This window comes from Streptomyces sp. CBMA152 (genome assembly GCF_014596475.1).
In the GTDB taxonomy this organism is placed as follows: Bacteria; Actinomycetota; Actinomycetes; order Streptomycetales; family Streptomycetaceae; genus Streptomyces.
In genome coordinates, this window is the sequence record NZ_MECJ01000013.1 from 1 (window position 1) to 57,671 (window position 57,671).

The 57,671-nt window shown below is 70.8% G+C and carries 44 protein-coding genes, 1 tRNA gene and 1 other RNA gene; 37 read left to right on the forward strand and 9 right to left on the reverse strand.

Features of this window, described 5'->3' with window-relative positions; genetic code table 11:
* Positions 1 to 1,207: FHA domain-containing protein (locus BG418_RS12465; RefSeq protein WP_188273874.1), on the reverse strand; the 1,207-nt coding region annotated here is incomplete at its 3' end.
* A 394-nt stretch (positions 1,208 to 1,601) separates the two neighbouring features.
* Here BG418_RS12465 and BG418_RS12470 point away from each other — a divergent pair.
* From BG418_RS12470 to BG418_RS12485, 4 genes are all read left to right on the forward strand, one after another.
* On the forward strand, positions 1,602 to 3,308 hold the full coding sequence (locus BG418_RS12470) for a serine/threonine-protein kinase (protein WP_188273875.1): 1,707 nt from the start codon (positions 1,602 to 1,604) through the stop codon (positions 3,306 to 3,308).
* A gap of 186 nt (positions 3,309 to 3,494) precedes the next feature.
* Positions 3,495 to 4,724 carry a serine/threonine-protein kinase gene (locus tag BG418_RS12475; protein WP_188273876.1) on the forward strand — a complete coding sequence of 410 codons (1,230 nt, stop codon included), beginning with the start codon at positions 3,495 to 3,497 and terminating at the stop codon, positions 4,722 to 4,724.
* A gap of 70 nt (positions 4,725 to 4,794) precedes the next feature.
* Positions 4,795 to 5,898, forward strand: a complete 1,104-nt coding sequence (gene prfB / locus BG418_RS12480) for a peptide chain release factor 2 (protein WP_188273877.1) — start codon at positions 4,795 to 4,797, stop codon at positions 5,896 to 5,898.
* Positions 5,899 to 6,194: 296 nt separating this feature from the next.
* Entirely contained in the window at positions 6,195 to 7,232 is a 1,038-nt protein-coding gene (locus BG418_RS12485) for a hypothetical protein (protein WP_188273878.1), read from the forward strand.
* A 97-nt stretch (positions 7,233 to 7,329) separates the two neighbouring features.
* Here BG418_RS12485 and BG418_RS12490 read toward each other — a convergent pair whose 3' ends face one another.
* Positions 7,330 to 7,521: a hypothetical protein gene (locus BG418_RS12490; RefSeq protein ID WP_188273879.1), complete on the reverse strand. Its 192-nt coding sequence runs from the start codon at positions 7,519 to 7,521 to the stop codon at positions 7,330 to 7,332.
* A 280-nt stretch (positions 7,522 to 7,801) separates the two neighbouring features.
* On the opposite strand from BG418_RS12490, the gene ftsE reads away from it, so the two are divergent.
* The 5 genes from ftsE (at position 7,802) to ssrA (ending at position 11,674) form a co-directional block, all read left to right on the forward strand.
* Entirely contained in the window at positions 7,802 to 8,491 is a 690-nt protein-coding gene (gene ftsE / locus BG418_RS12495) for a cell division ATP-binding protein FtsE (protein ID WP_188273880.1), read from the forward strand.
* 48 nt (positions 8,492 to 8,539) lie between these two features.
* A complete protein-coding gene (gene ftsX / locus BG418_RS12500) occupies positions 8,540 to 9,457 on the forward strand; it encodes a permease-like cell division protein FtsX (protein WP_188273881.1) in 918 nt (305 codons plus the stop codon).
* Between the two features lie 68 nt (positions 9,458 to 9,525).
* Positions 9,526 to 10,707, forward strand: coding sequence for a S41 family peptidase (locus BG418_RS12505; RefSeq protein WP_188273882.1), 1,182 nt, complete (start codon positions 9,526 to 9,528; stop codon positions 10,705 to 10,707).
* An 18-nt stretch (positions 10,708 to 10,725) separates the two neighbouring features.
* Entirely contained in the window at positions 10,726 to 11,223 is a 498-nt protein-coding gene (gene smpB, locus BG418_RS12510; RefSeq protein WP_188273883.1) for an SsrA-binding protein SmpB, read from the forward strand.
* Positions 11,224 to 11,304: 81 nt separating this feature from the next.
* Positions 11,305 to 11,674: a transfer-messenger RNA gene (ssrA, locus tag BG418_RS12515) on the forward strand.
* Positions 11,675 to 11,740: 66 nt separating this feature from the next.
* Here the strand turns inward: ssrA and BG418_RS12520 are convergent.
* Positions 11,741 to 13,021: an MFS transporter gene (locus BG418_RS12520; RefSeq protein ID WP_223184742.1), complete on the reverse strand. Its 1,281-nt coding sequence runs from the start codon at positions 13,019 to 13,021 to the stop codon at positions 11,741 to 11,743.
* A gap of 99 nt (positions 13,022 to 13,120) precedes the next feature.
* On the opposite strand from BG418_RS12520, the gene BG418_RS12525 reads away from it, so the two are divergent.
* The 13 genes from BG418_RS12525 to BG418_RS12585 all read left to right on the forward strand — a co-directional run bounded on the left by BG418_RS12525 (position 13,121) and on the right by BG418_RS12585 (position 30,460).
* On the forward strand, positions 13,121 to 14,080 hold the full coding sequence (locus BG418_RS12525; RefSeq protein ID WP_188273884.1) for a LysR family transcriptional regulator: 960 nt from the start codon (positions 13,121 to 13,123) through the stop codon (positions 14,078 to 14,080).
* Positions 14,081 to 14,362: 282 nt separating this feature from the next.
* Positions 14,363 to 15,409 carry a hypothetical protein gene (locus tag BG418_RS12530; protein WP_188273885.1) on the forward strand — a complete coding sequence of 349 codons (1,047 nt, stop codon included), beginning with the start codon at positions 14,363 to 14,365 and terminating at the stop codon, positions 15,407 to 15,409.
* A gap of 35 nt (positions 15,410 to 15,444) precedes the next feature.
* Entirely contained in the window at positions 15,445 to 17,574 is a 2,130-nt protein-coding gene (locus BG418_RS12535; protein ID WP_188273923.1) for a bifunctional polysaccharide deacetylase/glycosyltransferase family 2 protein, read from the forward strand.
* Positions 17,575 to 17,615: 41 nt separating this feature from the next.
* Positions 17,616 to 18,773, forward strand: coding sequence for an acyltransferase (locus BG418_RS12540; protein WP_188273924.1), 1,158 nt, complete (start codon positions 17,616 to 17,618; stop codon positions 18,771 to 18,773).
* Positions 18,774 to 19,130: 357 nt separating this feature from the next.
* Positions 19,131 to 20,375, forward strand: a complete 1,245-nt coding sequence (locus BG418_RS12545) for a helix-turn-helix transcriptional regulator (RefSeq protein WP_188273886.1) — start codon at positions 19,131 to 19,133, stop codon at positions 20,373 to 20,375.
* Positions 20,376 to 20,649: 274 nt separating this feature from the next.
* Positions 20,650 to 21,981: a NarK/NasA family nitrate transporter gene (locus tag BG418_RS12550; protein ID WP_188273887.1), complete on the forward strand. Its 1,332-nt coding sequence runs from the start codon at positions 20,650 to 20,652 to the stop codon at positions 21,979 to 21,981.
* A gap of 126 nt (positions 21,982 to 22,107) precedes the next feature.
* Entirely contained in the window at positions 22,108 to 23,253 is a 1,146-nt protein-coding gene (locus tag BG418_RS12555; RefSeq protein ID WP_188273888.1) for a uroporphyrinogen-III synthase, read from the forward strand.
* A gap of 111 nt (positions 23,254 to 23,364) precedes the next feature.
* Positions 23,365 to 23,934, forward strand: a complete 570-nt coding sequence (locus BG418_RS12560) for an ABATE domain-containing protein (RefSeq protein WP_188273889.1) — start codon at positions 23,365 to 23,367, stop codon at positions 23,932 to 23,934.
* Positions 23,935 to 24,137: 203 nt separating this feature from the next.
* Positions 24,138 to 24,701: a sigma-70 family RNA polymerase sigma factor gene (locus tag BG418_RS12565; RefSeq protein WP_101388525.1), complete on the forward strand. Its 564-nt coding sequence runs from the start codon at positions 24,138 to 24,140 to the stop codon at positions 24,699 to 24,701.
* Positions 24,698 to 25,456 (forward strand): anti-sigma factor, encoded by a 759-nt coding sequence (locus BG418_RS12570; protein ID WP_188273890.1) that lies wholly within the window; start codon positions 24,698 to 24,700, stop codon positions 25,454 to 25,456. The genes BG418_RS12565 and BG418_RS12570 overlap by 4 nt, the downstream gene beginning before the upstream one ends.
* Positions 25,457 to 25,574: 118 nt before the next feature.
* Positions 25,575 to 27,992 carry a UvrD-helicase domain-containing protein gene (locus tag BG418_RS12575; RefSeq protein ID WP_188273891.1) on the forward strand — a complete coding sequence of 806 codons (2,418 nt, stop codon included), beginning with the start codon at positions 25,575 to 25,577 and terminating at the stop codon, positions 27,990 to 27,992.
* Positions 27,993 to 28,422: 430 nt separating this feature from the next.
* Positions 28,423 to 29,838 (forward strand): NAD-dependent malic enzyme, encoded by a 1,416-nt coding sequence (locus BG418_RS12580; RefSeq protein WP_188273892.1) that lies wholly within the window; start codon positions 28,423 to 28,425, stop codon positions 29,836 to 29,838.
* A gap of 340 nt (positions 29,839 to 30,178) precedes the next feature.
* Positions 30,179 to 30,460: an HU family DNA-binding protein gene (locus tag BG418_RS12585; protein WP_156726700.1), complete on the forward strand. Its 282-nt coding sequence runs from the start codon at positions 30,179 to 30,181 to the stop codon at positions 30,458 to 30,460.
* A gap of 205 nt (positions 30,461 to 30,665) precedes the next feature.
* Here the strand turns inward: BG418_RS12585 and murA are convergent, their stop codons facing one another.
* Positions 30,666 to 32,006, reverse strand: a complete 1,341-nt coding sequence (murA, locus tag BG418_RS12590; protein WP_188273893.1) for a UDP-N-acetylglucosamine 1-carboxyvinyltransferase — start codon at positions 32,004 to 32,006, stop codon at positions 30,666 to 30,668.
* Positions 32,007 to 32,235: 229 nt separating this feature from the next.
* Here murA and BG418_RS12595 point away from each other — a divergent pair, with 229 nt between their 5' ends.
* From BG418_RS12595 to BG418_RS12620, 6 genes are all read left to right on the forward strand, one after another.
* Complete coding sequence (locus tag BG418_RS12595; RefSeq protein WP_188273894.1) at positions 32,236 to 32,796, forward strand: YqgE/AlgH family protein; 561 nt, start codon at positions 32,236 to 32,238, stop codon at positions 32,794 to 32,796.
* Between the two features lie 30 nt (positions 32,797 to 32,826).
* Positions 32,827 to 33,111, forward strand: coding sequence for a DUF3039 domain-containing protein (locus tag BG418_RS12600; protein ID WP_188273895.1), 285 nt, complete (start codon positions 32,827 to 32,829; stop codon positions 33,109 to 33,111).
* A 159-nt stretch (positions 33,112 to 33,270) separates the two neighbouring features.
* Entirely contained in the window at positions 33,271 to 34,929 is a 1,659-nt protein-coding gene (locus BG418_RS12605) for a beta-N-acetylhexosaminidase (protein ID WP_188273925.1), read from the forward strand.
* Between the two features lie 270 nt (positions 34,930 to 35,199).
* A complete protein-coding gene (locus BG418_RS12610; RefSeq protein WP_188273896.1) occupies positions 35,200 to 36,099 on the forward strand; it encodes a xanthine dehydrogenase family protein subunit M in 900 nt (299 codons plus the stop codon).
* Positions 36,096 to 37,790 (forward strand): (2Fe-2S)-binding protein, encoded by a 1,695-nt coding sequence (locus tag BG418_RS12615; protein ID WP_188273897.1) that lies wholly within the window; start codon positions 36,096 to 36,098, stop codon positions 37,788 to 37,790. The genes BG418_RS12610 and BG418_RS12615 overlap by 4 nt, the downstream gene beginning before the upstream one ends.
* Positions 37,787 to 40,117: a xanthine dehydrogenase family protein molybdopterin-binding subunit gene (locus BG418_RS12620; RefSeq protein ID WP_188273898.1), complete on the forward strand. Its 2,331-nt coding sequence runs from the start codon at positions 37,787 to 37,789 to the stop codon at positions 40,115 to 40,117. The genes BG418_RS12615 and BG418_RS12620 overlap by 4 nt, the downstream gene beginning before the upstream one ends.
* A 549-nt stretch (positions 40,118 to 40,666) precedes the next feature.
* On the opposite strand, the gene BG418_RS39820 is transcribed toward BG418_RS12620, so the two are convergent.
* Positions 40,667 to 40,984 (reverse strand): hypothetical protein, encoded by a 318-nt coding sequence (locus BG418_RS39820; RefSeq protein ID WP_223184744.1) that lies wholly within the window; start codon positions 40,982 to 40,984, stop codon positions 40,667 to 40,669.
* A gap of 157 nt (positions 40,985 to 41,141) precedes the next feature.
* Here BG418_RS39820 and BG418_RS12630 point away from each other — a divergent pair, with 157 nt between their 5' ends.
* Positions 41,142 to 42,353: a helix-turn-helix transcriptional regulator gene (locus tag BG418_RS12630; protein WP_188273899.1), complete on the forward strand. Its 1,212-nt coding sequence runs from the start codon at positions 41,142 to 41,144 to the stop codon at positions 42,351 to 42,353.
* A 315-nt stretch (positions 42,354 to 42,668) separates the two neighbouring features.
* Here BG418_RS12630 and BG418_RS12635 read toward each other — a convergent pair whose 3' ends face one another.
* From BG418_RS12635 to BG418_RS12645, 3 genes are read right to left on the reverse strand one after another with little or no spacing between them, the layout of a single operon-like run.
* Positions 42,669 to 43,190, reverse strand: a complete 522-nt coding sequence (locus tag BG418_RS12635) for a hypothetical protein (RefSeq protein WP_188273900.1) — start codon at positions 43,188 to 43,190, stop codon at positions 42,669 to 42,671.
* On the reverse strand, positions 43,190 to 45,445 hold the full coding sequence (locus tag BG418_RS12640; RefSeq protein WP_188273901.1) for a hypothetical protein: 2,256 nt from the start codon (positions 45,443 to 45,445) through the stop codon (positions 43,190 to 43,192). Before BG418_RS12640 ends, BG418_RS12635 begins: the two co-directional genes overlap by 1 nt.
* Before the next feature lie 15 nt (positions 45,446 to 45,460).
* Positions 45,461 to 45,883: a hypothetical protein gene (locus BG418_RS12645; protein WP_188273902.1), complete on the reverse strand. Its 423-nt coding sequence runs from the start codon at positions 45,881 to 45,883 to the stop codon at positions 45,461 to 45,463.
* Between the two features lie 326 nt (positions 45,884 to 46,209).
* Between BG418_RS12645 and BG418_RS12650 the strand changes: the two genes are divergently transcribed.
* The 6 genes from BG418_RS12650 to BG418_RS12675 all read left to right on the forward strand — a co-directional run bounded on the left by BG418_RS12650 (position 46,210) and on the right by BG418_RS12675 (position 53,185).
* Positions 46,210 to 46,761 (forward strand): hypothetical protein, encoded by a 552-nt coding sequence (locus BG418_RS12650; protein WP_188273903.1) that lies wholly within the window; start codon positions 46,210 to 46,212, stop codon positions 46,759 to 46,761.
* Positions 46,762 to 46,833: 72 nt separating this feature from the next.
* Entirely contained in the window at positions 46,834 to 48,414 is a 1,581-nt protein-coding gene (locus BG418_RS12655; RefSeq protein ID WP_188273904.1) for a hypothetical protein, read from the forward strand.
* A gap of 43 nt (positions 48,415 to 48,457) precedes the next feature.
* Positions 48,458 to 49,657, forward strand: coding sequence for a type VII secretion-associated serine protease mycosin (gene mycP / locus BG418_RS12660; protein WP_223184745.1), 1,200 nt, complete (start codon positions 48,458 to 48,460; stop codon positions 49,655 to 49,657).
* A 160-nt stretch (positions 49,658 to 49,817) separates the two neighbouring features.
* Positions 49,818 to 50,243: a hypothetical protein gene (locus tag BG418_RS12665; protein WP_188273906.1), complete on the forward strand. Its 426-nt coding sequence runs from the start codon at positions 49,818 to 49,820 to the stop codon at positions 50,241 to 50,243.
* Between the two features lie 30 nt (positions 50,244 to 50,273).
* Positions 50,274 to 52,595, forward strand: a complete 2,322-nt coding sequence (locus BG418_RS12670; protein ID WP_188273907.1) for a DUF6571 family protein — start codon at positions 50,274 to 50,276, stop codon at positions 52,593 to 52,595.
* A complete protein-coding gene (locus tag BG418_RS12675) occupies positions 52,595 to 53,185 on the forward strand; it encodes a hypothetical protein (RefSeq protein WP_188273908.1) in 591 nt (196 codons plus the stop codon). The genes BG418_RS12670 and BG418_RS12675 overlap by 1 nt, the downstream gene beginning before the upstream one ends.
* Positions 53,186 to 53,193: 8 nt before the next feature.
* On the opposite strand, the gene BG418_RS12680 is transcribed toward BG418_RS12675, so the two are convergent.
* Positions 53,194 to 53,268 (reverse strand) — tRNA-Cys (locus BG418_RS12680).
* 189 nt (positions 53,269 to 53,457) lie between these two features.
* Between BG418_RS12680 and BG418_RS12685 the strand changes: the two genes are divergently transcribed.
* On the forward strand, positions 53,458 to 54,948 hold the full coding sequence (locus BG418_RS12685; protein WP_188273909.1) for an MFS transporter: 1,491 nt from the start codon (positions 53,458 to 53,460) through the stop codon (positions 54,946 to 54,948).
* 503 nt (positions 54,949 to 55,451) lie between these two features.
* On the forward strand, positions 55,452 to 57,236 hold the full coding sequence (locus BG418_RS12690; protein ID WP_188273910.1) for a DEAD/DEAH box helicase: 1,785 nt from the start codon (positions 55,452 to 55,454) through the stop codon (positions 57,234 to 57,236).
* The last annotated feature ends 435 nt before the right edge of the window (positions 57,237 to 57,671 follow it).

A 57,671-nucleotide genomic window follows, 5' to 3' on the forward strand; every position in this document is an offset into this window, starting at 1 on the left:
GCCGGGGCGCGCCGTCCTCCACGCGCGCGTGCTGCACCTCGTCCGGCAGGCGCGTCCCGCGCGCGGGCGTCCCGCCCCGACGGCCGCCCGCCTCGCCGCCTTGCGGGTCGGCCGTGTCTCTGTACGGCTCGGCGACTCGCGGGTCGTACCCGTCGTCGTGGCCCGGCTGCTGCGGAACCTCCGCCTCCTCGCCGTACCACCCGCGCCCATCGCCCACGTGGCCCTGCCCGTACGCCGTGGAGCCGCTCGGGGCGTGCGGACGGCCACCTTCCGCCGCATACGGATCACCGCCGCCGGGTCCGTACGTGTCGCCGCTTCCCTGGCCATAGGTACCGGGCGCCGTGCCCGTGCCGTGCGTGGTCGGGCCGTAGCCCGAAGGGGGACCGGAACCCGGCTCCGTGGACACCCGCTGACCCGGGACGCGCCCGGCCTCGATGCCGTACGGAACCGAAGGCGTTCCAGGGCCCGGGCCCGCCCCGACAGGCGCCCCCTCTCCGTACACCTCGCCCCCGGCCACCGCCTCCGGCGTCCCGGGCACGGCCACCCGGACATGCCCCTCCCCGTCCGGCACCGTCGCCAGCGCGTCCGGGGACGGGGTGCCGGGGCTCAGGCGCAGGGCCGACTCGCCCAGGCGCAACAGCGCGCCCGCGGGCAGCCGGACCGGGTGCGGGCCGACCGGGGCGCCGTCCACGCGCGTGCCGTTCGTCGAGCCCAGGTCGGCCACCGCCACCCGGCCGTCCTCGCCGACCGTCACCGCGCAGTGCAGCCGGGACACGTCCGGGTCGTCGAGCGGCACGTCCGCGTCCGCCGAGCGGCCGATGCGGATCTGGCCGCCGTGCAGCAGATGGACCCCGCCCGCGTCGGGACCGGCGATCACGCAGAGCCGGGCCTGGGCGGCCTCGCCGTGCTCCGACGCGTACGCCGCGTACGAGGCGGAGGCCGCCGGGGACGAGGAGGGGGAGGAGAGCGCGAGCACGGCGCCGTCGACCAGCGGGGGCTCGCCGAGCACACGGCGCTGTGGATCCAGCCGCTCGCGCCCCGCGTACAGCACCACCGCGCTGGAGACCTCGGAGCCCGAGGCGGCCGTGGCGAGGCCGGAGGCGACGGCCGCGAGCGTGGTCCCCGCGGGCGCGGTCACGAGCACGTCGCAGGCGCGCGCCGCAGCGTGGCCGCTGCGCGGCGCGAGGACGGTCAGCCGGATCTGCATCGCCTCGGCGGTCCCTTCTGCGCGGGGGTGCCGGGCCAGGAGGGAAACGCCCTTGTGATTCCCCCCACCAGGCACACATGTCGTGCTGAGGGCATCCTCGCACCTGCCACTGACAACACGCCCGTCACCCACCTTCAAGTGATCTTGAATGGTCGGCTCTCGACGCAAATGTGGCCGCAAAGTGGCTGGTTGCGGACCCCGCCGGAATCGACCGCGCCGCTTCGGTACGACCGTTCGGCAACCTTCCGTGCGACGGTGACGTCTTTCCTTCGAACAGCCAGAACGTGTGAGCCCGCGTCGGCACAGCCGACGGCACTACAGTGGGCCGCCCGGGGCACCCGTCCGGTGCACCCCGGATCAGCCAGAACAGCCAGACCAGCAGGGAGCGCATGACGTGCGGCCGGTAGGCAGCAAGTACTTGCTCGAGGAGCCGCTCGGACGCGGCGCCACGGGCACGGTCTGGCGCGCCCGCCAGAGAGAGGCCGCGGGCGCCGAGGCGGCCGTGGCCGGCCAGCCCGGCGAGACCGTCGCGATCAAGGTCCTCAAGGAGGAGCTCGCCAACGACGCCGACGTCGTGATGCGGTTCCTGCGCGAGCGCTCGGTGCTGCTGCGCCTGACGCACCCCAACATCGTGCGCACCCGCGACCTCGTCGTCGAGGGCGACCTCCTGGCCCTGGTCATGGACCTGATCGACGGCCCCGATCTGCACCGCTACCTGCGCGAGAGCGGCCCGCTCACCCCGGTCGCCGCCTCCCTGCTCACCGCGCAGATCGCCGACGCGCTCGCCGCCAGCCACGCCGACGGCGTCGTCCACCGCGACCTGAAGCCCGCCAACGTCCTCCTGGACGAGCGCGACGGCGCGATGCACCCGATGCTCACCGACTTCGGCATCGCGCGCCTTGCGGACTCCCCGGGCCTGACCCGTACGCACGAGTTCGTCGGCACGCCCGCGTATGTGGCGCCGGAGTCCGCCGAGGGCCGCCCGCAGACCTCCGCCGTCGACATCTACGGCGCCGGCATCCTGCTGTACGAGCTGATCACCGGGCGTCCGCCGTTCGCGGGCGGGACCGCCCTTGAGGTGCTGCACCGGCACCTGAGCGAGGAGCCGCGCCGCCCCACGACCGTGCCCGGCCCGCTGTGGACGGTCATCGAGCGCTGTCTGCGCAAGAACCCGGACGAGCGGCCCAGCGCCGAGAACCTGGCGCGCGGACTGCGCGTCGTCGCGGCCGGTATCGGGGTCCACTCGACCCCGGCGCAGGTCGAGGCGGCCGACGGCGTGGGCGCCCTGCTCGCGCCCGACCCGGCGCCCGCCGCCGTCCCCGAGACCCCGGGCGCGGCCGACCCCACCCAGGTCCTGCCGAGCACCACGCGCGCGTACGACCCGGCCGCGCCGACCTCGATGCTGCCGAACACGGGCGCGGCGGACCCGACGTCGGTCCTGCCCCACCGGGGCGCCGCCGACCCGACCGCGGTCATGCCCCCCGTGCCGGGGCAGCCCGCTGCGCAGGGTCAGTACAACCCGCAGCAGCCCGAGCAGCCGCACCCCTGGCAGTCCCAGCTCCAGGCGGCCCGCGACCGCAACGAGCAGACGCAGCTCCAGTACCTGGACCCCGCCGAGGACCCGCTGCGCCGCCGCCCGCACCGCCAGCAGCCGCCGCAGCAGCCCCAGCAGCAGCGTCCGCCGCAGGGCCACCAGCCCAGGCCGCAGCAGTACGCCCCGCAGCAGCCCCAGCCGTACCGCCAGCAGCCCCAGCAGCAGCCGTACGCCCAGCCGCCGCAGCACCAGCAGTACGCGCCGCAGCCCCAGCACCAGCAGTACGCGCCCCCGCAGCAGCCTCATCCGCCCCAGCAGCCGCAGGCTCCCGCGCCCCGCGAGCCGCGCCGCCGCGGCGCGAACCCGATGCGCATCCCGGGCCTCGGCTGCCTCAAGGGCTGCCTGTTCACCTTCATCCTGCTGTTCGTCGCGGGCTGGCTGATCTGGGAGCTGACCCCGCTCCAGGACTGGGTGGCCCAGGGCAAGAGCTACTGGCAGGCGATCGGCGACGCGATCTCCAAGGTCTCGGGCTGGATCGGCGAACTGGGCGGCAAGTCCGGCGGCTGATGAGCGGCGTACGAGGGCCGCACGTAAAACCCCTCGTACGCACCTCGTACGCACCTCGTACGCGGTCCAGGACGCCCACTTCATCGATATGTCGACTTCCAGGGGGTGATTTCCCGCTCGGAAGTGAAGGTTGGCGTCCCGGCCGCGTAGCCTCGGCGTGCACAGCCAGCCGCTGAGGGAGCAGTCTTGGCACGGAATATCGGCAGCCGGTACACCGCCCACCAGATCCTGGGGCGGGGCAGCGCCGGCACGGTGTGGCTAGGCGAGGGGCCGGACGGGCCCGTCGCCATCAAGCTGCTGCGCGAAGACCTGGCCGCCGACCAGGAGCTCGTCGGCCGCTTCGTGCAGGAGCGCACCGCGCTGCTCGGGCTCGACCACCCCAACGTCGTGGGCGTACGCGACCTCGTCGTCGACGGCAACGACCTCGCCCTGGTCATGGACCTGGTGCGCGGTACGGACGTACGCACCCGGCTCGACCGCGAGCGGCGCCTGGCCCCCGAGGCGGCGGTGGCGATCGTCGCGGACGTCGCAGACGGCCTGGCCGCCGCGCACGCGGCCGGAGTCGTCCACCGGGACGTGAAGCCCGAGAACATCCTCCTGGACATGCAGGGCCCGCTCGGCCCCGGCGGCGCGCACCCGGCCCTGCTCACCGACTTCGGCGTGGCCAAGCTGATCGACACGCCGCGCCGCACCAAGGCGACCCGCATCATCGGCACGCCGGACTACCTCGCCCCCGAGATCGTCGAGGGCCTGCCGCCCAGGGCGGCGGTCGACATCTACGCCCTGGCGACGGTCCTGTACGAGCTCCTCGCGGGCTTCACGCCGTTCGGCGGCGGCCACCCCGGCGCGGTCCTGCGCCGCCATGTCACCGAGACGGTGGTGCCGCTGCCCGGCATCCCGGACGAGCTGTGGCAGCTGATCGTCCAGTGCCTCGCCAAGGCCCCCGCCTCCCGCCTTCGCGCTTCGGAACTCTCCGTGCGCCTGCGCGAACTGCTCCCCCTGGTCGCGGGCATGCCCCCGCTGGACGTGGACGAGCCGGGGTCCGAGGAACCGGAGGAGCCCCCGTACGAGGAGCCCGCGCCCCCGTCCGGCTCGCCCCGCCGGGGCGCCGTGCCGCTGGTGCCGGGCGCGCCCCTGGACTCCAACCGGGACACCCACACGAGCATGCGCGTCCCCGGCCCCGACGAGCTCGCGGGCGGCCCCCTGGGCACGGCCCGCGCCCCCCGCCCGTCCGGCACGCCCCGCCCCGGCTCGGCCCGCCACCGCGCGGACCAGCTCCGCAGACGCCGTATCGTCCTGGGCGCCTCGGCGGCCGCCCTGGCGGCGGCCCTGGGCATCGGCGCCTGGCTGGCCGTCTCCGGCGGCGACGACAAGCCCCCGCAGGACTCCAAGCACTCCGCGCCGACGACGCCGTAGTCCCCGGGCCCCGCGCGCGTGCCGGGGCACAGGGGGAAACGTCCTTGCGCGCAGCCGTTACGCTGGACCCGTGGCAGTCGTCGATGTATCCGAAGAGCTGAAGTCCCTCTCCTCGACCATGGGGTCGATCGAGGCCGTCCTGGACCTCGACAAGCTGAGGGCAGACATTGCCGTGCTTGAGGAGCAGGCCGCCGCGCCGTCCCTGTGGGACGACCCGGAGGCCGCCCAGAAGATCACGAGCAAGCTTTCGCACCTCCAGGCCGAGGTCCGCAAGACGGAGAGCCTGCGCGGCCGCATCGACGACCTCGCGGTGCTGTTCGAGCTCGCCCAGGAGATGGACGACGCGGACACCCTCGCCGAGGCCGAGACCGAGCTCGTCTCCGTGCGCAAGGCGCTGGACGAGATGGAGGTCCGCACCCTGCTGTCCGGCGAGTACGCCGAGCGCGAGGCCCTCGTCAACATCCGCGCCGAGGCCGGCGGCGTCGACGCCTCCGACTTCGCCGAGCGCCTGCAGCGCATGTACCTGCGCTGGGCCGAGCGCCACGGCTACCCGACCGAGGTGTACGAGACCTCGTACGCGGAAGAGGCCGGCATCAAGTCGACCACCTTCGTGGTGAAGGCGCCGTACGCGTACGGCACGCTCTCCGTCGAGCAGGGCACCCACCGCCTGGTGCGCATCTCGCCCTTCGACAACCAGGGCCGCCGCCAGACCTCGTTCGCGGGCGTCGAGGTGCTGCCGGTCGTCGAGTCCAGCGACCACGTCGAGATCGACGAGGGCGAACTGCGCGTGGACGTCTACCGCGCCTCCGGCCCCGGCGGCCAGGGCGTCAACACCACCGACTCGGCCGTGCGCATCACGCACCTGCCGACCGGCATCGTCGTCTCCTGCCAGAACGAGCGCTCGCAGATCCAGAACAAGGCCAGCGCCATGAACGTCCTCCAGGCCAAGCTCCTTGAGCGCCGCCGCCAGGAGGAGCAGGCGAAGATGGACGCGCTCAAGGACGGCGGCAGCTCCTGGGGCAACCAGATGCGTTCGTACGTCCTGCACCCGTACCAGATGGTCAAGGACCTGCGCACCGAGTTCGAGGTCGGCAACCCGCAGTCCGTCCTGGACGGCGAGATCGACGGATTCCTCGAAGCGGGAATTCGCTGGCGCAAGCAGCAGGAGAAGTAACCGGCGGGAAGTGACCGCCGCGTTTTTGAGGCTTTGTCGACAAGGGAACTGCCGCTCACTGAGCGGCAGTTCCCTTGTTTCGTCACAGTTGCAACCCCATGTACCGGACAACTGACGCCATTTGCGACATCGATCCCTAAACGACCTTGACGTGATTCTTAGGTGTGCGGAAAGGTGGCGCGCGGCATGCGTATATCCGGGGCGCGTGTGACGGGGGCGACGCAAGCGGCCTCCCTCGGTCCCGCGGCCCCCGGGCGCTGCCCCATGACGATTCAGCTACTGGGGGTAGCAGACATATGACGAAGAAGACGCGGCTGCGTGTCGCGCGGATAGCCGCAGGCGCGGTGATCGCCGCCGGTGCGTCCCTGACCGCTGCGGGGGCGGCCTCGGCCGTCGGTGTCGACGTGAACATCGGTGGCCTCAACGCCAAGGCCGAGGTCAACAAGAGCGGCGTCGGCGTCGGCGTCCAGGGTGAGACGGACGGCGGCACCGGCACGGTCGGCGGCATCGGCGGTGTCGACACCGGCGGTTCGTCGAGCACCGGTGGTACGTCCACGACCGGTGGCAGCACCACGGACGGCGGCTCGACCGGTGGCTCGTCCACCACGGGCGGCTCGTCCACGACCGGTGGTTCGTCCTCCACGGGCGGCAGCACCACGACCGACGGCGGCTCGTCCAGCACGGGTGGCTCGTCGTCGACCGGCGGCTCGTCGAGCACCGGTGGTACGTCCACGACCGGTGGCAGCACCACGGACGGCGGCTCGACCGGTGGCTCGTCCACCACGGGCGGCTCGTCCACGACCGGCGGTTCGTCCACCACGGGTGGCTCCACCGGTGGTTCGACCACGGGTGGCTCGACCACCGGTGGCACCTCGTCCACGGGCGGCACGTCGAGCACCGGCGGCACCTCGTCGACCGGCGGCTCGTCCACCACGGGTGGCTCGTCCACCGGCGGCACGTCCTCCACGGGTGGCTCGTCGACCGGCGGCTCCTCCACCACGGGCGGCTCGTCCGCGACCGGTGGCTCCTCCACGGGTGGCTCGTCCACCTCCGGCGGCTCCTCCGCGACCGGCGGCACCGGCGGCAGCAGCACCGGTGGCTCCACCTCCGGCGGCACCTGCACCGTCTCGCTCGACGGCGCCAGCTGCCCGGACAACACCACCCCCGACAGCGGTGGCTCCAAGCCGGTCGAGCAGGGCAAGGCCAAGGACGAGCTCGCCGAGACCGGTGCGGGCGAGACCACGTTCCTGCTGGTCGGCGCCGCGACGATGATCGCCGGTGGCATCGGCTTCCGGATCATGCCGCGCCTGGTCGGCGGCCGTACCGTCGCCTAAGCGGTACACGCGGTAACCAGTACGCACAGTGGGGCCCGGGGCGCATTCCAGCACCCCGGGCCCCACCTGCGTCCATGCGTAAAACGCGTAAAGCTCGCTACACACCCTGGTGGGCCAGCAGGGCCACCGCGGCCACCAGCACCACGAGCAGCGTCACCAGGGCCACCGGGCTCAGTCCGCCCCACGGGCCTTCCTGCTGGAGCCGCTCCCGGTTGGCCCGGCACACGGGGCAGCGGCCCTCGCTGACGGGCGCCGCGCAGTTCGCGCACACCAATCGGTCATAGGTCATGCGCTTTCCTCCTCCCGCGCGGCGGAGCCGCTGTATGCACGTACTGCTCCGCACAACGCTCAGGGAAACGCAACCGTTCCCTCTACCACTGTGCCAGCTCCCGCGCGTTTCGGCGCGCCCCACCTGATTCTGCACCCGCAGGGGAGCCCGAGGACGGCCAGAAGCGATCCGTCAACGGGACATAAGGCGCATCCCCGGAACATCCTCGGACGGTGCCTGCACGGCCCAGGCCGGTTCGCGTAGTGTCACGCACACCTATTCCCGGCGACCGTGGTGCACCGTGATCCGATTCGACAACGTCTCCAAGACTTATCCCAAGCAGAGCCACCCCGCTCTGCGGGACGTCTCCCTCGACATCGAGAAGGGTGAGTTCGTCTTCCTCGTCGGTTCGTCCGGCTCCGGGAAGTCGACCTTCCTCCGACTCATCCTGCGCGAGGAGCGCGCCAGCCAAGGGCAGGTGCACGTGCTCGGCAAGGACCTGGCCCGGCTCACCAACTGGAAGGTGCCGCACATGCGCCGCCAGCTGGGGACCGTCTTCCAGGACTTCCGGCTGCTCCCCAACAAGACGGTCGCCGAGAACGTGGCCTTCGCCCAGGAGGTCATCGGCAAGCCCCGCGGCGAGATCCGCAAGGCCGTGCCGCAGGTGCTCGACCTCGTCGGGCTCGGCGGCAAGGAGGACCGGCGCCCCGGTGAGCTCTCCGGCGGTGAGCAGCAGCGCGTCGCCATCGCGCGCGCCTTCGTCAACCGGCCGATGCTGCTGATCGCGGACGAGCCGACCGGCAACCTGGACCCGCAGACCTCGGTCGGCATCATGAAGCTCCTTGACCGGATCAACCGGACCGGGACCACCGTGATCATGGCGACCCACGACCAGAACATCGTCGACCAGATGCGCAAGCGTGTTATCGAGCTCGAAAAGGGCCGTCTCGTACGTGACCAGGCGCGCGGCGTCTACGGCTACCAGCACTGATGCGCTGAGCATCGAGCCCGAAAGCACGGAAAGGCTTAACCAGTCGCCATGCGCGCGCAGTTCGTACTCTCGGAGATCGGCGTAGGTCTCCGCCGCAATCTGACCATGACGTTCGCCGTCATCGTCTCCGTGGCCCTGTCCCTGGCCCTGTTCGGCGGTTCGCTGCTGATGCGGGACCAGGTCAACAACATGAAGGGCTACTGGTACGACAAGGTCAACGTCTCGATCTTCCTCTGCAACAAGGCGGACGCCGAACAGGTCGCCAAGTGCGCCAAGGGTGCCGTCACCGCCCAGCAGAAGAAGGACATCGAGGGCGACCTGAAGAAGCTGGACATCGTCCAGACCGTCACGTACGAGTCGGCCGACGAGGCGTTCAAGCACTACAAGGAGCAGTTCGGCGACTCCCCGATGGCCGGCTCGATCACGCCGGACCAGATGCAGGAGTCGTTCCGGGTCAAGCTGAAGGACCCCGAGAAGTTCAAGGTGGTCGCCACCGCCTTCGCCGGACGGGACGGCGTGCAGTCGGTGCAGGACCAGAAGGGCATCCTGGAGAACCTGTTCGGGCTGCTCAACGGCATGAACGTGGCCGCGGTGCTGGTCATGGCCGTGATGCTGGTCGTGGCGCTGATGCTGATCGTCAACACGGTCCGGGTGTCCGCGTTCAGCAGACGGCGCGAGACCGGCATCATGCGCCTGGTCGGTGCTTCGAGCTTCTACATCCAGGCGCCGTTCATCATGGAGGCCGCCTTCGCCGGAGTGCTCGGCGGCATCGCCGCCTCCGGGATGCTGCTCGTGGGCCGTTATTTCATGATCGACCACGGCCTCGACCTGTCGCACAAGCTGAATCTGATCAACTTCATCGGCTGGGACGCGGTCCTGGCCAAGCTGCCGCTGGTCCTCGCGGCGAGCGTGCTGATGCCCGCCCTCGCGGCCTTCTTCGCGCTCCGCAAGTACCTCAAGGTGTGACACGCGCCCCGGGCGCCGTAGGAGCAACAGCCCCTGCGGCGCCCTCGCGTTGTCCTAGACTCGACGCCATGTCAGGTCCGGACCGCTGTCCCAGGCCCCGCGGAGTCCGCCGCGGGGCGACTCTGACATTGGTCTTCGTCTCGGTCCTCGCGACCGCAGCCGTGACCGGCTCGCTGCCCCGGGCCGACGAGCGCGGCACCCCGCTGCACGCCCGCCCCGCCTCGGCCGAGGCCCCCGCATCCGACCGCGGCGAGGACGTGGCCCGGGCCGCCGCCGAGGCGGTGGCCGACGGCAAGTCTCCTTCCGCCGCGGCCGCCGAGGTCGTCAGCCGCAGCGGCGACCGATGGGGCGCGGTGTACGACCCGAGCGCCTACGAGCAGTTCGAGGACGCCCTCGACGGCCGGTACACCGGCGTCGGCCTGTGGGCGCGGCGCACCGGCGACGGCCGCGTCGAGGTGACCCGCGTCCAGCCCGGCGGACCGGCCGCCCGCGCCGGGATCGAGGCGGGGGACCGGCTCCGTACGATCGACGGCCGCGCGGTCGACCAGCGGCCGGTCACCGAGGTCGTCTCGCTACTGCGGGGCGACGGGGCGGCCGCCGGGAGCCGGGTCGTGCTCGGTCTGGAGCGGGCCGGGCGCACCTGGGCCGAGTCGCTGCGCCGGGCCCTGCTCACCACCGAGGCCGTGACGGTCAGCGAACTGCCCGGCGGAGACGTGATGATCAAGGTGGCGGCGTTCACCAAGGGCTCGGGGGAGCGGGTGCGCACGGCGGTCCGCGAGGCCCCCGAAGGCGCCGGCGTCCTCCTCGACCTGCGGGGCAACACCGGCGGCCTGGTCAACGAGGCCGCCCGTGCCGCCTCCGCCTTCCTCGACGGCGGCCTGGTCGCCACGTACGACGTGCACGGCAGGCAGCGCGCGCTCTACGCGGACCCGGCCAACGGCGCCGACACCTCGAAGCCACTGGTCGTCCTGGTCGACGGCGGCACCATGAGCGCGGCCGAGCTGCTGACCGGGGCCCTCCAGGACCGGGGCCGCGCGGTCACCGTCGGCTCGCGCACCTTCGGCAAGGGCTCGGTCCAGATGCCGACCGACCTGCCGGACGGCTCGGTGGCCGAGCTGACCGTCGGCCACTACCGCACCCCGGCGGGCCACAGCGTGGACGGGAAGGGGATCACCCCGGACGTACCGGTCACCGAGCGGGCCCAGGAGCGGGCCGAGACAGTATTGAGTGGCCTCGGGGGGCGGTCGTAGTGCGAAAATGGCCGCACTATGGCTAAGGCAAAAGACAAGGACAAGGGCAGCGGGCGCAAGCTGGTCGCGCAGAACAAGAAGGCGCGGCACGACTACCTCATCATCGACACCTACGAGTGCGGTCTGGTGCTCACCGGCACCGAGGTGAAGTCGCTGCGCCAGGGGCGGGCCTCGCTGGTCGACGGGTTCGTGCAGATCGACGGGCACGAGGCGTGGCTGCACAACGTGCACATCCCGGAGTACGCACAGGGCACCTGGACCAACCACAGCGCCCGCCGCAAGCGGAAGCTGCTGCTGCACCGGGCCGAGATCGACAAGCTGGAGTCGAAGTCGTCGGAGACGGGTCACACGATCGTGCCCCTCGTCGTCTACTTCAAGGAAGGCCGGGCGAAGGTCGAGATCGCGCTGGCGAAGGGCAAGAAGGAGTACGACAAGCGCCAGACGCTGCGGGAGAAGCAGGACACCCGCGAGACGAACCGCGCCATCGCGGCGGCCAAGCGGCGCCAGCGGGCGTAAATGTCCTGGCGGGCCGCGGTCCGCGTCGCGTACGATGGGTCCTGCACCTCACAGCGGGTGCGCGCATTGAAAAATCAACATGGGGATGATCGGTTTCGACAGCGGATGTCGAAGCAGGGGAAGCGTGTCGAGGAAGCGGCAATGATCTCGTAAACCATATGTCGCAACCAATAATCGCCAACACCAAGCGCGATTCCTTCGCCCTCGCTGCCTAAGTAGCGACTTGCGAAGTGTCAGCCCGGGGGTGATCCCGACCCGGATCCTGGCATCATCAAGGGATCTAAACTTCTGAGCCCGGTCACGGGGCCCAGGAGGAAATCAAACAGTGGCTGAGCCCGTCGGAGACTTGTTCGCGTGATCTCCGGGGCTGAGAAAATCGCAGCGAACTGCACACGGAGAAGCCCTGATTCCGCACCGTTGGACGCGGGTTCGATTCCCGCCATCTCCACAATTCCCATGTGAGGCGAAGGCCCGGCTGCATCAAGCAGCCGGGCCTTTGTCGTACGTACGCGCCTTCTCACCGGCGCCGTGCCGGGCCCACCGCGCACACCGCCGTCGCCAGCGCCGCCGCGCAGGCCGGGGCGGCGTAGGCCGTCGTCGTGCTCGTCTGGTCGGCGAGCCAGCCGCCCGTGGCGGAGCCCAGTGCTATGCCGCCCAGGATCGCTGTGACCGCGAGGGTCATTCCTTCGTTCAAGCGGCCCTCGGGGGTGAGTCGCTGGGCCAGGGTCATCCCGGTGACCATCGTCGGGGCGGTCGCCGCGCCCGCGAGGAGCAGGGCGCCGGCCAGGACGACGAGCGAACCCGTACGGGCCGCGAGCAGCGGGAGGCACATCAGGGCCGTCATCGCACCCGTGCAGACCAGCAGCCGCCGGGACACCGCACGCGCCGGGTGGACCGACCCGTACACCAGGCCCGCCACACACGAGCCCGCCGCCTGGAGCGCGAGGACTGCGCCGCCCGCCGAACCGTGGCCGAGCCGGTCCGCGTACGCCAGCGTGACCACCTCCATCGCGCCGAACACCGCGCCCGTGGCGAGGAAGACGGCGAGCAGGGCGGGCAGCCCGGGGGAGCGCAGGGGCGAGGGCGCGCGGTCGGTGCGCGCCGCGACCGGCGGTTCGGTGGAGCGCTGGGCCGCGAAGATCAGCATGCCGGTCATCAGCAGGACCACTCCGGTGAGCGTGCCCGCCTCTGGGAACAGCGCGGTGCACAGGAACGCGGCCGCCACCGGGCCGAGCATGAAGCACAGCTCGTCCACGGCCTGTTCGAAGGAGTTGGCGGTGTGCTGGGCGGCCGGGTCGCCCCGGTGGACATGGGCCCAGCGCGCCCGCGACATCCCGCCGGTGTTGGGGGTGGTGGCGGTGGCGGCGTACGCGGCGAACAGCGTCCAGTTCGGGGCGTTCAGGCGTACGCAGAGGAGCAGGGCCAGCGAGCCGAGCGCGGCGATCGCGGTGGCGGGCACGGCGACCCGGGCCTGGCCGAGCCGGTCGACCAGGCGGGCCGTCCAGGGCGCGACGACCGCGGTGGCGGCGAGACCGGTGGCGGTGACGGCGCCGGCCAGGGCGTACGAGCCGCGCGATCCGGCGATCATGATCACGGCGCTGACGCTGAACATGCCCATCGGGAGCCGGGCGACGAGGTTGCCGAGCGTGAAGGCACGGGCGCCGGGGACGGCGAAGAGGCGACGGTAGGGGGCGGCCCAACGGGCGCGTATGCGGGGACGGCGCGGGCTCTTCTGCTCGTACGGGACCGGCTCGGCGAGGACGAGCGTGGAGCCCGACATGGTCATCAGTTGCGGCATGCAAAAGAGCCTCGCCGCAGGGGTGTTGCGGCGTCCAACACCTGATCCGGGCCCATTCACGCACTTCTGTTGTGAACGGCTCTGCGGTTGACTTGGCGGGTGCCCCAGGACATCGACCCCCGACTGCTGCGCGCGTTCACCGCGACCGCCGAGGAACTCCACTTCACCCGCGCCGCCGCCCGCCTCTTCGTCGCCCAGCAGGCGCTCAGCCGGGACATCCGGCGGCTCGAACGGGAGCTGGGCGCCGAGCTGTTCGTGCGGACCACGCGCGCGGTGGAGCTCACCGCCGACGGTACGCGGCTGCTGCCGCACGCCCGCCGGGTGCTCGCCGCGCACGACGAACTCCGCGCCGCCTGGGCCGTCGACGCCCGCCCGCTGATCGTCGACATCGGCGCGCCGGTCGGCACCGGCCACCGGGTGCTGACCCGGGCCCGGGAGGTGGCGCCCGGCCCCGAGTTCGTCGTCCGCTATCTCACCGGGCTCACGGGGGCCGCGGCCGACATCCTGGCGGGCCGGGTCGACGTCTCGTTCGGCCGGGTCGCGGGTCTGGAGCCGTCGGTGCTCGCGGGCCTGGCCCATCAGCCGGTGCGTTACGAGCGGATGGCGGTGCTGCTCCCCGACGACCACAGGCTCGCGCACCTGGCGGAGATCCCGGTCGACACGCTCAAGGGCGAGACGCTGTACGCGGGCGTGGGCAATCCGGCCACCGCCGAGTGGACCGACCTCGCGGCGCGGCTCTTCGCCGGGCGAGGGGTGGAACTGGCGCCTCCGTTCCCGGAGATCTCCGGCGAGGAGGAGTTCACCCGGGTGGTGCGCGGGCGCGGCTGGTCGGTGCTGGCCAGCATGGACTTCCTGGCGATACCCGGGATGACGCTCCGCCCGCTGACCGCTCCCGTACCGCTGTCACCGGTGTCGCTGGTGTGGCGCAAGGGGCTGCGGCACCCGGGTCTGGAGGTGCTCCGAGAGGTCGCCCATGGCATAGCAACGGCAAATGCTTGGCTTGAAATCCCCCAGAAAAGTTGGCTTCCTGACGTCGATCTGTCGCTCATGTCCCAGTGATGCCCATCTGGTGCCTTCCACAGGATGAACAACACTTGGCGTACGAACACGGGTGTCACTGGGGTGCGCTACATTCATCCCCCGGGTGCGGTGTGGTAGTGGGGGCGTGCGGAGCGGATGTGGTCCGGTCCTGCTGCAATGCCCGCCGAGTCGTGCGCGCAACCCGCGAATCATCCAGGTGGGAAGTGCGTACGCAAAGTGGACAATTGGCGAAAAGAAGCCCCTCAGGGGCAGCCCGGGAATCGCATCGAGAAGCCCCGTGGCCCGCTCGATGACCTGACGATGGAACTGAGCGTCCCCAAGGGGCAGTTCGGCGGTCCGGCGACGAAGCCGGTCCCGAAGGCCGACCAGGGCGCGCCGACGAAGCCCGTACCGACGGTCGACCGAGAAGCGACGACCAGGCTGGTTCCGTTGGCCAAGAAGGTGCCGACGGTCGACCAGGGCACGGCGACGAAGCCGGTCCCGACGGTCGACCAGGGCGCGCCGACGAAGCCGGTGCCGACGGTCGACCAGGGCGCGCCGACGAAGCCCGTACCGACGGTCGACCGGGAAGCGACGACCAAACTGGCTCCGTTGGCGAAGAAGGTGCCGGTCGCCGACCAGGCACCTGCGACGCAGCCGGTGCCGGTGGCGAAGCAGGCACTCCCGACGCAGCCGATACCGAGGGCGAGTCAGGGTCCGGCGACGGAGCCGATACCCGTCTTCACGCAGCCGACGCCACACCAGGTTCCGACGTCGCACCAGGTCCCGCCGGTGCAACACGTTCCATTTGCGAATCAGGCGCCGGTCACGCACCAGGCCCCCGTCCCCAACCTCGGCCCCATCCAGCCCGCCGAGGCCGACGGACCCGTGTTCGTCGACCAGAGCGGCCGCCGGGGCAAGAAGCTGCGCGGGCTCGGCTGGCTCTTCGGCCTGGCCTGCGCCTGCTACGCGGTGATGATCGTCGCCAGCCTCCTCGGCGGCAGTTCCCGCGCGCCCTGGCTCGGCATACCCGGCCCGGCCGCCAAGGACAAGAAGCCCGAGACGATCAGGGTCACGCCCGCGCCCACCGAATCCGCCGCCCACCTGCCCCTCGGAGCCAAGCCGCACGCCTCCGAGAAGGGCAAGCCGCACCCCAAGGCCGGCGCCTCCAACGGCGCCAAGGCCACCCCCAAGCCGGGCAAGTCCGGCCGCCCCGGCAAGTCCACGGCCACCCCGCACCCCGGCGCCTCGCAGACCGCGAAGCCGCCGACGGGTGGCCACTCGGCAGGTCCGGGTCTCCCCACCGGCCCCACCGGCAGCCCCTCCGGTCTGTCGTGGCCGACTCCGCACACTGGAGCCAGCACGTGAACGCCCGCCGTACCCCCGGACGTCGAAGACTTCCGATGCGCTATCTGCTGCCCCTGCTCTTCCTCGTCGCGCTGTTCGCGATGCTGATGCTGCGCGGGTACGTACACAACGAGATCCTCGCCGACCACCGAATACGCCCCGACGCGGCCACCGACCAGGTGCCCGACCGCATCCTGGACGGCGGCCCGGTCATCGACGCGCGCGGCCCCGGCAAGCCGACGAGCCTCGACATCCCCAAGCACAAGCTCGTGCTCACCTTCGACGACGGCCCGGACCCCACCTGGACCCCGAAGGTGCTCGACGCGCTGAAGAAGTACCACGCGCACGGCGTCTTCTTCGTGACCGGCGCCAACGCGGCCCGCTATCCCGACCTGATCAGGCGGATGGTCGACGAGGGCCACGAGGTCGGCCTGCACACCTTCAACCACCCCGACCTCTCCTACCAGTCGCACGCCCGTATCGACTGGGAGCTGGCGCAGAACCAGCTGGCGCTCGAAGGCGCGGCGGGCATCCGCACCTCGCTCTTCCGCCCGCCGTACTCGTCGTTCGCGGACGCGATCGACGACAAGAACTGGCCGGTCATCAAGTACGTCGGCAGCATGGGCTACATCACCGCCCTGGACTCCACCGACAGCGAGGACTGGCAGCGCCCCGGCATCGACACGATCATCAAGAACGCGACGCCGAAGCACGGCAAGGGCGCCATCGTCCTGATGCACGACTCCGGCGGCAACCGTTCGCAGACCGTGGCCGCGCTCGACACCTTCCTGCCCAAGCTCCAGGGCAAGGGCTACACGTTCGTCAACCTCACCGAGGCGCTGAACGCGCCGAGCGCGCACACCCCGGTGACCGGGATGGAGCTGTGGAAGGGCAAGGCGTTCGTCTTCGCCGTCCAGGCGGCCGAGCACACCACCGACGTCCTGGTGGGCGGGCTCGCCGTGATCGGCGTGCTGGTCTTCGCCCGGTTCGGCCTGATGCTGATCCTGTCGTTCCTGCACGCCCGCAAGGTCCGTAAGCGCGGCTTCCGCTGGGGTCCGGAGGTCACCGAGCCGGTCTCGGTGATCGTCCCCGCGTACAACGAGCGCGAGTGCATCGCCAACACTGTCCGCTCGCTGATGGCCAGCGACCACCCCATCGAGGTCCTGGTCGTCGACGACGGCTCCACCGACGGCACCGCCGACATCGTCGAGGCGATGGGGCTGCCGAACGTCCGGGTGATCCGCCAGGCCAACGGCGGCAAGCCGTCGGCGCTCAACAACGGCCTGCGGCACGCCCGTTACGACATCGTCGTGATGATGGACGGCGACACCGTCTTCGAGCCGACGACCGTACGCGAGCTGGTGCAGCCGTTCGGCGACCACCGGGTCGGCGCGGTCGCGGGCAACGCCAAGGTCGGCAACCGCGACTCGCTCATCGGCGCCTGGCAGCACATCGAGTACGTGATGGGCTTCAACCTGGACCGCCGGATGTACGACGTGCTCGGCTGCATGCCGACCATCCCCGGCGCGGTCGGCGCTTTCCGCCGCACCGCCCTTGAGCGGGTCGGCGGCATCAGCGAGGACACCCTCGCCGAGGACACCGACGTCACCATGGCCATGCACCGCGACGGCTGGCGGGTCGTGTACGCGGAGAACGCGCGCGCCTGGACCGAGGCCCCCGAGACCGTCCAGCAGCTCTGGTCCCAGCGCTACCGCTGGTCGTACGGAACGATGCAGGCGATCTGGAAGCACCGCCGCGCGGTCTTCGAGCGCGGCCCGTCCGGCCGCTTCGGCCGCGTGGGTCTGCCGCTGGTGTCCCTGTTCATGGTCCTGGCCCCGCTGCTCGCGCCCCTGATCGACGTCTTCCTCCTGTACGGCCTGGTCTTCGGCCCGACCCAGAAGACGATCCTCGCGTGGCTCGGCGTGCTGCTGATCCAACTGGTCTGCGCGGCCTACGCGTTCCGCCTGGACCGCGAGCGCCTGACCCACCTGGTCTCGCTCCCGCTCCAGCAGATCCTCTACCGCCAGCTGATGTACGTGGTGCTCCTCCAGTCCTGGATCACCGCCCTCACCGGCGGCCGCCTGCGCTGGCAGAAGCTGCGGCGCACCGGTGTGGTCGAGGCGCCCGGGTCCACGACCAAGCAGCGCCGCACCGCCGAGACCCAGGACCGGAGGCCCGTCGCGTGACCGCGCACATTCCCCAGCCATACGTCGAGGTTCCCGAGGCCATGGCGGCGCCGGCCGAGGCGAAGCCCAAGGCGGCGTCCGGCCGGGACCGCTATCTGGACCTGCTGCGCTCGCTCGCCCTGGTCCGGGTCGTCGTCTACCACTTGTTCGGCCTCGCCTGGCTGTCCATCGTCTTTCCGTCCATGGGCGTGATGTTCGCGCTCGCCGGGTCGCTGATGGCGCGCTCGCTGAGCCGCCCGGCCTGGAGCGTCATCCGAGGCCGCCTGCGCCGCCTCCTTCCGCCCATGTGGGCGTTCGGCGCGATCGTCCTGACCGGGATGTTCGCGGCGGGCTGGAAGCCGGACAAGGCGCAGGGCCTGTGGTGGTGGGCCAAGCTCTTCAACTACGTGGTGCCGTTCGGCACTCCGCCGTTCCCGTGGACGGTCGGCAGCAAGAACGGCCTGCTTGAGCAGACCTGGGCCGTCCAGGCGGCCGAGCCGCTCTGGTACCTGCGGGCCTATCTGTGGTTCGTGCTGGCCTCGCCGCTGCTGCTCAAGCTGTTCCGCAAGGTGCCGTGGGCGGTACTGGCCGCCCCGCTCGCGCTGACGGCGGTCCTCGGTACGGGCCTGGTCACCATCCCCGGCGACACCGGCTCGGTGATCACCGACTTCGTGACGTACGCGGCCTGCTGGGTGCTCGGCTTCGCGCACCACGACGGCCTCATCCAGCGGATGCCGCGCTATCTGTTGGTGTCCTGCTCGGCGATGGTGATGGCGTTCGGCCTGTGGTGGGCCTCCGGGCATCCGACCAAGGACGGCTGGGACCTCAACGACATCCCGCTCGCCCAGGCCTTCTGGTCCTTCGGCTTCTGCGCGATCCTGCTGGCGTACTCCCCGTCCTGGCAGGCCCTGCCCGGCAGGCTGGCCCGGTACGACCGCCTGGTGACCCTCTCCAACAACCGGGCCGTCACGATCTACCTGTGGCACAACGCCCTGATCGCCCTCGCGGTCCCGATCCTCGACCAGCTGTGGAACATCCCGTACCTCGGAACCCACTTCGACAGCTTCTTCACCCAGACCTACGACGAGTGGATGTTCGTCCTGGTCTGGCCGCTGATCGGCGTGATGATCCTGTCGACGGGCTGGATCGAGGACGTGGCGGCCAAGCGCAGCCCGAGACTGTGGCCGGACGGCCGCGCCAAGGGACGGAAGAAGCGCTGAGCGCTTGAACGACGACGAGGGGCCCGGACGTTCGCGTCCGAGCCCCTCCTCATTCCGGTGCACACCGGGCGCATCGACACGGCGGCCAGGCGGAGGTGAGCAGCGGCATGAGGGAGTCGGTGAGGGGGATCGTCCGCTGCGGGCCCCACGTCCGGCCGCCGTCCCGGGACACCCGTAGGGTCAGCGCGGCAGGCTTGGTGTCGTCCGTACGGTTCGGCATCTCGTCGACTCCCCATGGTTGATGGCCGCGCCCCGGACCGGTCGCCCGGTCGTGGCGCTGTGCGTCACCAAGACCCTTGTGGTGAGCGTGGGTTGAACCCATCCCATGGCCCTATGGAACCGTCCTATATTTGAGGTATGGGGGAAACGCGCGGGACCCCGTGGTCCCACCCACAGCTGGTCGCGGCGGTCGCCGACGAGGACTGGGGTGCGGTCTTCCGTACGTACCGGAAGCTCACCGGGCTGAGTCAGACGAGGCTCGGGGAACGCGTCGGGCTTGCCCAGCCCGATGTTTCGGACATCGAGCGCGGGCGTCGCCGGGTGACCTCTGTCGAGGTGGTGCAGCGCATCGCGGTCGGGCTCGGCGTTCCCGCCGGCCTGCTGGAAGGGGAACAACCGGACGCCGGTGCGGTTCCCAGCCTGCGGCTTTCCGGAGCGGTGCCGGACGACGATCTCCTGCACCGGGTGACCAGCGTGGTCGACGCCTCGCTCCGCGTGGACGCCGCCACCCTCGACTGGCTCGACCGGTTGCTGGCCGAGCATCGCAGGGCCGAAGACCTCATCGGGGCAAGGCCGTTGGTCGGCGTGATGCGTCAGCAGCTCCGTACGGTCGTGGACCTGTACGCGGGTGCGCGCGGGCCCCTGGCCGACCGTGTCGTACGGCTGGCCGCCGAGCATGCGCAGTTCCTCGCGTGGATGGCGCAGGATCAGGCGCAGACGGCTGCGGCCCTGGCCTGGTACGACCGCTCGCACGAGTGGGCGTTGGAGGCCGGGGACGCCAATATGGCCGCCACGACGCTCAGCATGAAGGCGCACATGGCGTGGTCCGGCGGTCGTGGGACCCGGTGCGTGCGGCTCGCGGAGGCCGCCCGATGGTCGGCCCCCGGAACCTCTCCAGGAGTGCAGGGCATGGCCGCGCAGATGGCTGCCCGGGGCCATGCGCTCGACGGAGCGCGGGATGACACGCGCCGCCTGCTGGACGAGGCGGAGAGCCTCATCGCCCGGGCGTCCGAGCGCCCCGAGGACGAGCCGGTCTGGATGTACTTCTACGACGAGACGTGGTTCGCGCTGCAACGCGGCATGGCCGCGCTCCACCTGCGTGACTGGCGAGCCGCCGCGGACCGCCTCGCGGTCGGACTCGACGCGCTGCCGGACGAGTACCGGCGCGACAAGGCGTGGTACCGCGCCTGCCTCGCGCACGCCTTCGCCGGAGCGGGCGAGGCCCCGGAGGCCGTGACCGTCGCTCTGGCGAGCCTCCCCGACGCCGCTGCCGTCGGCCGCCCGCACGCATGGGACGAGCTTCACACCGTCGCCGCCGTACTCATGCGTCGAGGGGCCAAGGAAGGACGCGAGCTGGTCGCCGCTCTTCGCGAGCGCGACTGAGGCGAGGGACGTACGTCAGTCGCGGGCGACGGGGCCGCTCCCGCTCCAGCCCCCTCTGTTCGACTGCGGACGCCACCGGCCGCCGCGCCCCCTCCCCCCGCCCTACAGTCGGTCGCACCCTCACCGCACCCCCCGTCCTCGCGTGAACACAAGGTTGCCCGGCGGTCACACGGCGGCACGGGGGTGAAATCCCGTGTCCCTACCGTCGGGTGTCCGGAAACGAACCCTGCGCAGCGCATGGCATCGCGACGACACGATCGATCATGGAGGCGTCATGAGTGGCCGTTGGATCCAGGAGTGGGATCCCGAGGACGAGGTCTTCTGGCGGGAGACCGGGGAGAGGATCGCCCGGCGCAACCTGCTGTTCTCCGTCTTCTCGGAGCACATCGGGTTCTCCCTCTGGTCCATGTGGTCGGTCATGGTCCTGTTCATGGGGCCCGCCTACCACGTCGACCCGGCCGGGAAGTTCTTCCTGATATCCACCGCCACCGCCGTCGGCGCGGTCGTACGGATTCCGTACACCTTCGCCGTCGCCAGGTTCGGCGGCCGGAACTGGACCATTTTCAGCGCGCTTTCCCTGCTGGTGCCCACCGCCGCCGCGTACGCCGTGATGAAGCCCGGGACCTCGTACGCGACCTTCATGGCCGTCGCCGCCCTCGCCGGAATCGGGGGCGGGAACTTCGCCTCCTCGATGACCAATATCAACTCCTTCTTCCCCTTGAGGAAGAAAGGCTGGGCCCTCGGGCTCAATGCCGGGGGTGGGAACATCGGGGTGCCCGTGGTGCAGCTCGTCGGGCTGCTCGTGATCGGGACCGCCGGGGCCACGCATCCGCGCATCGTGCTCGCCGTGTACGTGCCGCTCATCGTGGCCGCCGCCGTCGGCGCGGCCTGGAAGATGGACAACCTCGCGCCCGTCAGGAACGACACCGGGGCCGCGCTCGAAGCCGTACGCGACCGGCACACCTGGATCATGTCGCTGCTCTACATCGGCACCTTCGGATCGTTCATCGGGTACAGCTTCGCCTTCGGGCTCGTGCTCCAGACGCAGTTCGGGCGCACCCCGCTCCAGGCCGCCTCGCTCACCTTCATCGGGCCGCTGCTCGGCTCGGTCATCCGGCCCATCGGGGGTCTGCTCGCCGACCGGGTCGGCGGGGCGCGGATCACGCTGTGGAACTTCGCCGCGATGGCGGTCGCGACCGGCGTCGTGATCTACGCGTCCGTCGAGAAGTCGCTCGGCGTCTTCCTCGTCGGCTTCATCTCGCTGTTCGTGCTCAGCGGGCTCGGCAACGGGTCCACGTACAAGATGATCCCGGCGATCTTCCAGGCCCGTGCGGTGTCCAAGGGCATGGTGGGCGAGGACGCCGTCGCGTACGGGCGGCGGCTGTCGGGGGCGGCGATGGGGCTCATCGGGGCGGTCGGCGCGCTCGGCGGCCTCGGCATCAACCTCGCCTTCCGGCAGTCCTTCCTGTCCAACGGCACCGGAACCGCCGCATTCGTGTCGTTCCTCGCCTTCTACGCGGTCTGCTTCATGGTCACCTGGGCCGTATACCTTCGCTTCCCGGTGGCGAAAGCCACCGCGTCGGAGCGGGTGTACGCCGGGGTGTAATAGAGCACACGGACAGCGCCGCACCAGCCCTTGCCGTAACGCCAGGGAAATGCGCGTGAACCGGCCCTGTCATGGGGGGTTGACAGGCTCGGGCGACCCGCCGCACCACCCCACTGGAGAGCCGCCATGGTCGACACACCTCACGGGCCCCGGCCCCTCGCAGGCTTCACGGTCGGGGTCACCGCCGCCCGCCGTGCCGATGAGCTCGGGGCGCTGCTCCAGCGGCGTGGCGCAGCCGTCGTGCACGGGCCCGCCCTGCGCATCGTGCCGCTCGCCAACGACAGCGAACTCCTTTCGGCCACCAAGGAGTTGATCGACGAGCCGCCGCACATCGTGGTGGCCACCACCGCGATCGGCTTCCGGGGCTGGGTGGAGGCGGCCGACGGCTGGGGCCTGGGCGAGCCGCTGCTGGCCCGGCTGCGCGGCACCGAACTGCTCGCCCGGGGCCCCAAGGCCAAGGGCGCGATACGGGCCGCCGGACTCACCGAGGAGTGGTCGCCCTCGTCCGACTCCATGGCCGAGGTCCTGGACCGCCTCCTCGACCACGGAGTCGAGGGCCGCCGGATCGCGGTCCAGCTGCACGGCGAGCCGCTGCCCGGCTTCGTGGAGGCGCTGCGGGCGGCGGGCGCCCAGGTCGTCGGCGTACCGGTGTACCGGTGGCTGCCGCCCGAGGACATCGGCCCGCTCGACCGCCTCCTCGACCTCACCGTGGCGCGCGGGCTCGACGCGCTCACCTTCACCAGCGCGCCCGCCGCCGCCTCCCTGTTCACCCGGGCCGAGGCGCGCGGGATGCTCCCGGAGCTGCTGAGCGCGCTGGACCGCGAGGTGCTGGCCGCCTGCGTCGGGCCGGTCACCGCGCTGCCGTTGCAGGCCCACGGGATCAAGACGGTGGCACCCGAACGGTTCCGCCTCGGGCCGCTCGTCCAGCTGCTCTGCTGTGAACTTCCCGCCCGATCGAGGGCGTTGCCCATCGCCGGGCGCCGGGTGGAGATCCGGGGGCACGCGGTCCTGGTCGACGGCGAGCTGCGGCCGGTCCCGCCCGCCGGGATGTCCCTGCTGCGCACCCTCGCCCAGCGGCCCGGCTGGGTCGTCTCCCGCGCCGACCTGCTGGGCGCCCTGCCCGGCTCGGGCACCGACGAGCACGCCGTGGAGACCGCGATGACCCGGCTGCGTACGGCCCTTGGCGCGCCCAAGCTCATCCAGACCGTGGTCAAGCGCGGCTACCGGCTGGCGCTCGACCCGGAGTCGGACGCGAAGTACGCGGATGCGTAGGGAAAGAGCCGAGTAGAGGCGTTGTGGCGCGGCAGGAGGGGTTCCGGCGTCGGCCCCGGGCGGGCACTCTGGGGGAGAGCACTCACCGGTAACCCCCATAGGCGGTGACGCATGTTGCGGTTCGACTCCGGGCGGATCTGTCTGGATCTGGTGGCGACCGGGGCGTACGACAGCGATCAGCTCGACAGCGCCGGGCGGCTCGGACAGTGGCTGCTCGGCACCGGTCTGGTGCCGGCCGGGACCCCGCTCGACCGGGCCGACGGTGTGTGGCTGGTGCGCTTCGCCGAACTGCGCGACCAGATCGGGCAGTTGGTGTACGCCGAGCTCACCGGCCGGGGCGCCGGCGCCGCCGCGGCCCTGGAGCGGGTCAACGCCCTCGCGGGCGCCGCACCCCCGGGCGTACGTGCGATCCGGGGCGCCGACGGACGCCTTGTGCGCACCTTCAGCGGGGACCCCGACTGCACGGCGCTGCTCGCCGTGGTCGCCCGGGACGCCGTCGAACTGCTCACCGACCCCGAGGACCGGTCCCGGCTGCGCCAGTGCGAGGGCGACAACTGCTTCCGGCTCTATCTGGACACCTCGCGCGGGCGTCGTCGGCGCTGGTGCTCCAGCGAGGTCTGCGGCAACCGGGAACGAGTCGCCCGCCACCGCCGCCGCGCGGCTGTTGCCGCCACCTCGTGAATTCATGGGCCAAAACTCTCAAGCCGACGCTGTCACCTCGTAAAACGCTTAAAGCGACCTATGTACCGCCTTTAAACCTCTCCCGTCCCACCCGTGCGAAAAAACTTTCCCGGGCGTTGAATGGGATCAGCCGGAGCTCCGTATGGAGGGACAGGAGCCCGTCCGCAGTCGCGGCCGGGCAGGGTCTCGACCGGGAGGTTCTGGTGCGCAAGGATGCCGCCGTGGCCGATGACCGTCCGCAGGGCGCCCGGCACCGCTCCGTTCCGGACGAGGAGCTGATGCGGGCGCTCTACCGTGAGCACGCGGGTCCGCTGCTCGCGTATGTGCTCCGTCTCGTCGCCGGCGATCGCCAGCGTGCCGAGGACGTCGTGCAGGAGACGCTCATCCGTGCCTGGAAGAACGCCGGTCAGCTCAACAGAGCGACCGGTTCGGTCCGCCCCTGGCTGGTGACGGTCGCACGGCGCATCGTCATCGACGGCCACCGCAGCCGGCAGGCCCGGCCGCAGGAGGTCGATCCGTCGCCGCTGGAGGTCATGCCCGCGGAGGACGAGATCGACAAGGCGCTGTGGCTGATGACGCTCTCGGACGCACTCGACGACCTGACGCCCGCCCATCGGGAGGCGCTGGTCGAGACGTACTTCAAAGGACGTACCGTCAATGAAGCGGCCGAGGTGCTGGGCGTACCGAGCGGGACCGTCAGGTCCCGGGTGTTCTACGCCCTGCGGTCCATGAAACTCGCGTTGGAGGAACGGGGGGTGACGGCATGACCACGCCGGAGTACCAGTCCGAACACGAGGCGGTCGCGGCGTACGCGCTCGGCATCCTCGACGACGCCGAGGCCACGGCCTTCGAGGCCCACCTGGCGGGCTGCGACCTGTGCGCGGCCGAGCTCGACCAGCTCGGCGGCATGGAGCCGCTGCTCGCCACCCTCAAGGAGTTCCCGGGCCCCGCCGAGCGCCCGCTGCGCCCGGCCCCGCCCAGCATGAGCGAGCGCCTGATCAGCGAGGTCGCGATCGTGCGCGCGAAGCGCCGGCGCCGCACCCAGTACCTGGTGGCGGCCGCGGCCGTGCTGGCCATCGGCGGCCCGGCGGTCGCGGTGGTGGCCACGTCCGGCAACGACAGCGGCACCTCCATCAGCGCCGAGCCGCACCCGACGAGCCCCGCCGAGGACGCGTTCTTCCACCACATGAACCAGAAGGTGGCGGCGACCGACGCGACGACCGGCGTCACCGCGACCGTGGGCACCGAGCCGAAGGCGTGGGGCACCCACACCGTCCTGGAGCTCAAGAACGTCAAGGGCCCGCTGAAGTGCAGCCTCATCGCCGTCGGCAAGAACGGCGAGCTGGAGACGGTCACCACATGGGCGGTGCCCAAGTGGGGTTACGGGATCAAGGACAGCCCGAACAAGGAGGCGGAGTACCCGTTGTATGTGCACGGCGGTACCGCCATGAACCGGGACCAGATCGATCATTTCGAGGTCCGCACCCTCGACGGCAAGGCGTTGGTCGACGTGCCCGCCTGAGCCGTGCGCCGGGATGTGACCTGATCCGTGACCGATCAGCGGCTGGTCACCGCCTGACAGACCCGCCCCCTTCGCGTACGGTTGACGGCTGCCCAATGCACGTCAGAAGGGGGCCTCGGTGGCCGCGCAGGAAGCCGCTGTCGACTCGGTCAGAGATCGCGAGATCGGAGTCGAACAGGAACACCTGGACAAGGTGTACCGCCGCCTTGAGGAGAAGATCCACGAGGCGGAGTTCCTGATGAACGACGCCGCCAAACGCGGCCAGGTGGGCACGCCCGGCGCGCTCGCCGAGCGGGACGCCCAGGTCTTCAGGGCCGGGATCCATCTCAACCGCCTGAACAACGAATTCGAGGACTTCCTCTTCGGCCGGATCGACCTGCTGCTCGGCAGGGACGGCAAGAAGGGCCCCGACGGCGCCTACACGGCCGTGGAGCCCGCCGAGGGGGCCGTACGCGAGGACGAGGGCGGGAAGTACGCCGACATCGCCGAGACGCTCCACATCGGCCGTATCGGCGTCCTCGACTCGGACTACGCGCCGCTCGTCATCGACTGGCGGGCGCCCGCCGCCGCGCCGTTCTACCGCTCCACCCCGGTCGACCCGGGCCGGGTCGTACGGCGCCGCGTCATCCGCTCCAAGGGCCGCAAGGTCCTCGGCGTCGAGGACGACCTCATGCGTCCGGAGCTCAACGCGACGCTCGACGGCACCGAGCTCGCGGTGATCGGCGACGGCGCCCTGATGGCCGCGCTCGGCCAGGCCCGCAGCCACACGATGCGGGACATCGTCGCCTCCATCCAGGCCGAGCAGGACCTGGTGATCCGGGCGCCCGCCGCGTCCGTCACGTATGTGGAGGGCGGCCCCGGCACCGGCAAGACGGCGGTCGCGCTGCACCGGGCCGCGTATCTGCTCTACCAGGACCGCCGCCGCTACGCGGGCGGCATCCTGATCGTCTCGCCGACCCCGCTGCTCGTGGCGTACACCGAAGGCGTGCTGCCCTCGCTCGGCGAGGAGGGCCAGGTGGCGATCCGCGCGGTCGGCAACCTGGTCGACGGCGCCGAGGCCACCGCCTACGACGACCCGGCGGTCGCCCGTATCAAGGGCTCGTCCCGGATGCTCCAGGTGCTGCGCCAGGCGGCCCGGGGAGCCCTGGAGACGGGCGAGCCGGGGCGGAACCGGACGCGGCGGGGCGGCCGGGGTGCCAATTCCGCGGGCGGGGGACAGGACTCCGCTCAGCTCGCGTTCGGCGAGGAGCCGCAGGCGGAGAAGGCGGCGACGACCCCCACCCTGCTGCGCGTGGTCGCCTTCGGGCGCCGCGTCGAGCTGGAGAACGAGGAGCTGCGGCGCATCCGCCAGGCCGTGCTCGGCGGGACCGCGCCGGTCAACCTGCTGCGCCCGCGCGCCCGCAAGCTGCTGCTCGACGCGCTGTGGTCCCGCTCCGGCGCGGCCGGGCGGCACACGGACCCGGAGCTGGCCGCCGAGCTGCGCTCGTCGTTCGACGACGACATCACCTCCGAGGACAGCTTCATCGCGTTCCTGGACGCCTGGTGGCCCGAGCTCACCCCGCGCGGGGTGCTCGCCGCGATGGGCGACGAGCGGCGGCTCGGCCGCTGGGCGAGACGGGTGCTCACGCCCGGCGAGACCCGGCGTCTGGCGCGCTCGCTGTCCCGCCTCGACGCCAAGGGCCACGGCCCGCTCTCGGTGCACGACGTGGCGCTCCTGGACGAGCTCCAGACGCTGCTCGGCACCCCGGCCCGGCCCCGCAAGAAGCGCGAGTACGACCCGCTGGACGCGCTCACCGGCCTTGAGGAGCTGATGCCGCAGCGCGAGGAGACCCAGCGCGAGCGCGCGGAGCGCCTGGCCCAGGAGCGCACCGAGTACGCGCACGTCATCGTCGACGAGGCGCAGGACCTCACGCCGATGCAGTGGCGGATGGTCGGCCGCCGGGGCCGCACGGCCACCTGGACGGTCGTCGGCGACCCGGCCCAGTCGTCCTGGTCCGACCCGGACGAGGCGGCCGCCGCGCGCGACGAGGCGCTGGGCTCGCGCCCGCGCCGCCGCTTCGAGCTGACGGTGAACTACCGCAACCCGGCCGAGATCGCCGAACTGGCCGCGCGCGTACTGGCGTTGGCGATGCCGGGCATGAAGTCCCCGGCCGCCGTGCGCTCCACGGGCGTCGAGCCGCGCTTCGCGGTCGTACGGGATGATCTCGCGCAGTCGGTACGCGACGAGGCGGCCCGGCTGCTCGACCAGGTCGACGGCACGGTGGGCGTGGTCGTGGCGATGCGTCGGCGCGAGCAGGCCGCACGCTGGCTCGCGGGCCTCGGCGAGCGCGTGGTGGCGCTCGGCAGCCTGGAGGCGAAGGGTCTGGAGTACGACGCCACCGTCGTCGTATCGCCCGCCGAGATCGCCGACGAGTCGCCCGCCGGGCTGCGGGTGCTGTACGTGGCGCTGACCCGGGCCACCCAGCAGTTCACGGTCCTCGCGGGCGAGCGCGACGAGCCGGACGCGAACGGGGTGCCGGACCTGCTGCGGGACTGAGGGGGCGCCATGGAGGGGCTGAGCCGACCCGGTACTGAATCCGAGTCAACTCGCGATGCTTGAATCACTTGCCGGGGTGGTTTGTTAGCCTGGATACGGCACCGGCTCGATCCAAGCCCCCGGGCCCAACCTTAGTCGCCTAGAGCGACCACTTGCCGCGAGGCGAGCATGGCGGGTCGGTGTCTTTAACGTCAGCAACAGGCCCACGTCATCTTCCGATGGCGTGGGCCTGTTGTGCTTTCCGGGTCCTCCGGCGCGCGTTTTCGGGGCTTCCGCCCGGCGATCGACTCTCGTATGGTGGAAACTGTTTTCCGCAGGACAGACCGCGTTACCGGCTACCCGCCGGTAGGTGCGAACATCGGATGGCGTTGCCCGGCAACAGCCGGCGCGGCGCTAGCAACGAAGCTAGGGAAAGCAGAGGAACCCGGTCATGGCAACGGCGCCCAGCGTCTCGTACTCGATGACGGTCCGGCTGGAGGTGCCCGCCAGCGGAACGGCGGTCTCCCAGCTCACCACGGCCGTGGAGTCCTCCGGCGGTTCGGTCACCGGCCTCGACGTGACCGCCTCCGGCCACGAGAAGCTGCGGATCGACGTCACCATCGCGGCCACCTCCACCGCGCACGCCGACGAGATCGTCGAGAAGCTGCGCGGGATCGAGGGCGTCACCCTCGGCAAGGTCTCCGACCGTACGTTCCTGATGCACCTCGGCGGCAAGATCGAGATGCAGTCGAAGCACCCCATCCGCAACCGTGACGACCTCTCGATGATCTACACCCCGGGTGTCGCCCGGGTGTGCATGGCGATCGCCGAGAACCCCGAGGACGCCCGCCGCCTCACCATCAAGCGCAACACCGTCGCGGTCGTCACCGACGGCTCGGCCGTCCTCGGCCTCGGCAACATCGGCCCGATGGCCGCCATGCCGGTCATGGAGGGCAAGGCGGCCCTCTTCAAGCGCTTCGCCGACATCGACGCCTGGCCGATCTGCCTGGACACCCAGGACACCGACGAGATCGTCTCGATCGTCAAGGCGATCGCCCCCGGCTTCGCGGGCATCAACCTGGAAGACATCTCGGCCCCGCGCTGCTTCGAGATCGAGGCCCGCCTGCGCGAGGCCCTCGACATCCCCGTCTTCCACGACGACCAGCACGGCACCGCCATCGTGGTGCTCGCCGCGCTCACCAACGCGCTGCGCGTGGTCGGCAAGGGCATCGGGGACGTACGGGTCGTCATGTCCGGCGCGGGCGCGGCCGGTACGGCCATCCTCAAGCTGCTCGTCGCGGCCGGCGTGAAGAACGCGGTCGTCGCCGACATCCAGGGCGTCGTCCACTCGGGCCGCGCGGACCTGGCGGGCCCCGAGGCGGGCAGCGACATGGCGGCGCTGCGCTGGATCGCCGAGAACACCAACCCGGAGGGCCTGACGGGCACTCTGAAGGAGGCCGTGGTCGGCGCCGACGTCTTCATCGGCGTCTCCGCCCCCAACGTCCTGAACGGCGACGACGTGGCCGCGATGGCCGACGGCGCCATCGTCTTCGCGCTCGCGAACCCGGACCCGGAGGTCGAGCCGGGCGTGGCGCGCGAGACGGCCGCCGTGGTGGCCACCGGCCGCTCGGACTTCCCGAACCAGATCAACAACGTGCTGGTCTTCCCGGGCGTCTTCCGCGGCCTGCTGGACGCCCAGTCCCGTACGGTCAACACGGACATGATGCTGGCCGCCGCGACGGCGCTGGCGGACGTGGTGAGCGAGGACGAGCTCAACCCGAACTACATCATCCCCTCGGTCTTCAACGACAAGGTCGCGGGAGCGGTCGCGGGAGCGGTGCGCACGGCGGCCCAGGCCGCCTTCTGAGCGTCCGGCGCGTCGCGGGATGCGGGGTTGTGGGGCCGCCCGTAGGGTGGCGGACCATGACCCCGCATCCGCTCCGGCGGTTCCATTCAGTCTCCGCAGAGTCGACGGAGCGTCACCAACAGCAGGCTGTGGCGCTTTTCGTGTGACTCCGGAGGGTGCCGGATTGGCTTTCCCGCCACAGGTGGGGGCAGGATGCTCCCCCAAGGACTTCGTCCAGGGGGAACCCCCAAGGACGCGAGCGTCGTGGGAACGGACCCGGGTCCGGGGACTGACCGAGGACCCTGGCAGCATCGGCTTCGATCTCACGCCTCACAGGCAAGAAGAACACGGGAGTAAGAACATGAACCGCAGTGAGCTGGTGGCCGCGCTGGCCGACCGCGCCGAGGTGACCCGCAAGGACGCCGACGCCGTTCTGGCCGCGTTCGCCGAGACCGTCGGCGAGATCGTCGCCAAGGGCGACGAGAAGGTCACCATCCCCGGCTTCCTGACCTTCGAGCGCACCCACCGTGCCGCTCGCACCGCGCGCAACCCGCAGACCGGTGAGCCGATCGACATCCCGGCCGGCTTCAGCGTGAAGGTCTCCGCGGGCTCGAAGCTCAAGGAAGCCGCGAAGGGCAAGTAAGCGTTCCCTTTGCGGACCGCTTGGCTTTAACGACGAAGGGCGGCCACCCCCGTGGAGGGGGGTGGCCGCCCTTCGTCGTGAGCGGGGTGCAGGGGGCGCTGCCCCCGCCAGGGGTCCGGGGGCGTAGCCCCCGGGAGAACCACCTCCGCCCCCACCCACCCCCGGAGGGTTTAGGGAAGGGGCGGGGTGGGGTGAACCCCCAGGGTCAGCTGAGCGCGCCGTTCGGGAGCTCCACCTTCGCGCCGAGCTCCACCAGCTTCTCCATGAAGTTCTCGTAACCCCGGTTGATCAGGTCGATGCCATGGACCCGGGACGTCCCCTGGGCGGCCAGCGCGGCGATCAGGTACGAGAAACCGCCCCGGAGGTCCGGGATCACCAGATCGGCGCCCTGGAGCTTCGTGGGGCCGCTCACGACCGCGGAGTGCAGGAAGTTCCGCTGCCCGAAGCGGCAGTCGGAGCCACCGAGGCACTCGCGGTACAGCTGGATGTGCGCGCCCATCTGGTTCAGCGCCGAGGTGAAGCCGAGCCGCGACTCGTACACCGTCTCGTGGACGATCGACAGGCCCGTGGCCTGCGTCAGGGCCACGACCAGCGGCTGCTGCCAGTCGGTCTGGAAGCCGGGGTGGACGTCCGTCTCCAGGGCGATCGACTTGAGCGAGCCGCCCGGGTGCCAGAACCGGATGCCCTCGTCGTCGATCTCGAAGGCGCCGCCGACCTTCCGGTACGTGTTCAGGAAGGTCATCATCGACCGCTGCTGCGCGCCGCGGACGTAGATGTTGCCCTCGGTCGCGAGCGCCGCGGACGCCCAGGAGGCGGCCTCCAGGCGGTCCGAGAGGGCGCGGTGGGTGTAGCCGCCGAGGCTGTCGACACCGGTGATCCGGATGGTCCGGTCGGTGTCCATGGCGATGATCGCGCCCATCTTCTGCAGTACGCAGATGAGGTCCTCGATCTCCGGCTCCACGGCGGCGTTGGAGAGCTCGGTCACACCCTCGGCCAGGACGGCCGTGAGCAGCACCTGCTCGGTCGCGCCGACCGACGGGTACGGGAGGCGGATCTTCGTGCCGCGCAGGCGCTGCGGGGCCTCCAGGTACTGGCCGTCGGCACGCTTCTCGATGGTCGCGCCGAACTGCCGCAGCACCTCGAAGTGGAAGTCGATCGGCCGGCCGCCGATGTCGCAGCCGCCCAGGCCCGGGATGAAGGCGTGGCCGAGCCGGTGCAGCAGCGGGCCGCAGAGCAGGATCGGGATCCGCGAGGACCCCGCGTGCGCGTCGATGTCGGCGACGTTCGCGCTTTCGACATGCGACGGGTCGAGAATCAGCTCGCCCGGCTCCTCGCCGGGGCGGACGGTCACCCCGTGCAGCTGCAGCAGGCCGCGTACGACGCGTACGTCGCGGATGTCGGGCACATTGCGCAGCCGGCTCGGACCGCTGCCGAGCAGGGCGGCGACCATCGCCTTCGGCACGAGGTTCTTCGCGCCGCGGACGCGGATCTCGCCCTCCAGCGGGGTTCCGCCGTGGACAAGCAGTACATCGTCTGTGCCGGTCATGAATCTCGCGTTCCGGAATCGTCGGGCAGGGGGCCAGAGAAAAGGGTAAGGGGCCTGGACCCATGTCCCGTAAGGGCGAGGGGGCTTCGCAACCGTAATGAATTTGCCACAACACGCTCCGCTCAAGGGAGTTCTGCGCAGCGTCACCGCGCTCCGTGGCCGGAAACGGTCGCGCCCCATTGCTGCCGTGCGCTCCCCGCCGGGGCCGAAGATGCGGGATCATGTCCGCATGACCGAGGTGTCCTCGCTCACAGGGCGGCTGCTCGTCGCCACCCCCGCCCTCGCGGATCCGAACTTCGACCGCGCGGTGGTGCTGCTCCTCGACCACGACGAGGAGGGCTCCCTCGGCGTGGTCCTGAACCGCCCGACCCCGGTCACCGTCGGCGACATCCTGGAGCCGTGGGCCTCGCTCGCGGGCGAGCCCGGGGTGGTCTTCCAGGGCGGCCCGGTCTCCCTCGACTCCGCCCTCGGCGTCGCCGTCATCCCCGGCGACGAGGGGCCGCTCGGCTGGCGCCGGGTGTACGGGGCGATCGGCCTGGTCGACCTGGAGGCGCCCCCGGAACTGCTCGCGGCGGCCCTGGGCTCGCTGCGGATCTTCGCCGGCTACTCGGGCTGGGGCCCGGGCCAGCTGGAGGACGAGCTGAGCGACGGGGCCTGGTACGTGGTGGAGTCCGAACCGGGCGACGTCTCCTCACCGGAACCGGAATCGCTGTGGCGCGCGGTGCTGCGCCGCCAGCGCAGCGAACTGGCGATGGTGGCGACGTACCCCGACGACCCTTCGCTCAACTGATGCCGCCGCGCTTCAGTACGCTAGGAACTTATGAGCACTCTTGAGCCCGAGCGCGGGGCAGGTACGGGGACCCTCGTAGAGCCGGTACCGCAGGTATCGAACGGCGACGGCGACCACGAGCGCTTCGCCCACTACGTCCAGAAGGACAAGATCATGGCGAGCGCGCTCGACGGGACCCCCGTCGTCGCGCTCTGCGGCAAGGTCTGGGTGCCGGGCCGTGACCCGAAGAAGTACCCGGTCTGCCCGATGTGCAAGGAGATCTACGAGTCCATGGGCGCGGGCGGAGACAAGGGCAAGGACAAGGACAAGAAGTAGCGCCGTTCGGGGTGCGGTGCGTTTCTGGCCGCGGACCGTGCCGCCTTGCTCGCGCAATGCCCCGCGCCCCTGATGCCTGAGGGGCGCGGGGAACTGCGCGCTTAGCCACCGACGGCCCGCAGTCGCAGTACTACCGGGGTTAGCGTGTGCCGCATGGCCATGACTTCTGCGGATCTGATCCCGGCGCCGCGCAGCTCGGAATGCCGTGCCGACAGCCCCGGCTACTTCTCGCTCGACGAACGCACCTCGCTGGACGCGGGCCCCGGCACCGGCGGCGTCGCACGCTGGCTGCGCGCGGCGGTCGGCGCCGCCACGGGGCTGCCGCTCCCGGACGGCGCCGGGCCGCACGCCGTACGGCTGCGGATCAGCGCCGACGTGGAGCGCGAGCTGGGCCCCGAGGGCTACCGGCTCTCGACGGACGGCTCGGTCGCCGACGTCGCCGTCCTCATCGAGGGCGGCAGTGCCGCCGGGGTGTTCTGGGGCGCTCAGACGCTCCGTCAACTGCTCGGCCCCGAGGCGTTCCGCCGGGCACCCGTCATGGCGGGGCGTGACTGGGACCTGCCACTGGTCACGGTCGAGGACGCCCCCCGTTTCCCCTGGCGCGGCCTCATGCTCGACGTCTCACGTCACTTCACGCCCAAGGACGGCGTGCTGCGTTACCTCGATCTGCTCGCCGCGCACAAGCTCAACGTCTTCCACTTCCACCTCACCGACGACCAGGGCTGGCGCATCGAGATCAAGCGCTTCCCGAGGCTCACCGAGGTCGGAGCGTGGCGTTCACGGACCAAATACGGCCATCGCGCGTCCGAGTTGTGGGACGAGGAGCCGCACGGCGGCTACTACACCCAGGACGACATCCGCGAGATCGTCGCGTACGCCGCCGAGCGGCATATCTCGGTGGTTCCGGAAATCGACATCCCGGGCCACTCGCAGGCGGCCATCGCCGCATACCCCGAACTGGGCAACACCGACGTCATCGACACGACCCGCCTCTCCGTCTGGGACACCTGGGGCGTCAATCCGAACGTACTCGCCCCCACTGACAACACCCTCCGCTTCTACGAGGGCGTACTCGAAGAAGTCCTCGAACTCTTCCCCGCGGCCACTTCGCCGTTCGTCCACATCGGCGGCGACGAGTGCCCCAAGGACCAGTGGAAGGCGTCCCCGGCCGCGCAGGCGCGCATCAAGGAACTCGGGCTCGCGGACGAGGACGCGCTCCAGTCGTGGTTCATCCGCCACTTCGACCGCTGGCTCGCCGACCGGGGCCGCCGCCTCATCGGCTGGGACGAGATCCTGGAGGGCGGCCTGGCGCCCGGCGCCGCCGTCTCGTCGTGGCGCGGCTACGCGGGCGGCATCGAGGCCGCGCGGGCGGGCCACGACGTCGTCATGTGCCCTGAGCAGCAGGTCTACTTGGACCACCGGCAGGCCGCCGGGTCCGACGAGCCGATGCCCATCGGATACGTACGCACACTGGAAGACGTCTACCGCTTCGAGCCCGTTCCACCGCAGCTCACCGAGGCCGAGGCGGCGCATGTGCTGGGCACCCAGGCCAACGTCTGGACCGAGGTGATGCGGGACCAGGCGCGGGTGGACTACCAGGTGTTCCCCCGGCTCGCCGCCTTCGCCGAGGTGGCCTGGTCGGCGCTGCCCGAGCCCGAAGAGCGTGATTTCGCCGCGTTCGAACGGCGAATGGAGGCGCATTACGGGCGACTTGACGCGCTCGGCGTCGCGTTCCGCCCGCCCGGCGGCCCGTTGCCGTGGCAGAAGCGCCCGGGGGTGATCGGACGCCCGATCGACGGGTCGCCCCCAAACGTGTGAGCCGGGGCGCAAGACGGGGGCCCGCCGCCCGGGATCCTGGAACCGTGAGCCGCGACCACCCCGTGCGGATAAGTCGTACAACACCTGCGAATTCGGACCATTCCCCTTGTGGGGGACGGATCTGTCCTTCGCGGACCCTCGCGTCGGTCGGCTCGGAAGATGTGCCAGAGTTGCCACGTCCGGGCTGTGAGCACGTACGGTACGGCCAGCATGCAGCCGCACAGCCAGACACCGTCGGGACAGCCGGGAGACCGGGAAGGGGCAGCTGGGTTGACCACGCACGCACCGCAGCAGGCGCAGTCGGTGACACTGCCGGCCTCGCTCGACGAGGCCGTGGCGGCGCTCGCCGCCATGCCCGCCGCCGTGCCCGTCGCGGGCGGCACCGATCTGATGGCGGCCGTCAACCGGGGGCTGCTGCGCCCCGCCGGCCTCGTCGGGCTCGGCCGGATCAACGAGATCCGCGGCTGGCAGTACCAGGACGGCCACGCGCTGCTCGGCGCCGGTCTCACGCACGCCCGGATGGGCCGCCCGGACTTCGCGGCGCTCATCCCGGCCCTCGCGGCGGCCGCGCGCGCCGCAGGGCCCCCGCAGATCCGCAACGCGGGCACCCTCGGCGGCAACATCGCCTCGGCCGCGCCCACCGGTGACGCGCTGCCCGTGCTCGCCGCGCTCGAAGCCACCCTGGTCATCGCGGGCCCCGAGGGCGCCCGCCGCGAGATCCCGGTCTCGCACCTGCTGGCCGGGCGCGAGATGCTCGCCCCCGCCGAACTCATCGGCCACGTCAGCGTGCCGCTGCTGCACGCCCCGCAGGTCTTCCTCAAGGCGACCGGCCGCACCGGCCCGGGCCGCGCCACCGCCTCCGTCGCGGTCGTCCTGGACCCGGCCCGGCGCGGGGTGCGCTGCGCGGTCGGCGCGATCGCCCCGATGCCGCTGCGGCCGCTGGAGGCCGAGCGCTGGATCGCCTCGCTGATCGACTGGGACGGGGAGCGCGCCGCGCTGGCCCCGGAGGCGCTGAACGCCTTCGGCGAGTACGTGGCCGCCGCCTGCATCCCGGACCCGGCGCCCGCGGCCGACGGCACCCCGGGCCCGGCCCTGTCGCCCGCCGTACTGCACCTGCGGCGCACGGTCGCCGCGCTGGCCCGACGAGCACTGGGGAGGGCGCTGTCGTGAGCGACAACCACGAGCGTGAGCACGAGCGCGGTACGGGCGGCTGGCAGCCGGTCCCGCAGGGCGACTACGACGACGGCGCCACCGCCTTCGTGCAACTGCCCGCCGACCTCGACGCGCTGCTCGGCGGCGACCCGCTGGCCGCGCCCGGCCACGGCTATGTGCCGCCGATGATCGTGCCGTTGACGCCCGCCGCCGCGACCGACCCGGCCGCGACCGGCACCTGGAGCATCCCGACGCCGCTGCCCGAGCCGGACCGGGGCGAGGGGCAGGTGCGCTCGGTGCAGTGGCCCGACCCGGCCGCCGTGCCCGCGCCCCCGCAGCCCGAGCCGGACCCGCTGGGCGACCCGCTGCCGGACCGCCACGCCACCGGCCAGTGGACGTTCCAGGACGACTCCGCGCTGACCGGCCAGTGGACGATCCCGGTCGCCCAGGGCGAACTGCCGGATGAATCGGGCGAATTCAGTACATCCTCGCTCATCGAGCAGTGGGGTACGACGCCGCCCGCGACCCTGCCCGGCGGCGCGCCCGCGCCCTGGGCGACCCAGCACTCGGAGCCTGAGCCCGCGGTGGAGGCGCCTGCCGCCGCCGCGCTCCCGGCGGAGCTCGACGCGCCCGTACGGGACGAGCACGCCGTCTCCTGGCCCGCGCCCGGCCCCGGCTCGACCCTGGGCGGCGCCGAGCCGACCCCGTGGTCGGCCGCGTTCACGCCGGACGTACGGGAGCCGGAGCCGCACGAGCCGGTCGCGCACGAGCCGGAGCTGCACGAGCCCGACCTGCACGTACTGCCGGACGCGCTGGAGGACGTGCACGGCCACGCGCGCGAGGACGTTCACGCGGAGGTCCGCGAGGAGTCGGACGCGGTGGTCGACGAGGAGCCGCAGCCCGTCCCCGTCCCCGTCGCCGAACCGGTCCACGCCCCCGAGCCCCACGCCCATCAGCCGCTGCCGCAGCCCGTGGCCGTCGGCGGGCCGCTGCCGGAGCCCGAGCACGTACCGGACCCGCTGCCCGAGCCCGTACGGGAAACGGAACCCGAGCCGGAGACGGATCAGGAGCCGGTCCCGGACCTGACCCCCGCCGCCGACCTGGAGCACCCGCGCGCCTCGTACGTGCTGCGCGTGAACGGTTCCGACCGGCCGGTCACCGAGGCGTGGGTCGGTGAGTCGCTGCTCTATGTGCTGCGCGAGCGCCTGGGCCTCGCCGGGGCCAAGGACGGCTGCTCGCAGGGCGAGTGCGGCGCGTGCAACGTGCAGGTAGACGGCCGTCTGGTCGCCTCCTGCCTGGTGCCCGCGGCGACCGCCGCCGGCTCCGAGGTGCGTACGGTCGAGGGCCTGGCCGTCGACGGCGAGCCGTCCGACGTGCAGCGCGCGCTCGCCGAGTGCGGGGCCGTGCAGTGCGGTTTCTGCATCCCCGGCATGGCCATGACCGTCCACGACCTGCTGGAGGGCAACCACGCGCCCACCGAGCTGGAGACCCGGCAGGCGCTCTGCGGCAACCTCTGCCGCTGCTCCGGCTACCGGGGCGTGCTCGACGCCGTACGCGAGGTGGCGGCCGGGCGCGCGGCGCAGGCGAGCGAGGCCGCCGGGCCCGACGACGGCGCCGGGTTCCCGGACGAAGCGCGCATTCCCCATCAGGCAGGTCCCGGGGCCGGCGGCGTCCAGCCCCCGCACACGCACGACGGAGGCATCGCGTGAGCAACGACGCAGCCACCGCGACGACCGCGGCGGTCGACGGGGCGGGCACCGGCCAGGAGCGGCAGGCCACCCCCGGGCGGGGGATCGGCGCCTCGCTGCGCCCGATCGACGCGCGCGCCAAGACCGAGGGCACGTTCCCGTACGCGGCCGACCTGTGGGCCGAGGGCCTGCTGTGGGCGGCCGTCCTGCGCGCCCCGCACGCCTCCGCCCGTATCGTCTCGATCGACACCTCGGCGGCGACCGAGATGCCGGGCGTCCGGGCCGTGGTGACCCACGCCGACGTGCCCGGCGATGCGGCCCACGGCCGGGGCATCGCGGACCGCCCGGTCTTCGCCGCCGACGTCGTACGCCACCACGGCGAGCCCATCGCGGCCGTCGCCGCCGACCACCCGGACACGGCCCGGCTCGCCGCCGCGGCGATCACGGTCGAGTACGAGGTCCTGGAGCCGGTCACCGACCCGGAGAAGGCGTTCGCGGCCGAACCGCTGCACCCCGACGGCAACTTGATCCGCCACATCCCGCTCCAGTACGGCGACCCGGACGTCACCGGCGAGGTCGTCGTGGAGGGCCTGTACCGGATCGGCCGCCAGGACCCGGCCCCGATCGGCGCCGAGGCGGGCCTCGCGGTACCGCGCCCCGACGGCGGCGTGGAGCTCTACACCGCGTCCACCGACCCGCACGCCGACCGCGACCTGGCGGCGGCGTGCTTCGGCCTGGACCCGGAGCGCGTGAAGATCGTGGTGACGGGCGTCCCCGGCGCGACCGGCGACCGCGAGGACCTCGGCTTCCAACTCCCGCTGGGCCTGCTCGCGTTGCGCACCGGCTGCCCGGTGAAGCTGACGGCCACCCGCGAGGAGTCCTTCCTCGGCCACTCCCACCGCCACCCCACGCTGCTGCGCTACCGCCACCACGCGGACGCGGAGGGCCGCTTGGTGAAGGTGGAGGCCCAGATCCTCCTGGACGCGGGCGCGTACGCGGAGGCGTCATCCGAATCCCTGGCGGCGGCGGTGGCCTTCGCCTGCGGCCCGTATGTCGTTCCCCACGCCTTCGTGGAGGGCTGGGCGGTCCGCACGAACAACCCGCCGTCCGGACACGTCCGGGGCGAGGGCGCGATGCAGGTGTGCGCCGCGTACGAGGGCCAGATGGACAAACTCGCGGCGAAGCTGGGCATCGACCCGGCGGAGCTGCGGATGCGCAACGTCCTGGCGACGGGAGACCTGCTCCCGACCGGCCAGACGGTGACGTGCCCGGCCCCGGTGGCCGAACTCCTCTCAGCCGTACGGGACTTCCCCCTCCCCACCCTCCCCAAGGACGACCCCGAGGACGACTGGCTGCTGCCGGGCGGCCCCGAGGGCGCGGGCGAGCCGGGCGCGGTGCGCCGGGGCGTCGGCTACGCGCTGGGCATGGTCCACATGCTGGGGGCGGAGGGCACGGACGAGGTGTCGACGGCCACGGTCAAGGTGCAGGACGGCGTGGCCACGGTGATCTGCGCGGCGGTCGACACCGGCCAGGGCTTCGCGACGCTGGCCCGCCAGATCGTCCAGGAGACGCTGGGCATCGAGGAGGTCCACGTAGCCCCGGTGGACACCGATCAGCCCCCCGCGGGCGCGGCGACGCACGGCCGCCACACGTGGGTGTCGGGCGGAGCGGTGGAGCGAGCGGCGAAGATGGTCCGCACCCAGTTGCTCCAACCGCTGGCGCACAAGTTCGGCATGTCGACGGAACTCCTCCAGATCGCCGACGGCAAGATCACGTCGTACGACGGCGTCCTGTCGACGACGGTCACCGAGGCGATGGACGGCAAGGAACTCTGGGCCACGGCCCAGTGCCGCCCGCACCCCACCGAGCCCCTGGACGAGACGGGCCAGGGCGACGCGTTCGTGGGCCTCGCGTTCTGCGCGATCCGCGCGGTGGTGGACGTGGACATCGAGCTGGGTTCGGTCCGGGTGGTGGAGCTGGCGGTGGCGCAGGACGTGGGCCGCGTCCTGAACCCCGCGCAGCTGGCGGCCCGTATCGAAGCGGGCGTGACCCAGGGCGTGGGCGCGGCCCTGACGGAGAACCTCCGCACGGCCCGAGGCGTGATCCGCCACCCCGACCTGACGGGCTACGCCCTCCCCACGGCCCTGGACGCCCCCGACATCCGCATCGTGAAGCTGGTGGAGGAACGCGACGTGGTCGCCCCCTTCGGCGCGAAGGCCGCCAGCGCGGTCCCTGTGGTCACGTCCCCGGCGGCGATCGCGTCGGCGGTCCGCGCGGCGACGGGGCGGCCGGTGAACCGGTTGCCTATTCGGCCGCAGGCTGCGGTGGTTGTGGCGGGGAACGTCTAGGCGGGCAGCGGGTACGTGGGCGGCCGGGCGGGACGGGGGCGGCCCAACGCACGCTGCCGGGCAGGCGGACGGCCCGGCAACCGTGGAACGGCACGATTCCGGGGCCGTAGCAGGCACCGCCCGCCCGCCTCCCAGAGAGACATGGGACGGGCGGCTGTTTCTCACGCGCTCCGATCGATCGCCTCAGCGCTGTTGTGCGTCGGTGCGCACCGGGCGCAGCGGCACGGCGGCCACTCGGACGTGTACAGCGGTGCGAGCGGAGCGGTGGCCGGGATCACGTGCGTCGGCCCCCAGGTCTGGCCGCCGTCCCGCGAGACCCGCAGCGTCATCTCGGCATACGGCACCGGATTCATGAGCGCGTTCCCCGCAGCCTGCCTCTCCGGTCCCACTCCGCACCCGAGTACTCGTGGCGATGAGGCCCCTCATGCAGGTCTGCGAGGGTGCAGTTGCGGGCCGGATTGCCCGGCGCCGGTTCCCAGCACAACCCCAGCCCGGACGGCTTTCCGTCCTCCATCACGTGCCTTGGCCCCGCACCCCGGTTCATGGCGTTCACTGGCCCACCACTCCGTGGACAACCAGCGGCTCCACATCGATCCCGTGGACCGCCAGGAACAGCACCCGCCGTCGCGCCCGCTGCTCACGCTCCTTCTCGTGCCGCTCATACGCGGCCAGATACGGGCGCACAAGCACCGTGTCCTCTCCCCGGAGCGCGGGCACCCGTAGGCCCATCCGCACGCGCGGCAGGGGCAGCGTCGGCGTATCCACAGGCTCCGCCACCGGCGGCCGGACGACCACCCTGTGACGGCCCCGCGCGGGCCGGAGGAACCGCCACAGCGGCTCGAAGATTCGGACGATACAGTTCGCCATGTCGACCTGCTTCCGTCAGGTGGGCCACGCCCCCGGACCGTTCACGCGGTCGCGGGGGTCTGTGCTCTCGATGCTTCTGCCGGAGAACGAAGTACCGCCAGTTGACCAGGTGTTGACTAGACTTGTTGTCAACGGTCAACTACCGCCCGGAGCAGCCATGACCGAGTTCGCTGCATGTGCTCGTGCCGCCCTCGCTGACAAGGGCATCTCGATGCGTCGGGCCGCCCGCGCGCTGAACTACGACGTCGCGTACCTCAGCCGCGTATTGAACGGCAAACAACAACCGTCTTTGAAACTGGCGAGTGGCCTCGATCAACTCACCGACGCCGGCGGCACGCTGCTGGCATGTGTATCGCAAGAGCCGAACAGTGCTGATTCGGTAACCGTGTCACCGTGGCCGGCGAAATCAGCCTCAGAAACTGACGGCGACCTGGAGGCACTTGAACTGGCTCGGCGAGTACAGGCGAGTGACGTCGGCCGCGAGACGCTTGACCGCTTGGAACATGCCTTTGACCACATGGCCATTCGCTACCAGACGACGCCGCCCCCGGAGCTGTTGCAGGATGTGCGGAAGCACTCCTCATACGTGATCAAGCTCCTTGACGGCCGGATGACGCTCAGCGAACACCGACGGCTGCTCGTGATCGGCGGCTGGTTGTCTCTCCTTGCTGCCACTCTGCATGTGGATCTCAAGGAAAATCGCGCGGCGTCATCCCGGCTCAAGACAGCGGCGCTACTCGCCCAACACGCCGACCATGACGAGATCCACGCGTGGACGTATGAGACCGATGCGTGGCGAGCGCTCACAACCGGCGACTACGCGCGTGCCGTCGAACTGTCCCAGGCCGCACAGTCCCTCGCTCCCAGCGGGGGATCAGCGGAGGTGCAAGCCACAGCTCAGGAGGGACGCGCACGGGCACGCCTTGGGCAGCGACGGGAGGTGTACGCGGCGATCGATCGCGTACAGCGCCTTGCCGACGGGCTGGAGATGCGAGCGGGCCCCGAGCACCACTACCAGTACGACCCTCCGAAGGCGACGGCGTACAGGGCAACGACACTCGCGTGGGTCGGCGACCCCGCCGCCGAGGACTCGGCGCGTGAGGTGATCACACAACTTGGGTTGGGCGGCGCTGCGAAGGTCTGGCCGCGCCGCGCCGTCTCCGCACATCTGGACTTGGCGCTGACACTGCTCTCCACCGATCGGCTGGACGAAGCATGCGACACGGCGCAGCGAGCGATTCTGTCCGGCCGTCTCCTGGGCGCAAACCACTGGCGTGTATTGGAGATCGTGAGGGCAGTTGAGGCCCGAAAGCTCCCCGAAGCCCAGGAGTTGCGCGAGGCGTATCAGGGGCTGAGCCTCGGCATGTAGACCCGGCCGTGGCTATCGAGACTTCCCGACCGCAGACTGGTGTACGCGACGCGCGACCGCCCCGGACGGGAGCTGCAGGGCGCGATTTCGGACCCGTCCGCATGCCCGAGGTCCGGCGGCGGGGCGTCGTCGGCGGCGATCGCTCCGTGGTCCGTGCCGCCACGGGGCGCCCGGTGAGCCGGTTGCCGATTCGGTTGCGGGCAATGGTGGTTGTGACAGGGAACGCGCGAGCGGAGCCCCGGGACCCCGACAGGGGACTGCGCTCCTGCACGGGGCTCCGCCCCAGAACCGCGCTGCCGGGTCCGGCCCTGGCCGTTACTTGGTGCAGCCGTACTTCTTCGTTGCGCTGGGAACGAAGTCCTCGATGAAACGCTGCAGCTTCTTGTATCCCTCGGGCGAGTCGTCCACACGACTTCCATTGAAGTGCACCGTGACATCCACGTATGCAGCCGCAGAGGTGCACTTAGCTTCAATGCTCGCGCTCCTGCTGCCGATTACTCCCTCGCCGGGAAAGAGGAGTTGGCGCTTTCTGCCCTGCTTGTAGCGCGAAGCCACCCTGTTCCAGTCCACCGGCTCCGGTGCACGGTCGAAGTACTGAACTGTCCCCGTCAGAATGCGAGTTCCACCGATGTTGATGCCGCAGGTAGCCCCAGGGTGAGATGGCAAGTCGAATTCCTCTTCCTTGAGGTTCCCGCTGTGAGGGAGGAGAGGCGACAGGCTTTGCTTTGACACCGTCACGCCGCAGAACTCTCCGGGTACGTCAACGGCCTTGCTGCATCCGGCTGCTGCCATCGCCAGGACCAAGATGGATGCTGTGATTCCCTTCGTCGTTTTCACTACTGGGCTCCTGCGATCCCGCGTGCCATGGAGTTTCCGCCGTTGGCCGCTGTGGCGATCTGGTTGTAGATCCCGCGGTTGCTGTATCCGGTGTGGCTTTCCGCCCAGCGCGAGTTGGCCGCATACCACTGATCGGCGAGGGCATTGAGTTGGCGTCGTCGAGCGTCATAGGTCATCTGACTGTCGCTGGTGAGCTGGTCCGCCTGGCGCTTCTGCTCGTCTATGATCCAGGCGGTGGTCACCGCGTCGGCTCCGCGCTGCGCCAAGTCTCCGTACCCGGGAATGAAGTTCAGCAGCGCGCCCGAGGTGTGGTAGCTCCACGCCTTGTCCCAGGTGTAGTCGTGCTGGTCGCCTTTGAGGGCGAGGTAGCGGCCTTCCTCCATGAAGCCGACCGCGTAGCCTGCCGAGCTCAGCGTGTCCTCCGGTTTCCTGCTCCTGTCGGTGAAGCTTTCGACGATGGCGTGCTGCATGCCCTCGTGGAGCATTCCGTAGGACTGCTGGTCCCTGGAGATCTGCTTGGTGATCTCCAGGACCTGGCTCTGGTCGAGGGGCGCCAGGTCCTGGTTGGGGGTGCCCATCGTCGCGTACACCTCCCGACTGTGATTGGTCATGATCTTCGCCATGTCGTCCCGCAGCGACGGCGGCATGTCGTCGCCCTGCTGAGACAGGGTCTCCAGCGACTGTTGGAAAACGCGGTCGTTGGCGTCGGTGTGGGAGGTGGGGCCGGGGTGGAGTGCCGAGGGGGAGATGCCGGTGGCCGCCGCGGTCAGGACGTCGCCCAGGCCCTTGCGGTCGTCGACGTCGAGGACGTTGCTCGCGTCGTATTCGACGTTGCCGCCCGGACCGCCCCACCGGGTGGTGTTGGCCACGTCCCAGTCGCGGCTCCCGCTGCCGTGGCCCAGCAGGTAGTCGAAGCGTTCCTTGCCGGCCTTCGTGCCCGGGTCGAGGTACCCGGCGGCGCCTCCCGGGTCGTGGGACAGGACGCCGAGTGCGGCGTCGACGGGGTCGTTGGCGAACCACCCGTCGCCGTTCTTGTTGTCGAACTTGCCGTACAGGTTCCAGAGGTGGGGGTGCTGCTTCTCGGCAGCGATCATGCCGTCGGTGACGTCCGCCACGAACTGCGGCGAGTACGCGTGGCCCTGCTGCATCAGCGTGGCCAGGGTCTGGTAGCCGCGAACCTGCTGGCCCTCCCCCTTGGCTTGCTCGGGGACCTTGTCGGCGACCGCTTCGAGATCGTACTTGTCGCCGCCGTGTGCCCCCAGTGCCCCCATCCACCGGGAGTAGAAGTCCGCGTCCGGCGTCTGCTGCCAGCCCTTGTACCAGCCCTGGTACTCCGCCGTCCCGAACGGGACACGCCTGCCCTGGCGGTCGGTGAAGTCCGGGACGCGCATCGCGGTGGCCAGCGAGTCGGACAGACCGCCTGCGATGTTGAGGTAGGCGTCCTTGTGCCGGGTGTCGTCGAAGTACGCGAGGTCGTCGAGCTTGTTGGAAAGCCGCAGGGTCTTGTCCACGCCGAGTGAGTCGAGCAGGGTCTGGCTGAAGACCTTGTTGCCGGAGTTGTCGTGCATCAGGCGTTGCCACTCCGCCAGATCGTCCGGTTTCTGTCCGGCCAGGATCTGGTCCGCGTACTGCTTGGCCTCATGGGCCTTGACGACCTCGACTGCGTCGTCCGCCTTGCCGTTGAAGGTGTGTCCCAGCCCCAGCGGGTCGAGGATGTTCTCGAAGAAGCCCTTGACTCCTGCCGCCTTGTGCAGGGCGAGCTTGACGCCCTGGTCAGTGTCGTCGACCGCCCGTACGGCATCCTCGATGCTCTTGGTCCAGGCGGCTTCCACCGCATGCTCCTTTCCGAGGAAGTTCTCGTAGCCGGGACCGTGCCCTTCCTGCTTCACCCGGTCGACGTCGAGGGCCGCCTCCCCTTGGTGGTTGACGGACAGGCCGTTCTTGCGGGCCTGTTCGACCAGCTCCTTCACGCTGTCGATCCGCCGGGAGAACTGGCCGTGGGCGTCCCGCAGGAGGGCGGCGACGGCGCGGGCTTCGGTCTGGGCGTCGGCGTACTGCTTGCGCGTGGCCGCGAACTGCTTGGCGGCCGCCTCGGCGCTGACCCCGGTCCAACTGCCGCGGTGCGCGAGGTCTTCCACGCCGGACGCGTAGAACGCCTCCAGGTCCTTGAAGCCATCAGCTGTGGCGTCCCAGGCCGCGGCCGCCTCGGTCAGGGCACCCAGCCGGATGGTGACGACGTCCTGATAGGTGAGCATTCTGATCCCCCCGTCCTACCGTTCGCGTTGACGGTCGCGCCGGGTGGCGAGCTGTGCCATCTCGCTCTCCACGCCGTGGTCGGTCTGCTGGAACTCCCGCTTGGTCTGCTCCAGGGCCGCCTGGTCCAGGGCAAGGCGCGCCTGCAAGTTCTTGACCTGCCGCTCCCACTCGGCGTGCGCGTCCTTGAGGCCCGATCCGGTCTCCCAGGCGGAGAACTCCCGGGCGGCCGCGGTGCAGGGCTCCTCGGTGAGGCCGCCGGCCTTGTCCGTGTTGGGCCGTAACTCCTCCCGCAACGCCTTGGCCGCGCTCTGCTTGCCCGCGTAGTTCGTCTTGAGGTCGTCGGTGCCGGCCGCTCCGTCGGCGCCGTCCAGCCGCATACGGTCGTGCTGTCGGTCCGCTGCCCCGGCCTTCAACTGCTCCCACTCTTCCCACGCCACTTCATGCCCCCCACGTGGTTGCCGATGTGATCCGTACGGACGTCCTAGTAGCGGCGTCGTGTTCAGGTGATCGCACTGTAATTGGGCACTGGTCGGGCCGAGTTCCGCCGGTGATCTCCACAGCGCGTTCCAGCCATCGGACGACGGGAGGAAGGGGAGAGGGTCAACCCGGGCTGGGCGGTCATTCGTTTCGTAGCCGCACTGTACGAGCCGTGTCCCCACGGAACTCGAAGACCGAAAGCAGAGGGAGGAGTTCAGTCTGTCAGTGGTGCTGACTACAGTTACTTCCAGAGCAGTACGGGGAACGGGGAAACGGGGAGGCTTCTGTGGCGAGCAGCGGTGGGGACGGCGGGGACATCGGGCCCGGAGCGAACGTGGTGGCGCCGGCGGTGCTGGGGCTGATGCCGGGTATCGGCGCGGCTGCGGGTGCCGCCGTGGTGGCCGCAGCCGATCTGGCCCGCGAGGCCGAGTCGATGATGACGTTCAAGAAGCGGGTCGACGGGCTGCTCACCGAGCTGAACGAGTCGGAGGCCTCGTCGGCCAAGATCGGCGCCGACCGCCTCGCCAAGTCCGAGCTGGGCCCCGACGACTTCAAGGAGAGCGCCTTCCTGTACGGCGCGTACGAGGTCGTCCACGAGCGCATCGGCCAGCTCTCCAAGGCGCTGGGCATGCAGATCGAGGGCCTGTGCATCGCCGTACTGGCGGCGGAGAACGGCTACGACGGCGTGGACGCCGACGTCCGTGACCGGATGCGTGCGATCAGCGGCGAGCTGCAGAAGCAGTACCAGGAGTACGGGCCGGGGCCGTCGGGGACCTCGACGCCGGGCGCGCCGCCGCAGACCACGCCGGACAAGGGCGCGACGGGCGGCTCGATCTGATGTATTCGTACGTGGCGATGGTCGCGTACGCGACGGGGGACGACGGAAGTCGGGGAATGGCGGTGCGACGAGATGGCTGAGAACAAGGACCAGGGCGCCGAGGAGGCGCCGAAGGCGCTCCTGGTGGAGCGTACGGACTTCGAGTCCAAGTCCCACGAGGAAATGTGGGCCATGGTCCAGGGGATGAAGGGCGAATCCGCGGACGGCCTGGCCAAGAAGCTGACGAAGGCGTCCACGGCGATCACGAAGATCGGCGACGACCTCAAGCTGCACATGAGCCGGGTGGTCTGGCAGGGCGAGGGCGCGAAGGCGTTCACGGACTGGGGCCACGACGCGGCCATGGCCACGCTGGAGCTCGGCAAGTACAGCCAGGACGCGTCCAGTTGGCTCGCCTCGGTCTCGCACGCCATCACCCAGGCGAAGTCGGCGGTCCCGGCGTACGACCCGGCCCTCAAGCAGCAGGCCACCGACGCCCACAGCGAGTACATCGCGGCCCACCACGACCCCGACGCCATACAGGAGGCCCGCGACGCCTCGACCAAACTGACCGGCCTCAACCAGAAGATGGAGGGCCAGCGGCAGGAAGCGGTACGCGAGCTGAAGCGGCTCTCGGATGTGTATGTGCAGTCGGGGCAGCAGGTCGCCGCCCTCCGGCCGCCGGTGTTTCCGCCGCCGCCGGCGGCGTTCGTGCCGCCGGCGCAGAGGATTGACGGCAGCCAGTATGTGGGCGGTGGATCCACGTCGTCGGCATCGGGCCGCAGGACCTCGACCGCGCAGACCGGCAGTCACCTCTCGACCCCGTCGGCGACGACGAGCAGCACTTCAGCGAGGCCGCATGCCGTGGCCCCGGCAGCCGTGACGACTCCAACTCACGTACCTGACCGCCCTGTTGGTACGAACATCGACGGCATCGGCACATTGCCGCCGCCCACCCATGTCGCTCCCACCGGTCCAGTCACTACCCCCACCCCGTCGCCTGTCGGCAGGCCGGACGTCGGACCGATGCCGCCCATCGGGATCCCGCCCACGTTCACCGGAGGCGGCAAGAACGGGCTGCCGGAGCCCGGTGTCCTGGGCGGACGGCAGACGACCGGCGGTCTGCGCGGACCCTCGCTCCCGGGGCGGAGCACCGTGGGCGGTCTGCCCCCGAGCGCGCCGCCGCGACAGACCGGCATCGTCGGCGGCCGTCCCGTACCGCCCAGCGAGGGTAAGCCGACGAGCGGCATCCCGCGCAGCACCGTCATCGGCGAAGAGGGGCGCCAGGGGCCCCAGGGCAGCACTCAGGGCCGTCCGCCGATGGCCCATGGCCCCGGTGGCCACATGGGCGGTGGCGGTGGAAGCCGGGGAGGCTTCTCCGGCGGACGTCGACTGGCGGGCGAGCCCGGTGGCATCGTCGGCGGTCGTCCGACCGAGCCCGGCGTCCGGAGTGGTCGCCCGTTCACGGAGGGCGGCTCGGGTCTCGTACGCAACGGCGCTGCCGAAGGCAACCCGCAAGCCGGTCGGTCCGGTGGTCGCGGGATGATTCCGCCCGGGATGCACGGTCCCGCCGGGCGGCGTGACGAGCGTGGCGGCGAGCGGCCGGACTACCTCACCGAGGACGAGGAAACCTGGCAGCAGAGCGACCGCCGTATTGTGCCGCCTGTAATCGACTGAGCCTTTACGAAGGAAGCGCATGCCTACCAGCAGCCATCGAGCAATGAGGCACGGCCGTGCCGTGTCCGTCGTCCTTGGGGCGCTGCTGGTGGGCGTTGCCGCCACACCCGCGCATGCGGACACGGTCCGCGAGAGGCAGTGGCACCTCGACGCCATGCAGGCCGAAGAGATGTGGAAGACCAGCACGGGCAAGGGGGTTACCGTCGCGGTCATCGACACCGGCGTTGATGACACTCTGGCTGACCTCCGTGGCCAGGTGCTGCCCGGCCTCAATCTCTCCAATAAGCAGGGTGACGAACACACCGACTGGGATGGCCACGGAACCGGAATGGCGTCCCTGATTGCCGGTACCGGTAAGAAGTCGGTGGCGGATGGGGCCTATGGTCTGGCGCCTGGGGTGAAGATCCTTCCGGTCAGGCTGCCGGAGGCCGATGAGGGGGGAAAGCTCACAAACCTCCCCATGTGGCTCCAGAAGCTGAGCCAGGGAATCCGCTATGCGGCGGACCACGGCGCCAAGGTGATCAATATTTCGCAAGCCTCTACGGAGGGATCGGACGAACTCACCAGCGCGGTGAAGTACGCCTTGTCGAAGGGATCTTTGGTCTTCGCCGGCGTCGGTAATAGCGGCGACAAGGGCAACCTCGTGGAGTACCCGGGCGCAACTCCCGGCGTCGTGGGTCTAGCAGCCGTGGACAAGAAGATCGAGGCGACCAAGGAGTCGGAACACGGGCCACAGGTCGACCTCGCGGCGCCGGGTGACGAAATGACCCACGCCTGCGGCGGCGGTACCCACATCTGCCTCAGCCACGGCACCAGCGACGCCACCGCCCTCGCCTCCGCCTCCGCCGCCCTCATCTGGTCCAAATACCCCCAGTGGACCAACAACCAGGTCCTCCGCGTCATGCTCAACACGGCAGGCGGCCCCAAGAACGGGGACAAGCGCAGTGACTACATCGGGTACGGGGTCGTCCGCCCCCGTATCGCGCTGACGACCCCCGGCGACCCGGGTCCGGCGAACGAGTGGCCGCTGCCCGACCTGGCGGCGGCAGGCTCCCCGTCCCCGCAGGCACCCACGTCCCCGGCCCCGGCCCCGTCCACCTCGGCCAAGCCCGCCCCCGCCGCGTCCGACTCCGGGTCCGGCGGCGGGAGCAACACCGGCCTCTGGGTCGGCCTGGGCGCGGCGGGGATCGTGGTCGCGGCCGTAGCCGTACTGCTCGTACGGTCACGACGCCGCGCCGCATAGGGAACTCGGTCAACCCGCCACCCCCCTCCCAGCCATTCAGGTGGGACGAAACGGCCACGAACTCCCATAGCCGGACCGTGTGCTGGCGCGAAGCCCAACGTCTCCCTACCGTATGGAAACGGTAAAGACTTGTCCTGGTGGCCGGGGAGCGGGGACCCGTATGTCGTTCGAGGAAGAGTGGCGGCAGGCGCACGCCAATGCGGCTGCGAACGCCGCAACGCGTCTGAACAGCACCCGTGACCGGCAGCAAGGCGGCGGCGCAGCCGATCTGAGTGTGCGGCGCGACGACCTCGGCGTGGTCGGCGGAGACGCGTACAAACTCCACGACAGCCTCGGGCGCGACGGCCACCACGCCCACGAGTCCACCCACACCGCGGCCACCGCCCTCACCACCCGCAACTTCACGAGCGGCGCGGAGCTGGCGAAAGTCCGCGACAAATGGGACGGCCAGCTCAGGACGTTGCGCGACGCGTGCGCGCAGATCTCCAATCACCTCGACTATTCGATGGCCGCGCACGCCAAGGACGACGAGCACATCGGCGGCGAACTGCTCGCGGTGTCGCGGATCAACGCGTACTTGAAGTAGCGGGGAAAGAACGGGACTTCAAGAATTCGCATGCTCACTTACGAAGACGTCGCCAATGCCCCCGTCGACCAGCTCAAGACCGCCGTCGACGACTGGTCCGACATGGCCGCCAAGCTCAAGACCCTCGCCGAGGAAGCCCGCAAGGGCATGAAGGCGCACGCCGACAAGGCGGACTGGGCCGGGGTGAACGCCGGGGTCAGCCGGCAGTTCATCGGCAAGACGGCCAAGGAATTCGAGGACGCGGCGGCGGAGGCCAAGGGGATTCACGCCGTACTGGCCGACGGATACGAGGCGTTCAAGCGCGCCAGGGATCAGTTACGGACCATCGTCGACGGGTCGGAGAAAGCGGGTATCGCCGTCGACGCCCGTGGCCGCGTCACCACCCGCTATTCCGTCTCCGGCGACTACGCCGCCCATAACCCGGCGCCGGGCGTGTCCGTCGATCCCGACCTCAAGCGGCAGAACGATGCCGTCGCGCAGTGGCAGCGCCGCATCAAGGCGATTGTGGAGGAGTGCGGCGAGGCGGACGAGTCGTTACGGCGGGCGCTGGCGGCGAACGGCGGGGGCGACCACGACTTCGCCGCGCCGAAGTTCAGCGGGCTGGAAGACGAGAAGGCGGCTCGCGCCGTTGAACTGGCCCGGAAAGCCACGGGAGTTGGCGGCGTCGCACGTAACGTCGAGGCCCTTCGCCGACTCCAGGAGCTCGTGCACGACAACGCGAAGGATCCGGAGTTCGCCACGGCCTTCTACCGTCGGCTGGGCGCGGACGGCACGCTTGAGCTGTACACGAAGATGTCCCTGGACGCGACCGGCCTCGGCGTGGCCGGGCGGGACCGGGTCGCGATGGTGCACGGTCTCCAGGACGACATGGGCGAGATGCTCGGCGTCGCGACGGATCCCAAGACGCGCGGCCACCTTGACGGCACCTGGACCCTCGACATGATGCGGGCCGGTCGCAAACGGATCGACATCCCGGGCGTCACGAGCATCGGCGCGAAGGTGTACGGGTACCAGGCGCTGGGTGCGTTGTTGCGCCACGGCCGGTACGACAAGGAGTTCCTGGTCCCCATCGGGCGCGACATGGTCGGGATGGAGCACCAGGACCCGGGCATTTGGGAGGGGAACCTGCCCACCGCCCAGGCGAAGGCCTTCAACCTCGACAAGGACGGCGGCCGCGGCTTCGACCCCATGACCGGCCTGATGCAGGCCATGGGCCACAACCCGCAGGCGTCGACGGCCTTCTTCAACGAGCCCGTACGCGAGGACACCAACGGGGACGGGATCGTCACCACCGACGACACCCCGGTCTCCGGCGACCAGGGCCGCCCCCAGGGAATGGTCGACTACGCCCTCGCCCGCAAGCCAACGGCGGACTGGTTCGACAACGCCCCCACCGACGGCCCCCTCCCGACCCCCCTCCAGACCGCCACCGGCAACGCGCTGGAGGCGGCGGTCACGGGGCGGGTGCCGGGGGACACCCACGCGAGTCCGGTGGAGCACACCGAGGCGATGGCGAAGGTGATGGAGCGGGTGGTGGCGAAGGTCGGCAGCCACCCCGAACTCCTGGACGACGGCGAAGGCGCCCTCCCCGGCCAACTGACAGCGATGGCAGGGAATTTCGGGAACATGGCGGCGGAGTACATGCCGGACCTCCAGGCGGCGGCGGAGGACGGGGCGCATCAGGCCAAGGTGGTGGGGGTGCAGGCGCATTTCGAGAGCGGGCAGATGGTGCACTTCCTTGGTGCGGTGGCCCAAGACCCGGGATCTTATGGGGTGATCAACAGTGCCCAGCAGGCCTACACCACACTCCTGGTACGTGATGTCTTCGCGCACCCGGAGAACCACGGAAGTGACGTGGGGGCGGCTGTGAACAATGCTGTTCATCCCGGGGGAGAAATCGCCGGAATCATGGCGCAGGCGCGGGTCCAGGCGATCTACGAGACACACTCGGCCTCCGATGCCGAGTTCAACGACGCGGTCGCGGATAGGGCCAAGTGGGCAAACCGCGTCGTCGATGCGGTCGGCGGAAAATACATCGAAATGCTTCCGGTCGGCGGCGATGCGGTGAACTGGCTGAAGGATGACATCACGGACTCCATTGTCGAGGGGGCGAAAAAAGACTCCTCGGCGGAGGCGAGCCAGGAGGCTGCCGACGCCTATTCCAAGGCCGAGGCGCGGGCCAAGGAGTCTGCCGCGTCCGCAGTAGGCAACGCCGGGAAGAGCGCCGGACTCGCGCAACGCGACATCCGGGAGTACCAGGGCCTGGCCTCGTCTGAAACCGGTGACGCATTTTCGGTCGGCCGAAATCATCACGCGGCGAGCACGCCCCCTGCCGGGGGAGCGGGCCAGTGATGAGGGCTGCGGGCAGGATTTCCGCCGTCGCGCTGGCCGGAACGCTGGTCCTTGCCGGCTGCGCGGACGGAAACTCCGTACCCAGCTTGCCGAAGAGCATCTGCTGGCAGGGGGAGTTCGCCGGTAGTACGGTCTCGCCACTGCTGCCCAAGGGCGACAAGGCGCAAGTGAAGATGCCCGACGATCCAGTCTTCGATGTGTTCGAGCACCGGACAAGTACCTATTGCTCGGTATTCGTCGATGGTGGGCGTGGTCGCGGGCGCGAGAGCTTTCTTGCCTGGGCCCAGGTGCGGCGCAGCGGAAGGGGTACGGAGTGGAACCACTGGGGGCCGCGCTCGACCAGCCGTATTTCCGTGGGCGACGAGGGGTTTCTCTGGGCGACGGGCGCGGCTTCCGTAATTCTCTGCGAACGCCCGGACTTGCCACGAGGTGCGGGTTACCGGCTGTACAAGGACCAGAAGTACGTTGAGCTGGCGCTCGTCGCCGAGGACGCCCCCGACACCCGGCAGACCCGGGAGACCTTCACGTCCTTGCTGACGCAGTACGTCCAGTTCGCCAAGCGGGAGCTGAAGTGTGCGAATGGGGCGTGACCCATTCATGGAGGCCGTGGCGGGGATCGAACCCGCGTAACTCGCTTTGCAGGCGAGTCCCTGAGCCACTCGGGCACACGGCCGTGTGCTGACTTCTTTGACCGTAGGGGGTGGGTGCGGGCGGGGGAAGGTGCGGCGGTGGGGTGCAACGGGACTGCCATGTTGCGTTCATGTGGGGGGCGTGGGGGGCTTGGGGCGTACGACCAAATGTTGAGTGGGGAGACCTTCTTTTGACAGGGGTCATACCGCGCCATGCCTCTTACTCTGGGGCCATGAGTGCGCTTGAATCCCCTGATGCCCCAGTCGAAGTCGAAGCCCCGGATCGTGTGGCTTCCGCTCCTCGCCTTGGTGGCGTGCTGGGCAAAACCCATCGGGCGCTCAGCATCGGGGCCATCTCCGTCGTTCTGCTCATCGCCTTCGAGGCGACCGCCGTCGGGACCGCGATGCCGGTGGCGGCGCGGGAGTTGGACGGGGTGTCGTTGTACGCGTTCGCCTTCTCCGCGTACTTCACGACCAGCCTGTTCGGGATGGTCGTCGCCGGGCAGTGGGCCGATCAGCGGGGGCCGCTGGGGGCGGTCGCGGTGGGGGTGTCCGCGTTCGGGGCGGGGCTGCTGTTGTCCGGGACCGCGGTGAACATGTGGACGTTCATCGGTGGGCGCGCCGTGCAGGGGCTCGGGGGCGGGCTCGTCATCGTGGCGCTGTACGTCGTGGTTGGGCGGGCCTATCCGGAGCGGCTGCGTCCGGCGATCATGGCGGCGTTCGCGGCGAGCTGGGTGGTGCCGTCGGTGGTCGGGCCGCTGGCGGCGGGGACGATCACCGAGCGGCTCGGGTGGCGATGGGTGTTCGTCGGGATCCCGGTCCTGGTCGTGTTTCCGCTGGCCCTCGCGTTGCCCGCGATACGACGGATGGCCTCCGGGCCCGCCGATCCGGACGCGCCCGTCGAGGCGTTCGACCGGCGGCGGATCCGGCTGGCGCTGATGATCTCGCTGGGGGCGGGGCTGTTGCAGTACGCCGGTCAGGATCTGCGGTGGCTGTCGCTCGTGCCTGCGGTGGCGGGCGGTGCGCTGCTCGTTCCCGCCGTCGCGGGGCGGCACGGGCTGTTGCCGCGCGGCACGTACCGGGCCGCGCGGGGGCTGCCGTCGGTGGTGCTGCTGCGGGGGATCGCGGCGGGGTCGTTCATCGCGGCCGAGTCGTTCGTACCGCTGATGCTGGTGACGCAGCGGGGGCTGTCGCCGACCATGGCCGGGTTCTCGCTGGCGGCGGGCGGGGCGACGTGGGCGCTCGGCTCGTACGTACAAGGCCGGCCCTGGGCCGAGCCGCATCGGGAGCGGCTGATGGTGGTGGGGATGGTGATGGTGGCCGCGGCGATCGCGTCGGCGCCGAGTGTGCTGATACCGGCGGTGCCGGTGTGGGTGGTGGCGGTCGCGTGGGGCGTGGGGTGCTTCGGGATGGGGATGGTGATCGCCTCCACGAGCGTGCTGCTGCTTCAGCTGTCGGCGCCGGGGGAAGCCGGGGCGAACTCCGCGGCGCTGCAGATCTCCGACGGGCTGTCGAACGTGCTGCTGCTTGCGGGGGGTGGGGCGGCGTTCGCTGCGCTGGGGGGTGGGTCTGTGGGGGCCGCGCATGACGTGGTGGCGTCTGCGGGGGCTGCCGCCGGGCATGGTGGGGCGTTTGCGGTGGTGTTTCTGCCGATGGCGGGGGTGGCGTTGGTGGGGGCGTGGGTGGGGTTGCGGTTGGGGTCCCCCACCCCGCCCGTTTCCTGAACCCTGCCGGGGGCGGGTGGGGGTGAGGGTGGTTACCCGGGGGCTCCGCCCCCGGACCCCTTTGCGAGGGCTGCGCCCCCTGCACCCCGCTTCGGGGCTCCGCCCCGGGCCCCGGTGGGGTGGGTGGGCACGCTCGCGGGGCTTCGCCCCTGCACCCCGTTTCGTCTGCGGATCGTGCTGGGTTGCTCGCGCAGTTCCCCGCGCCCCTAAGAGGGCCCTTCGGGCCCATTTAAGGGGCGCGGGGAACTGCGCGACCAGCCCCCACCCACCCGCAGCCGACAAGACCGGCCGCCCGCCCAGGGCCTTCGGGAAGGGGCGGGGTGGGGAAGCTCCCCGCCGTTGTGAACCCGCTCTCACCCCACCCCCCACCCGCCCCGCCGACCCCGGATCAAGACCGCCCCACCGGTAAGGTGGCCCGGTTGTCGTACGTAACGCCGACGCACAACCGGCCCGTAAAGCGCACCGAAAACCCCCGCCGCCCCCGACCGCACGAACCGGAGACCGTGACTACTACCGCCTCCCACCACCTCTCACCCGCCTTTCCCGGCCGCGCCCCCTGGGGTACGGCCAACAAGCTGCGTGCCTGGCAGCAGGGGGCGCTGGAGAAGTACGTCCAGGAGCAGCCCCGCGACTTCCTCGCCGTCGCCACGCCCGGCGCCGGCAAGACGACGTTCGCGCTGACGCTCGCGTCGTGGCTGCTGCACCACCATGTCGTGCAGCAGATCACCGTCGTCGCGCCGACCGAGCACCTGAAGAAGCAGTGGGCGGAGGCGGCGGCGCGGATAGGCATCCGGCTCGATCCGGACTACAGCGCGGGGCCGTTGAGCAAGGACTACCACGGGGTCGCGATCACGTACGCCGGTGTCGGCGTGCGGCCGATGCTCCACCGCAACCGGTGCGAGCAGCGCAAGACCCTCGTCATCCTCGACGAGATCCACCACGCCGGTGACTCGAAGTCCTGGGGTGAGGCCTGCCTCGAAGCGTTCGACCCGGCCACCCGGCGCCTCGCCCTCACCGGCACCCCCTTCCGGTCCGACACCAATCCCATCCCCTTCGTCACGTACGAGGAAGGGAACGACGGGATTCGGCGCTCCTCCGCCGACTACACCTACGGCTACGGCAACGCCCTCGCCGACGGCGTCGTGCGGCCCGTCATCTTCCTCTCCTACAGCGGCAACATGCGCTGGCGCACCAAGGCCGGTGACGAGATCGAGGCGCGGCTCGGGGAGCCGCTCACCAAGGACGCCATCTCGCAGGCCTGGCGCACCGCGCTCGACCCGCGCGGCGACTGGATGCCGAACGTGCTGCGCGCCGCCGACCAGCGCCTGACCGAGGTCCGCAAGGGCATCCCGGACGCCGGCGCCCTCGTCATCGCCTCCGATCAGGACTCCGCCCGCGCCTACGCGAAACTCATCCGGGAGATCACGGGCAGCAAGGCCACCGTCGTTCTCTCCGATGACAACGGTGCCTCTAAGAAGATCGACGAGTTCAGCGCCGGCGACTCCCGGTGGATGGTCGCCGTCCGCATGGTGTCCGAGGGCGTCGACGTGCCCCGGCTCGCCGTCGGCGTCTACGCCACCACCATCTCCACGCCCCTCTTCTTCGCGCAGGCCGTCGGCCGTTTCGTGCGGTCGCGGCGGCGCGGCGAGACCGCGTCCGTCTTCGTGCCCACCATCCCCACCCTCCTCGGCTTCGCCACCGAGATGGAGGTCGAGCGCGACCACGTGCTCGACAAGCCGAAGAAGGACGGGGAAGAGGACCCGTACGCCGAAGAGGACAAGCTCCTCGCCGAGGCCGAGAAGCAGCAGGACGAGGACACCGGCGAGCAGGACATGCTCCCCTTCGAGGCCCTTGAGTCCGACGCCGTCTTCGACCGGGTTCTCTACGACGGCGCCGAGTTCGGCATGCAGGCCCACCCGGGGAGTGAGGAAGAACAGGACTACCTCGGGATTCCCGGGCTCCTCGAACCCGATCAGGTGCAGCTGCTGCTCCAGAAGCGGCAGGCCCGGCAGATCGCGCACAGCCGGCAGAAGCCCGCCGAGCAGGCCGACCTGCTGGAGATTCCCGCCGAGCGCCGTCCCGTGGTCTCCCACAAGGAACTCCTGGAGCTGCGCAAGCAGTTGAACACGATGGTCGGCGCGTACGTCCACCAGAGCGGCAAGCCGCACGGTGTCATCCACACCGAGCTGCGGCGTGTGTGCGGCGGCCCGCCGAGCGCCGAGGCCACGGCCGGGCAGATCCGTGAGCGGATCAAGAAGGTGCAGGAGTGGGCCACCCGGATGAAGTGACGGCCGCGGGTCAACTCCCGTACGTCCGAAGGTAGTTGGTGAGGGCGGGGCCCGGGTGCGACGCCGGGCCCCGCCCCTCTTCACCCGTGGGGACGGGGATGGTCGGCGAGGGACGGCCCCCACGGTCGCCCTCGCACACCCCCAACAGTAATGGGAAGGCAAAGTCCCCCGCGTGGACCAAGGTCCCGCGCGCCCTGGACTTTGGTCCCGAACCGGGATCAAAACCCCGGCTTGTCAAAGGTCGCGCCCGGATTCTGGACGAGGCCTTCCGCTGAGCGGGACCGATCGCTACTGTCCCGCCATGCAAACGCCCCGTGGCAGCGCCGCCGCGGAGCGCAGCCGGTGCCATGGCCTGCCGGCGGCCTCTGTGCGCGTCGCCGCGGGACCGGTGTCGCGATTTTCGTAGAGAGCCGCCGACGACTCACCATAAGGAGT

Excerpts from the sequence above, each read along its gene's own strand:
- BG418_RS12540 (WP_188273924.1), top strand. The coding sequence starts at position 17,616 with ATGGCGGCGCCGGCCGAGGCGAAGCCCAAGGCGGCGTCCGGCCGGGAC.
- BG418_RS12535 (WP_188273923.1), top strand. The coding sequence starts at position 15,445 with ATGCGCTATCTGCTGCCCCTGCTCTTCCTCGTCGCGCTGTTCGCGATG.
- BG418_RS12485 (WP_188273878.1), top strand. The coding sequence starts at position 6,195 with ATGACGAAGAAGACGCGGCTGCGTGTCGCGCGGATAGCCGCAGGCGCG.
- BG418_RS12665 (WP_188273906.1), top strand. The coding sequence starts at position 49,818 with ATGTCGTTCGAGGAAGAGTGGCGGCAGGCGCACGCCAATGCGGCTGCG.
- BG418_RS12550 (WP_188273887.1), top strand. The coding sequence starts at position 20,650 with ATGAGTGGCCGTTGGATCCAGGAGTGGGATCCCGAGGACGAGGTCTTC.
- BG418_RS12670 (WP_188273907.1), top strand. The coding sequence starts at position 50,274 with ATGCTCACTTACGAAGACGTCGCCAATGCCCCCGTCGACCAGCTCAAG.
- BG418_RS12505 (WP_188273882.1), top strand. The coding sequence starts at position 9,526 with ATGTCAGGTCCGGACCGCTGTCCCAGGCCCCGCGGAGTCCGCCGCGGG.
- BG418_RS12600 (WP_188273895.1), top strand. The coding sequence starts at position 32,827 with ATGAGCACTCTTGAGCCCGAGCGCGGGGCAGGTACGGGGACCCTCGTA.
- BG418_RS12675 (WP_188273908.1), top strand. The coding sequence starts at position 52,595 with ATGAGGGCTGCGGGCAGGATTTCCGCCGTCGCGCTGGCCGGAACGCTG.
- BG418_RS39820 (WP_223184744.1), bottom strand. The coding sequence starts at position 40,984 with ATGGCGAACTGTATCGTCCGAATCTTCGAGCCGCTGTGGCGGTTCCTC.
- BG418_RS12605 (WP_188273925.1), top strand. The coding sequence starts at position 33,271 with ATGACTTCTGCGGATCTGATCCCGGCGCCGCGCAGCTCGGAATGCCGT.
- BG418_RS12560 (WP_188273889.1), top strand. The coding sequence starts at position 23,365 with ATGTTGCGGTTCGACTCCGGGCGGATCTGTCTGGATCTGGTGGCGACC.
- BG418_RS12630 (WP_188273899.1), top strand. The coding sequence starts at position 41,142 with ATGACCGAGTTCGCTGCATGTGCTCGTGCCGCCCTCGCTGACAAGGGC.
- BG418_RS12520 (WP_223184742.1), bottom strand. The coding sequence starts at position 13,021 with ATGCCGCAACTGATGACCATGTCGGGCTCCACGCTCGTCCTCGCCGAG.
- BG418_RS12595 (WP_188273894.1), top strand. The coding sequence starts at position 32,236 with ATGACCGAGGTGTCCTCGCTCACAGGGCGGCTGCTCGTCGCCACCCCC.
- BG418_RS12585 (WP_156726700.1), top strand. The coding sequence starts at position 30,179 with ATGAACCGCAGTGAGCTGGTGGCCGCGCTGGCCGACCGCGCCGAGGTG.
- mycP (WP_223184745.1), top strand. The coding sequence starts at position 48,458 with ATGAGGCACGGCCGTGCCGTGTCCGTCGTCCTTGGGGCGCTGCTGGTG.
- BG418_RS12545 (WP_188273886.1), top strand. The coding sequence starts at position 19,131 with ATGGGGGAAACGCGCGGGACCCCGTGGTCCCACCCACAGCTGGTCGCG.
- BG418_RS12490 (WP_188273879.1), bottom strand. The coding sequence starts at position 7,521 with ATGACCTATGACCGATTGGTGTGCGCGAACTGCGCGGCGCCCGTCAGC.
- murA (WP_188273893.1), bottom strand. The coding sequence starts at position 32,006 with ATGACCGGCACAGACGATGTACTGCTTGTCCACGGCGGAACCCCGCTG.
- BG418_RS12580 (WP_188273892.1), top strand. The coding sequence starts at position 28,423 with ATGGCAACGGCGCCCAGCGTCTCGTACTCGATGACGGTCCGGCTGGAG.
- BG418_RS12640 (WP_188273901.1), bottom strand. The coding sequence starts at position 45,445 with ATGCTCACCTATCAGGACGTCGTCACCATCCGGCTGGGTGCCCTGACC.
- BG418_RS12555 (WP_188273888.1), top strand. The coding sequence starts at position 22,108 with ATGGTCGACACACCTCACGGGCCCCGGCCCCTCGCAGGCTTCACGGTC.
- BG418_RS12530 (WP_188273885.1), top strand. The coding sequence starts at position 14,363 with ATGGAACTGAGCGTCCCCAAGGGGCAGTTCGGCGGTCCGGCGACGAAG.
- BG418_RS12655 (WP_188273904.1), top strand. The coding sequence starts at position 46,834 with ATGGCTGAGAACAAGGACCAGGGCGCCGAGGAGGCGCCGAAGGCGCTC.
- BG418_RS12685 (WP_188273909.1), top strand. The coding sequence starts at position 53,458 with ATGAGTGCGCTTGAATCCCCTGATGCCCCAGTCGAAGTCGAAGCCCCG.
- ftsX (WP_188273881.1), top strand. The coding sequence starts at position 8,540 with ATGCGCGCGCAGTTCGTACTCTCGGAGATCGGCGTAGGTCTCCGCCGC.
- smpB (WP_188273883.1), top strand. The coding sequence starts at position 10,726 with ATGGCTAAGGCAAAAGACAAGGACAAGGGCAGCGGGCGCAAGCTGGTC.
- BG418_RS12570 (WP_188273890.1), top strand. The coding sequence starts at position 24,698 with ATGACCACGCCGGAGTACCAGTCCGAACACGAGGCGGTCGCGGCGTAC.